Origin of the sequence: Klebsiella sp. SWET4 (assembly GCF_024296565.1) — a bacterium.
GTDB classification, from domain to species: domain Bacteria; phylum Pseudomonadota; class Gammaproteobacteria; order Enterobacterales; family Enterobacteriaceae; genus Klebsiella; species Klebsiella variicola.
In genome coordinates this window covers 114,814-172,157 of sequence record NZ_JANCOB010000006.1, presented here as the reverse complement: position 1 = coordinate 172,157, position 57,344 = coordinate 114,814, and the positions used below count along the sequence as shown (strand labels likewise).

53 protein-coding genes and 1 tRNA gene (2 of these 54 only partly in view) are annotated in these 57,344 nt (G+C 57.9%); 28 read left to right on the top strand and 26 right to left on the bottom strand.

All coding sequences use genetic code 11. The features are described from left to right. The 5 genes from apbE to mgtE form a co-directional block, all read left to right on the top strand. On the top strand, positions 1-813 hold the 3' portion of the coding sequence (apbE, locus tag NKJ21_RS15670; RefSeq protein ID WP_254732985.1) for an FAD:protein FMN transferase ApbE. The gene continues 240 nt to the left of window position 1, outside the view; only the last 813 of its 1,053 coding nucleotides appear in the window; its start codon lies off the left edge, out of view; its stop codon occupies positions 811-813. 73 nt (positions 814-886) lie between these two features. Beyond that, complete coding sequence (gene ada / locus NKJ21_RS15665; protein WP_008803979.1) at positions 887-1,951, top strand: bifunctional DNA-binding transcriptional regulator/O6-methylguanine-DNA methyltransferase Ada; 1,065 nt, start codon at positions 887-889, stop codon at positions 1,949-1,951. After that, complete coding sequence (alkB, locus tag NKJ21_RS15660) at positions 1,951-2,604, top strand: DNA oxidative demethylase AlkB (protein ID WP_254732983.1); 654 nt, start codon at positions 1,951-1,953, stop codon at positions 2,602-2,604. The genes ada and alkB overlap by 1 nt, the downstream gene beginning before the upstream one ends. Positions 2,605-2,678: 74 nt before the next feature. Further along, positions 2,679-4,322, top strand: coding sequence for a multidrug ABC transporter permease/ATP-binding protein (locus tag NKJ21_RS15655; protein ID WP_254732981.1), 1,644 nt, complete (start codon positions 2,679-2,681; stop codon positions 4,320-4,322). A 155-nt stretch (positions 4,323-4,477) separates the two neighbouring features. Next, positions 4,478-5,914, top strand: coding sequence for a magnesium transporter (gene mgtE, locus NKJ21_RS15650; protein ID WP_012541001.1), 1,437 nt, complete (start codon positions 4,478-4,480; stop codon positions 5,912-5,914). On the opposite strand, the gene NKJ21_RS15645 is transcribed toward mgtE, so the two are convergent. Next, entirely contained in the window at positions 5,877-7,037 is a 1,161-nt protein-coding gene (locus tag NKJ21_RS15645) for a SulP family inorganic anion transporter (protein WP_074184942.1), read from the bottom strand. The genes mgtE and NKJ21_RS15645 overlap by 38 nt on opposite strands. A gap of 358 nt (positions 7,038-7,395) precedes the next feature. On the opposite strand from NKJ21_RS15645, the gene mqo reads away from it, so the two are divergent. Then, the gene (gene mqo / locus NKJ21_RS15640) at positions 7,396-9,030 is read left to right on the top strand and encodes a malate dehydrogenase (quinone) (RefSeq protein WP_012541003.1); all 1,635 of its coding nucleotides are present in this window, start codon (positions 7,396-7,398) and stop codon (positions 9,028-9,030) included. 65 nt (positions 9,031-9,095) lie between these two features. On the opposite strand, the gene eco is transcribed toward mqo, so the two are convergent. From eco to NKJ21_RS15620, 4 genes are all read right to left on the bottom strand, one after another. After that, positions 9,096-9,587: a serine protease inhibitor ecotin gene (eco, locus tag NKJ21_RS15635; protein ID WP_046881768.1), complete on the bottom strand. Its 492-nt coding sequence runs from the start codon at positions 9,585-9,587 to the stop codon at positions 9,096-9,098. 174 nt (positions 9,588-9,761) lie between these two features. Continuing rightward, the gene (locus tag NKJ21_RS15630) at positions 9,762-10,871 is read right to left on the bottom strand and encodes an AI-2E family transporter (protein ID WP_012967534.1); all 1,110 of its coding nucleotides are present in this window, start codon (positions 10,869-10,871) and stop codon (positions 9,762-9,764) included. 348 nt (positions 10,872-11,219) lie between these two features. Then, the gene (locus NKJ21_RS15625; RefSeq protein WP_008803987.1) at positions 11,220-11,408 is read right to left on the bottom strand and encodes a hypothetical protein; all 189 of its coding nucleotides are present in this window, start codon (positions 11,406-11,408) and stop codon (positions 11,220-11,222) included. 70 nt (positions 11,409-11,478) lie between these two features. After that, positions 11,479-11,688 (bottom strand): YdgH/BhsA/McbA-like domain containing protein, encoded by a 210-nt coding sequence (locus NKJ21_RS15620; protein ID WP_004102265.1) that lies wholly within the window; start codon positions 11,686-11,688, stop codon positions 11,479-11,481. Between the two features lie 333 nt (positions 11,689-12,021). Between NKJ21_RS15620 and NKJ21_RS15615 the strand changes: the two genes are divergently transcribed. The 6 genes from NKJ21_RS15615 to NKJ21_RS15590 all read left to right on the top strand — a co-directional run bounded on the left by NKJ21_RS15615 (position 12,022) and on the right by NKJ21_RS15590 (position 16,603). Next, positions 12,022-12,762: an amino acid ABC transporter ATP-binding protein gene (locus NKJ21_RS15615; RefSeq protein ID WP_008803988.1), complete on the top strand. Its 741-nt coding sequence runs from the start codon at positions 12,022-12,024 to the stop codon at positions 12,760-12,762. An 8-nt stretch (positions 12,763-12,770) separates the two neighbouring features. Then, positions 12,771-13,469 carry an amino acid ABC transporter permease gene (locus NKJ21_RS15610; RefSeq protein ID WP_008803989.1) on the top strand — a complete coding sequence of 233 codons (699 nt, stop codon included), beginning with the start codon at positions 12,771-12,773 and terminating at the stop codon, positions 13,467-13,469. A 9-nt stretch (positions 13,470-13,478) separates the two neighbouring features. After that, the gene (locus NKJ21_RS15605; RefSeq protein WP_012967537.1) at positions 13,479-14,231 is read left to right on the top strand and encodes an amino acid ABC transporter permease; all 753 of its coding nucleotides are present in this window, start codon (positions 13,479-13,481) and stop codon (positions 14,229-14,231) included. Further along, positions 14,221-15,063: a transporter substrate-binding domain-containing protein gene (locus NKJ21_RS15600; protein ID WP_022065447.1), complete on the top strand. Its 843-nt coding sequence runs from the start codon at positions 14,221-14,223 to the stop codon at positions 15,061-15,063. Before NKJ21_RS15605 ends, NKJ21_RS15600 begins: the two co-directional genes overlap by 11 nt. A gap of 4 nt (positions 15,064-15,067) precedes the next feature. Continuing rightward, entirely contained in the window at positions 15,068-15,607 is a 540-nt protein-coding gene (locus NKJ21_RS15595) for an L-2-amino-thiazoline-4-carboxylic acid hydrolase (RefSeq protein WP_070612811.1), read from the top strand. 207 nt (positions 15,608-15,814) lie between these two features. Further along, positions 15,815-16,603, top strand: a complete 789-nt coding sequence (locus NKJ21_RS15590) for a pyrroline-5-carboxylate reductase (RefSeq protein ID WP_022065448.1) — start codon at positions 15,815-15,817, stop codon at positions 16,601-16,603. A 296-nt stretch (positions 16,604-16,899) separates the two neighbouring features. On the opposite strand, the gene NKJ21_RS15585 is transcribed toward NKJ21_RS15590, so the two are convergent. The 3 genes from NKJ21_RS15585 to NKJ21_RS15575 all read right to left on the bottom strand — a co-directional run bounded on the left by NKJ21_RS15585 (position 16,900) and on the right by NKJ21_RS15575 (position 19,059). Then, positions 16,900-16,976, bottom strand: a tRNA-Pro gene (locus NKJ21_RS15585). A 76-nt stretch (positions 16,977-17,052) separates the two neighbouring features. Beyond that, positions 17,053-18,813, bottom strand: coding sequence for an LPS biosynthesis-modulating metalloenzyme YejM (gene yejM / locus NKJ21_RS15580; protein WP_110202723.1), 1,761 nt, complete (start codon positions 18,811-18,813; stop codon positions 17,053-17,055). A gap of 18 nt (positions 18,814-18,831) precedes the next feature. Next, positions 18,832-19,059 carry a YejL family protein gene (locus NKJ21_RS15575; RefSeq protein ID WP_004195346.1) on the bottom strand — a complete coding sequence of 76 codons (228 nt, stop codon included), beginning with the start codon at positions 19,057-19,059 and terminating at the stop codon, positions 18,832-18,834. A 186-nt stretch (positions 19,060-19,245) separates the two neighbouring features. Between NKJ21_RS15575 and yejK the strand changes: the two genes are divergently transcribed. Continuing rightward, the gene (gene yejK, locus NKJ21_RS15570; RefSeq protein ID WP_008803995.1) at positions 19,246-20,253 is read left to right on the top strand and encodes a nucleoid-associated protein YejK; all 1,008 of its coding nucleotides are present in this window, start codon (positions 19,246-19,248) and stop codon (positions 20,251-20,253) included. A 19-nt stretch (positions 20,254-20,272) separates the two neighbouring features. On the opposite strand, the gene NKJ21_RS15565 is transcribed toward yejK, so the two are convergent. Then, on the bottom strand, positions 20,273-21,034 hold the full coding sequence (locus tag NKJ21_RS15565; RefSeq protein ID WP_167807112.1) for a DeoR/GlpR family DNA-binding transcription regulator: 762 nt from the start codon (positions 21,032-21,034) through the stop codon (positions 20,273-20,275). An 81-nt stretch (positions 21,035-21,115) separates the two neighbouring features. Between NKJ21_RS15565 and NKJ21_RS15560 the strand changes: the two genes are divergently transcribed. Beyond that, positions 21,116-21,712 (top strand): NUDIX domain-containing protein, encoded by a 597-nt coding sequence (locus NKJ21_RS15560; RefSeq protein WP_038421545.1) that lies wholly within the window; start codon positions 21,116-21,118, stop codon positions 21,710-21,712. Positions 21,713-21,732: 20 nt separating this feature from the next. On the opposite strand, the gene NKJ21_RS15555 is transcribed toward NKJ21_RS15560, so the two are convergent. Beyond that, positions 21,733-23,019, bottom strand: coding sequence for a serine hydrolase (locus NKJ21_RS15555; protein ID WP_239270699.1), 1,287 nt, complete (start codon positions 23,017-23,019; stop codon positions 21,733-21,735). A 103-nt stretch (positions 23,020-23,122) separates the two neighbouring features. On the opposite strand from NKJ21_RS15555, the gene NKJ21_RS15550 reads away from it, so the two are divergent. After that, a complete protein-coding gene (locus tag NKJ21_RS15550; RefSeq protein ID WP_008803999.1) occupies positions 23,123-24,010 on the top strand; it encodes a LysR family transcriptional regulator in 888 nt (295 codons plus the stop codon). A 58-nt stretch (positions 24,011-24,068) separates the two neighbouring features. Here NKJ21_RS15550 and rplY read toward each other — a convergent pair whose 3' ends face one another. Both rplY and NKJ21_RS15540 read right to left on the bottom strand, forming a co-directional pair. Continuing rightward, positions 24,069-24,353, bottom strand: a complete 285-nt coding sequence (rplY, locus tag NKJ21_RS15545; protein WP_008804000.1) for a 50S ribosomal protein L25 — start codon at positions 24,351-24,353, stop codon at positions 24,069-24,071. A gap of 136 nt (positions 24,354-24,489) precedes the next feature. Beyond that, a complete protein-coding gene (locus NKJ21_RS15540; RefSeq protein ID WP_012541014.1) occupies positions 24,490-26,247 on the bottom strand; it encodes a DEAD/DEAH box helicase in 1,758 nt (585 codons plus the stop codon). Between the two features lie 146 nt (positions 26,248-26,393). On the opposite strand from NKJ21_RS15540, the gene rsuA reads away from it, so the two are divergent. From rsuA to NKJ21_RS15525, 3 genes are all read left to right on the top strand, one after another. Beyond that, on the top strand, positions 26,394-27,113 hold the full coding sequence (gene rsuA / locus NKJ21_RS15535; RefSeq protein ID WP_254732979.1) for a 16S rRNA pseudouridine(516) synthase RsuA: 720 nt from the start codon (positions 26,394-26,396) through the stop codon (positions 27,111-27,113). Then, positions 27,110-28,306 carry a Bcr/CflA family multidrug efflux MFS transporter gene (locus NKJ21_RS15530; RefSeq protein ID WP_008804003.1) on the top strand — a complete coding sequence of 399 codons (1,197 nt, stop codon included), beginning with the start codon at positions 27,110-27,112 and terminating at the stop codon, positions 28,304-28,306. Before rsuA ends, NKJ21_RS15530 begins: the two co-directional genes overlap by 4 nt. 331 nt (positions 28,307-28,637) lie before the next feature. After that, positions 28,638-28,982, top strand: a complete 345-nt coding sequence (locus tag NKJ21_RS15525) for a YejG family protein (protein ID WP_002912974.1) — start codon at positions 28,638-28,640, stop codon at positions 28,980-28,982. Positions 28,983-28,985: 3 nt separating this feature from the next. On the opposite strand, the gene yejF is transcribed toward NKJ21_RS15525, so the two are convergent. The 9 genes from yejF to NKJ21_RS15480 form a co-directional block, all read right to left on the bottom strand. Further along, positions 28,986-30,575 carry a microcin C ABC transporter ATP-binding protein YejF gene (gene yejF, locus NKJ21_RS15520; protein WP_039102382.1) on the bottom strand — a complete coding sequence of 530 codons (1,590 nt, stop codon included), beginning with the start codon at positions 30,573-30,575 and terminating at the stop codon, positions 28,986-28,988. A 1-nt stretch (position 30,576) separates the two neighbouring features. Continuing rightward, positions 30,577-31,602, bottom strand: coding sequence for a microcin C ABC transporter permease (locus NKJ21_RS15515; protein ID WP_012967542.1), 1,026 nt, complete (start codon positions 31,600-31,602; stop codon positions 30,577-30,579). Next, on the bottom strand, positions 31,602-32,696 hold the full coding sequence (locus NKJ21_RS15510) for a microcin C ABC transporter permease YejB (RefSeq protein ID WP_008804006.1): 1,095 nt from the start codon (positions 32,694-32,696) through the stop codon (positions 31,602-31,604). Before NKJ21_RS15510 ends, NKJ21_RS15515 begins: the two co-directional genes overlap by 1 nt. A 9-nt stretch (positions 32,697-32,705) precedes the next feature. Then, on the bottom strand, positions 32,706-34,511 hold the full coding sequence (locus tag NKJ21_RS15505; RefSeq protein WP_117116396.1) for an extracellular solute-binding protein: 1,806 nt from the start codon (positions 34,509-34,511) through the stop codon (positions 32,706-32,708). Positions 34,512-34,579: 68 nt separating this feature from the next. Beyond that, positions 34,580-36,142 carry a cyclic di-GMP phosphodiesterase gene (locus NKJ21_RS15500; RefSeq protein ID WP_023340549.1) on the bottom strand — a complete coding sequence of 521 codons (1,563 nt, stop codon included), beginning with the start codon at positions 36,140-36,142 and terminating at the stop codon, positions 34,580-34,582. A 188-nt stretch (positions 36,143-36,330) separates the two neighbouring features. After that, a complete protein-coding gene (mepS, locus tag NKJ21_RS15495) occupies positions 36,331-36,900 on the bottom strand; it encodes a bifunctional murein DD-endopeptidase/murein LD-carboxypeptidase (RefSeq protein WP_004201653.1) in 570 nt (189 codons plus the stop codon). A gap of 426 nt (positions 36,901-37,326) precedes the next feature. Next, a complete protein-coding gene (locus NKJ21_RS15490; RefSeq protein ID WP_165818815.1) occupies positions 37,327-38,040 on the bottom strand; it encodes a phosphatase PAP2 family protein in 714 nt (237 codons plus the stop codon). A gap of 37 nt (positions 38,041-38,077) precedes the next feature. After that, positions 38,078-39,055 (bottom strand): GTP-binding protein, encoded by a 978-nt coding sequence (locus tag NKJ21_RS15485; protein WP_012967545.1) that lies wholly within the window; start codon positions 39,053-39,055, stop codon positions 38,078-38,080. A gap of 120 nt (positions 39,056-39,175) precedes the next feature. Next, a complete protein-coding gene (locus tag NKJ21_RS15480; RefSeq protein ID WP_239270697.1) occupies positions 39,176-40,642 on the bottom strand; it encodes a mannitol dehydrogenase family protein in 1,467 nt (488 codons plus the stop codon). Positions 40,643-40,849: 207 nt separating this feature from the next. Between NKJ21_RS15480 and uxuA the strand changes: the two genes are divergently transcribed. After that, positions 40,850-42,040 (top strand): mannonate dehydratase, encoded by a 1,191-nt coding sequence (gene uxuA / locus NKJ21_RS15475; RefSeq protein WP_008804012.1) that lies wholly within the window; start codon positions 40,850-40,852, stop codon positions 42,038-42,040. Positions 42,041-43,118: 1,078 nt separating this feature from the next. On the opposite strand, the gene yeiP is transcribed toward uxuA, so the two are convergent. Then, on the bottom strand, positions 43,119-43,691 hold the full coding sequence (gene yeiP / locus NKJ21_RS15470; protein ID WP_002912951.1) for an elongation factor P-like protein YeiP: 573 nt from the start codon (positions 43,689-43,691) through the stop codon (positions 43,119-43,121). Between the two features lie 147 nt (positions 43,692-43,838). On the opposite strand from yeiP, the gene NKJ21_RS15465 reads away from it, so the two are divergent. After that, complete coding sequence (locus NKJ21_RS15465; RefSeq protein ID WP_008804013.1) at positions 43,839-44,093, top strand: YkgJ family cysteine cluster protein; 255 nt, start codon at positions 43,839-43,841, stop codon at positions 44,091-44,093. Positions 44,094-44,095: 2 nt separating this feature from the next. On the opposite strand, the gene NKJ21_RS15460 is transcribed toward NKJ21_RS15465, so the two are convergent. Further along, complete coding sequence (locus tag NKJ21_RS15460; protein ID WP_012541024.1) at positions 44,096-45,028, bottom strand: LysR family transcriptional regulator; 933 nt, start codon at positions 45,026-45,028, stop codon at positions 44,096-44,098. Between the two features lie 213 nt (positions 45,029-45,241). Between NKJ21_RS15460 and NKJ21_RS15455 the strand changes: the two genes are divergently transcribed. Together NKJ21_RS15455 and NKJ21_RS15450 are read left to right on the top strand one after the other, a co-directional pair. Beyond that, on the top strand, positions 45,242-45,586 hold the full coding sequence (locus tag NKJ21_RS15455; RefSeq protein ID WP_008804015.1) for a DUF3302 domain-containing protein: 345 nt from the start codon (positions 45,242-45,244) through the stop codon (positions 45,584-45,586). A gap of 1 nt (position 45,587) precedes the next feature. Then, the gene (locus tag NKJ21_RS15450) at positions 45,588-46,724 is read left to right on the top strand and encodes an HlyD family secretion protein (protein WP_254732977.1); all 1,137 of its coding nucleotides are present in this window, start codon (positions 45,588-45,590) and stop codon (positions 46,722-46,724) included. 34 nt (positions 46,725-46,758) lie between these two features. Here NKJ21_RS15450 and setB read toward each other — a convergent pair whose 3' ends face one another. Beyond that, positions 46,759-47,940, bottom strand: coding sequence for a sugar efflux transporter SetB (setB, locus tag NKJ21_RS15445; protein WP_008804017.1), 1,182 nt, complete (start codon positions 47,938-47,940; stop codon positions 46,759-46,761). A 334-nt stretch (positions 47,941-48,274) separates the two neighbouring features. On the opposite strand from setB, the gene fruB reads away from it, so the two are divergent. The 3 genes from fruB to fruA are packed head-to-tail and all read left to right on the top strand — an operon-like array spanning position 48,275 to position 52,055. After that, positions 48,275-49,405, top strand: coding sequence for a fused PTS fructose transporter subunit IIA/HPr protein (fruB, locus tag NKJ21_RS15440; RefSeq protein WP_008804018.1), 1,131 nt, complete (start codon positions 48,275-48,277; stop codon positions 49,403-49,405). After that, positions 49,406-50,344, top strand: coding sequence for a 1-phosphofructokinase (gene fruK / locus NKJ21_RS15435; RefSeq protein ID WP_004103928.1), 939 nt, complete (start codon positions 49,406-49,408; stop codon positions 50,342-50,344). Between the two features lie 16 nt (positions 50,345-50,360). Continuing rightward, on the top strand, positions 50,361-52,055 hold the full coding sequence (gene fruA, locus NKJ21_RS15430; protein ID WP_008804019.1) for a PTS fructose transporter subunit IIBC: 1,695 nt from the start codon (positions 50,361-50,363) through the stop codon (positions 52,053-52,055). Between the two features lie 52 nt (positions 52,056-52,107). Here fruA and nfo read toward each other — a convergent pair whose 3' ends face one another. Both nfo and NKJ21_RS15420 read right to left on the bottom strand, forming a co-directional pair. After that, on the bottom strand, positions 52,108-52,962 hold the full coding sequence (gene nfo / locus NKJ21_RS15425; protein WP_254732975.1) for a deoxyribonuclease IV: 855 nt from the start codon (positions 52,960-52,962) through the stop codon (positions 52,108-52,110). A 71-nt stretch (positions 52,963-53,033) separates the two neighbouring features. Next, the gene (locus tag NKJ21_RS15420) at positions 53,034-54,083 is read right to left on the bottom strand and encodes a YeiH family protein (RefSeq protein WP_002912935.1); all 1,050 of its coding nucleotides are present in this window, start codon (positions 54,081-54,083) and stop codon (positions 53,034-53,036) included. 267 nt (positions 54,084-54,350) lie between these two features. On the opposite strand from NKJ21_RS15420, the gene yieE reads away from it, so the two are divergent. The 3 genes from yieE to cirA form a co-directional block, all read left to right on the top strand. After that, entirely contained in the window at positions 54,351-55,217 is an 867-nt protein-coding gene (yieE, locus tag NKJ21_RS15415; protein ID WP_008804021.1) for a DNA-binding transcriptional regulator YeiE, read from the top strand. 177 nt (positions 55,218-55,394) lie between these two features. Beyond that, entirely contained in the window at positions 55,395-56,864 is a 1,470-nt protein-coding gene (locus NKJ21_RS15410; protein ID WP_008804022.1) for an amino acid permease, read from the top strand. A 299-nt stretch (positions 56,865-57,163) separates the two neighbouring features. Then, on the top strand, positions 57,164-57,344 hold the 5' portion of the coding sequence (gene cirA / locus NKJ21_RS15405) for a catecholate siderophore receptor CirA (RefSeq protein WP_016161549.1). The gene runs 1,793 nt beyond the window's last position; the window shows 181 of its 1,974 coding nt (coding positions 1-181); its start codon is at positions 57,164-57,166; its stop codon lies off the right edge, out of view.

The following is a 57,344-nucleotide window of genomic DNA, read 5'->3' as shown; positions in this document are numbered from 1 at the left end:
GACTCGGCGCTGATGCGTTTCAACCACGCGGCGGATACCCGGCCCTGGCCAGTGAGCGAAGCGATGGCGGACATCGTGACGCTGTCGCTGCGGATTGGCGCCAAAACGCACGGCGCGATGGATATTACCGTGGGGCCGCTGGTCAATCTGTGGGGCTTTGGCCCGGATAAACAGCCGGTCACCACCCCGGATGCCCAGGCGATAGCCGCGGCGAAGGCGCGCACCGGCCTGCAGCATCTGCAGGTTATCAATCAGAGCGGCAGGCAATTCCTGCAAAAAGATATCCCCGATCTGTTTGTCGATCTCTCCACGGTGGGGGAGGGCTATGCTGCCGATCACCTCGCGCGATTGATGGAGCAGGAGGGGATCTCCCGCTATCTGGTGTCGGTAGGCGGGGCGCTGGTGAGCCGCGGGATGAACGGCGAAGGCAAGCCCTGGCGGGTGGCGATCCAGAAACCGACTGACCGGGAAAACGCCGTCCAGGCGATTGTCGACATCAATGGTCACGGCATCAGCACCTCCGGCAGCTATCGCAACTACTATGAACTCGACGGCAAACGTATCTCGCACGTCATCGATCCGCAGACCGGGCAGCCGATAACCCATAAGCTGGTCTCCGTGACCGTCATTGCGCCAACGGCGCTGGAGGCGGATGGCTGGGATACCGGACTGATGGTCCTCGGGCCGGAAAAAGCGCAGCAGGTGGTGCGCGAGCAGGGGCTGGCAGTCTATATGATCGTCAAAGAGGGCGAGGGGTTTAAAACCTGGATGTCGCCACAGTTTCGCACCTTCCTCGTCGGCGAGAAAAATTAAAAAGCAAGATTGCGGGTTTTTTGCTGCGGGCGTCGCCGCAGACTGAGGATACACTTACAGCAGGAGCCTCGTCATGAAACCGATAGTTGCCGATACCGATGACCGCCGCTGGCAGGCGGTCTGCGAACGTGATACCCGGGCCGATGGTCAGTTTGTCTTTGCGGTACTGACCACCGGTATCTGCTGCCGCCCTTCCTGCCGCTCGCGTCGTGCGCGGCGGGAAAACGTGCGCTTTTTTGCCGACGTCGCCGCTGCCGTGGCGGCGGGGTTCCGCCCCTGCAAACGCTGCCAGCCGGATAAAGACGATCCGCAGCAGCAAAGGGTCGACAAAGTGGCGCAGGCCTGCCGGTTGCTGGAGCAGGACGCGCCCCTGACCCTTGAGGCGCTGGCTCGTGAGCTGGCGGTCAGCCCGTTTCATTTCCACCGTTTGTTTAAATCCGTCACCGGTATGACCCCCAAAGCGTGGCAACAGGCGTGGCGCGCCCGACGTCTGCGGGAAGCGCTGGAGCAGGGGAACACGGTGACCCGCGCCGCGCTGGCGGCCGGTTTTCCCGACAGCAGCAGCTATTATCGTCAGGCCGATGCGGCATTAGGCATGACGGCCCGTCAGTTTCGCCGCGGCGGCGCCGCCACCGTGGTGACCTGGACCACGGGCGACTGCGCGCTGGGCCGCTGTCTGGTGGCGCAGAGTGAGCGTGGCGTTTGCGCCGTTCTGCCGGGCGATAACGATACGGCATTGCTCGACGACCTGCGCCAGCGCTTTCCCAACGCCGAGTTGCGCCAGGGCACCCCAGAGTTCCGTCGCCAAATGGCCGAGGTTTTCGCTCACCTCGACGACAGCCGGCGGCCGGTATCGCTGCCGCTGGATCTGCAGGGCACCGCCTTTCAGTTGCAGGTCTGGCAGGCGCTGCGGCAGATCCCGGCGGGCGAGACCCGCAGCTACCGCCAGGTGGCAGAGCATATTGGTCTGCCACGAGCAGCAAGAGCGGTGGCTGGCGCCTGCGCGGCGAATTCGCTGGCGGTGATCGTTCCCTGCCATCGGGTGGTACGGGAGGGCGGCGCGCTGTCCGGTTATCGCTGGGGAACGGCGCGGAAAGCGCAGCTGCTGGCGCGCGAGGCCCAATACGAGGAGGAATAATGCTCGATCTGTTTAGCGATACGCCACCGTGGCAGGATCCGCTGGCACCCGGTGCGGTGGTGCTCCGACGCTTCGCCCGCGAGCGCGCCCCGGCGCTGCTGCAGGCGATTGCCGATGTCGCCCGCCAGTCGCCATTTCGCCAGATGGTCACGCCGGGCGGATACACCATGTCGGTCGCCATGACCAACTGCGGCGCGCTGGGCTGGACCACCGATCGCCACGGCTACCTGTACGACCCGGTCGACCCGTTAACCGATCAAACCTGGCCGCCGATGCCTGCCGTATTCCGCGAACTGGCGCTGGCGGCAGCCGCGGCCGGCGGCTATCCGAACTTTTCCCCCGACGCCTGTCTGATTAACCGCTATCAGCCGGGCGCAAAACTGTCGTTGCATCAGGATAAAGATGAACAGGATCTGCGGGCGCCGATCGTCTCGGTCTCGCTGGGTCTGCCGGCCATCTTTCAGTTTGGCGGGTTGCAACGCAGCGACCCGCTACAACGGCTGCTGCTGGAGCATGGCGATGTGGTGGTCTGGGGCGGCGAGTCGCGTCTGTTTTATCACGGTATTCAGCCGCTGAAAGCCGGGCATCACCCCGAAACGGGCGACTGTCGTTACAACCTCACTTTTCGGCAGGCGGGCAGTCGCCAGTATTAAAATAAGAATTATTCTTGATGTCATCGGCGAGCCGTTTAAACTGCTGGCTGTTTTGCTTTTCCGGATAGCCTGTTATGGAACTTCTCTCTCTCGTCTGGCGTCAGTATCGTTGGCCGTTTCTCGGCGTGATTGCCCTCAGTCTGCTCAGCGCCGCGCTGGGTATCGGCTTAATCGCCTTCATTAACCTGCGCCTGATTACCGCTGTCGATACCTCGCTGCGGGTCCTGCCGGAGTTTCTAGGCCTGCTGGGGCTGCTGATGGCGGTGACGCTGGGCTCCCAGCTGGCGCTGACCACCCTCGGCCACCATTTTGTTTATCGCCTGCGCGGCGAATTTGTTAAACGCATCCTCGATACTCAGATTGAACAGGTGGATAAGATCGGCAGCGCGTCGCTGCTTGCCGGGCTGACCAGCGATATCCGTAACATCACCATCGCCTTTGTGCGCCTGCCGGAGCTGGTGCAGGGGATCATTCTGACCTTCGGCTCTGCCGCCTATCTGGCCTGGCTGTCAGGCAAAATGATGCTGGTGACGGCGCTGTGGATGGCGCTCACCATCTGGGGCGGTTTTGTGCTGGTGTCGCGGGTGTACAAACATATGGCCAGCCTGCGCGAAACGGAAGATAAGCTGTATCACGACTACCAGACGGTGCTGGAGGGGCGCAAAGAGCTGACCCTCAATCGCGAACGCGCGGAGTATGTGTTTAATCAGCTCTACCTCCCGGACGCCCGGGAGTATCGGCACCATATCGTTCGCGCCGATACCTTCCATCTCAGCGCGGTTAACTGGTCGAATATTATGATGCTTGGCGCCATCGGGCTGGTGTTCTGGATGGCCAACAGCCTCGGCTGGGCCGATACCGCCGTGGCGGCGACCTATTCCCTGACGCTGCTGTTTCTGCGCACGCCGCTGCTCTCCGCCGTCGGCGCGCTGCCCACCTTGCTCAGCGCCCAGGTGGCGTTTAACAAGCTGCGCCAGTTCTCTCTCGCCCCATATCAAGCCGAATTTCCCCGGCCGCAGGCGCATCCTGACTGGCAGACGCTGGAGTTGCGCGATGTCACTTTCCATTATCCGGACCAACGCTTTGCGGTAGGGCCGCTTAACCTGACGCTGAAACGCGGCGAGCTGGTGTTTCTGATCGGCGGCAACGGCAGCGGCAAGTCAACCCTGGCGATGCTCCTGACCGGCCTGTATCAGCCGGTTTCCGGTCAGATCCTCGTGGACGGCCAGCCGCTGGCGGCGGATAAACCGGAGGAGTATCGCAAACTGTTCTCCGCGGTGTTTACCGACGTCTGGCTGTTTGACCGCCTGCTCGGGCCGCAGGGAGAGGAGGCCGATCCGGCGCTGGTGGCAACGTGGCTGGAGCGCCTGCAAATGGCCCACAAGCTGCAGCTGGAGAACGGGAAAATCGCCGACCTCCGGCTGTCGAAAGGGCAGAAGAAGCGCGTGGCGCTCCTGCTGGCGCTGGCCGAGTCCCGGGACATCATTCTGCTGGATGAATGGGCGGCGGATCAGGATCCGCATTTCCGCCGCGAGTTCTATCAGGTGCTGCTGCCGCTGATGCAGCAGATGGGGAAAACCGTGTTCGCCATCAGCCATGACGATCACTATTTCCAGCACGCCGATCGCCTGCTGGAGATGCGTGACGGCCAGCTGTCCGAGCTCACCGGGGAGGAGCGGGCGCAGGCTTCCCGCGATGCGGTGGCCCGTACGGCCTGATGCTCGCCGCGAGCCCGGGGGAAAAGCCGGGTGCCGCGCCGCTGAAATTTTCAGCGACTACATTGCTGGCGGTTATTATTTCCCCCTCCTCGCGCTATGCTTAAGGCTTCCGGCCCGCAGGCCGGCTCACTATTCTCAAAAGGATTGCCCGATCGATGTCCGTTTTGCATAAAAAAAGCGCCCGCTTACGTGACGAAGAGCGCGCCCGTCTGATTTGGCTCTTGAGCACCGATAAAGCAGTGACCTCTGCGCTGCTGGGCAAACTGACGCTGGCCGAACGCTATGATGAAGGCACGCTGGCCGATGACCTGGCGGAAGTCGAGATCCTGGTCTCGCATCTGCCGCCGCCGGATCTCGCCGATGCGCTGGAAGCGCTCCCCTATGACGCCCGCACCGCGCTGTGGTGCCTGGTGCCTGACGATAAACGTGGCGAAGTGCTGCTGGAAGCCTCAGAAAACGTCTGGGGCGACCTGATCGACAAGATGAGCGACCCCGAGCTGCTGCAGGCGATGCAGCCGCTGGATATCGATGAACAGGTTTACCTGCTGCAGCATCTGCCGCGCAACCTGACCGGACGGCTGCTGGCGACCCTGCCTGCCGAGAAGCGTGCCCGTATTCGCCAGATTATGCGCTACGCCGACAACAGCGTCGGGTCGATCATGGAGTTTGAGGTCATTACGGTGCGACCGGAGGCCACGCTGGCGGCGGTGCAGCGCTATCTGCGGCGTCTGGGTAAAATGCCGGAAAACACCGATAAGCTGTTCGTCACCACCCGTAACAAGCTGCTGCTCGGCGAGCTGGAGCTGCAGACCATTCTGCTCAACGATGCGCAGAAGCGGGTGGGGGAGGTGATGGAGGGCGATCCGGTCACCTTTCAGCCGCACGAAGAAGCGGAGAAGGTGGCGCGCACCTTCGAACGTGATGACTTACTCAGCGCCGCCGTCATTGATGCCGACGGCAAGCTGATCGGGCGACTGACCATCGATGAGATCGTTGATGTGGTTTATGAAGAAACCGATAACGATCTGCGCCGGATGGGCGGCCTGAGCGATGAAGAGGATGTCTTCGCCCCGGTCAGCAAGGCGGTGAAAACGCGCTGGGCGTGGCTGGCGGTCAACCTGTGTACGGCGTTTATCGCTTCCAGGGTCATCGACGGCTTCGAACACACCATTTCACAGCTCGTGGCGCTGGCCTCGCTGATGCCGATCGTCGCCGGGATCGGCGGCAATACCGGCAACCAGACGATCACCATGATCGTCCGGGCGATGGCGCTACAGCAGATCCAGCCCGGCAGCTTTACCTTCCTGATCCTGCGTGAAATGGGGGTCGCCCTGATTAACGGCCTGGTATGGGGCGGGATTATGGGGGCCATTACCTGGTGGCTGTATGACGATCCGCAGCTCGGTGGGGTGATGACGCTGGCCATGATGCTCAACCTGCTGATGGCGGCGATGATGGGCGTGATAATCCCGATGGTTATGGTGAAGCTGGGGCGCGACCCGGCGGTCGGCTCCAGCGTGATGATCACCGCTATCACCGACACCGGCGGCTTCTTTATTTTCCTTGGTCTGGCGACGCTGTTTCTGATGTAGCCTGCGCCGTTGTGCGCAGGCGGCGGGGGATGAGTGCCATGGCGACGATCCCCGCCAGCACGCCGATCGCCAGATTGCTGGTTCCCACCGTTGCGGCGACGGTCACCAGCATCACCAGCGTTTCCGGCCACGGATTACGCGCCAGTTCGCCCGGGCGAATACTGTGCCAGCTAAAGGTTTTCACCGCCACAATCACCATCACCCCAGCCAGCACCGCCATTGGGATCTGCGCCATCACCTGGCTGAGCGCTGTCACCAGCAGGAGCAACACCAGACCGGCGATCACCGTTGAGAGACGGCTGCGGGCTCTGCCCATCTCCACGTTAACGATGGTCTGGCCGATCATCGCGCAGCCGGCGATACCGCCATAACAGCCGGCAAGGATATTGGCGATACCCAGTCCGGCGCTTTCCCGCGATTTGTTCGACGGAGTATGGGTGAGATCGTCCACCAGCTTAGCCGTCAGCAGGGACTCCATCAGACCGACAAAGGCGATACTGAGGGCGCACGGCCAGATAATCTGCAGTGTCGCCAGGTTCAGGGGGACGGTCAGGGCAGTGAATCCCGGCAGGCCGCCGCTCATCGAGCCTTCATCGCCGACGGTGGGCAACTGCTGGCCAGTGGTGACGGTATAGAGAGTGAGCGCGACAATGGCGATCAGTGGCGCCGGGACGGCCTTAATGAAGCGCGGCGCCCACAGGACGATAAGCAGCGTCAGGACGAACAGGCCGACGATCAGCGGCTGGCGACTCCAGAAGTGCGGTACCTGAGCAAAGAAAATCAGGATCCCGAGGGCATTGACGAACCCGGTCATCACTGCCGGGGGAATAAAACGCATCAGGCGCGCCATGCCGCACAGACCAAACAAAATTTGAATCATACCCGCCAGAATGACCGCCGGCAGAATGTAGCCCACGCCGTACTGATGCACCATTGGGCCAATGACCAGCGCCACCGACCCGGCAGCAGCCGTCACCATTGCCGGGCGCCCGCCGAGCACCGACATCGCCAGGCAAAGCACCACCGAGGCAACCAGGCTGACCTGCGGGTCAACACCGGCAATGACCGAAAACGAAATAACTTCAGGGATTAACGCCAGGGCGGTAAGCACGCCGGCCAGCACTTCGCGCGTCAATAACGACGGGGAGCGGAGGATGGGGCGCAGATTGCCGGAAGCGGCGGGGTCAGAAACTGGGGGCATAAAAAAAGTTCGCAGCTTATAAAAAAGAGGGAGCGGTGGCAGGCCCTGCTTCCGTGCGGTCTGTCACAAAACCGAGGATGATAGCGCGGAATCCCCAAGGCTACCAGTACAAAAAGTGATTTGGTGTATACATTTATTAAACATTTTTATAACGGATCTCAAAACAGAACTTAAAATTTAAACAATATTTAAATTTTTGAGCTTCGGTGGTAACGTGAGTGGTGAGAATCGTATCACCTGCGCTAAATAAAAACAGCGAGTAAAGTAAGGCTCAAATCCGATGAATAAAAAGATGGCCGTACCACGCTCACAGGCGGTTGGTCCCAACAGCACTCGGACCAACACCCGCCATGAGCAAGAGACGGATGTATTGTTGATTGGCGGCGGCATTATGAGCGCCACACTGGGAACCTGGCTGCAGGAGCTTGAGCCAGACTGGTCTATTACCATGGTTGAGCAGATGTCCAGCGTGGCGGAAGAGAGCTCAAACGGGTGGAACAATGCGGGTACCGGCCACGCGGCGCTAATGGAGCTGAACTACACGCCGCAGACCGCCAACGGCATCAATATCGACAAAGCGGTCGACATCAACGAAGCCTTCCATATCTCGCGTCAGTTCTGGGCGCATCAGGTGACGCGCGGCGTCCTGAACAAACCAAAATCTTTCATTAACAGCGTGCCGCACATGAGCTTTGTGTGGGGCGAAGATAACGTCAACTTCCTGCGCGCGCGCTATGCGGCGCTGCAGCAGAGCGAACTGTTCCGCGGTATTCGCTATTCTGAAGACCATCAGCAGATCAAAGCCTGGGCGCCGCTGGTAATGGAAGGCCGCGATCCGCAGCAAAAGGTGGCCGCCACCCGTACTGAAGTGGGAACCGACGTCAACTATGGCGAAATTACCCGCCAGCTGATCGCCGGCCTGCAAAAGCATGATAATTTCTCCCTGCAGTTGGGTACCGTGGTGCGTCGCTTCAAGCGCAACGCCGACAAGAGCTGGACGGTCACTCTCGCGGATGCCGACAACCGTCGTCAGAAGCGGGTCATTAAAGCGAAATTCATCTTTATCGGCGCCGGCGGCGCGGCGTTGACGCTGCTGCAGGAAACCGGCATTCCACAGGCCAAAGAGTATGCGGGCTTCCCGGTCGGCGGCCAGTTCCTGGTCTGCGAAAATCCGGAGGTGGTGAACCACCATCTGGCGAAGGTTTACGGCCAGGCCGAAGTGGGCGCGCCGCCGATGTCGGTGCCGCACATTGATACCCGTATTATCGACGGTAAACGCGTGGTGCTGTTCGGGCCGTTCGCCACCTTCTCGACCCGCTTCCTGAAGAACGGTTCATTGTGGGATCTGCTGGCCTCGACGAATACCTCGAATATTCTGCCGATGCTCAACGTCGGTCTGGACAACTTCGATCTGGTGAAATACCTGATTAGCCAGGTGATGCAGAAAGATAAAGATCGCCTGGCGGCGCTGTGCGAGTACTATCCGGAAGCGCGGAAAGAGGACTGGCGGTTGTGGCAGGCCGGTCAGCGCGTGCAGATTATCAAGCGCGATGCGAAGAAGGGCGGGGTACTGCGCCTCGGTACTGAAGTGGTGAGCGATGACGAAGGCACTGTCGCGGCGCTGCTCGGCGCATCGCCAGGCGCCTCCACCGCGGCGCCTATCATGCTGCAGCTAATGGAAAAAGTGTTTAAAGACAAAGTCAATTCGCCGGAATGGCAGGCCAGGCTGAAGGCCATCATCCCGACCTACGGTATTCGCCTTGACGGCAACCCGGCGGAGATTGAGAAAGCGCTGGCGTGGACCAGTGAAGTGCTGGAGCTGAAATATGAGCCGGCCGCGGTGGCGGATGAAGCCCCGCAGGCGGAGCTGAAGCCGCTGAGCGGTGGTAAGCCGATGGCGGATATCGCGCTCTGACAAACGCTCTGACAAAAACGGCAGCCTGCGGGCTGCCGTTTTTTTTGTCGGTTTGATGGGTCGACTTAGCGGACGGCGGCGTTACCGATGGTTTCGTCGGCGCGCCAGATGCGATATTTCACATCGACATTGGTCGGCGCGTACACGACAATCGGCAGCTTGCTGTTGTAGCGCAGCATGGCATCATCGCCGAGACCGGCAGTGACAAATTTCTTCTCTTTCTTGCCATCCGGGCAGGCCATCATGGTAGAGACCGGGCCGCTCAGCTTATCAAAGACATAGTAGTCATAGCCCCAGCCTTCCAGGGTTTTGCTTTCCAGCTTCCCGCCTAAACGATGGTGGTTGCAGTCAACTTCCAGCGTCTGGCCGATTATCAGCTCAACCTTCAGCGCTGACTCATCCTGCTGCTGCGGCAGCTGAATAACCTGACGCTTCATGCCTTTTTCCGCTTTCGGGAACGGCGCGACTTTTTCCAGCGGCTGTTCTGCGGCCTGGGCGCCAGCGGACATGCAGGCGGCGGTCAGCAGAGAAACGGCTAGCGTAGTGATTTTTTTCACGGTTGATCATCCTTTATTTTCGTTCCTGACAGAGATAGCCTATCATCACCTGGCTAAATGTTAAGATTTATTTACCAATTTTTGCAAAATGAATAGTGTTATCTACTGGTAAGATGTCGGCCGCGCAGAGCGCAACAGGGGCGCTGGCAGGCCGGCAGAGGCCTGCCGGTGAAATTATTCATTACGACTATTTTTCGCTTCCTCAATGAACTCTTCATCTATTTCATCGGTATTACCCGCATGCTCTCGTCCCGACAGCAGGTTCCAGCAAGCGATAAACAAGGCGGCAATCAGCGGCCCGATAACGAATCCGTTGATACCGTAGATCTCCATGCCGCCCAGCGTGGCGATAAGGATCAGGTAGTCCGGCATTTTGGTATCCTTGCCCACCAGCAGCGGACGCAGAATGTTATCCACCAGGCCAATCACAATCACAAAGAAGCCGACGATAAAGGCGCCCTGCCACAGCTGCCCGGTGGCGAAGAGGTAAATCGCCGCCGGCACCCAGATAATGGCCGAGCCTACCGCCGGGATAAGCGACAGGAACGCCATCAGCGCACCCCACAGAATGCTGCCGTCCAGACCGGCAACCCAGAAGGCAAAGCCGCCCAGCGCCCCCTGCGCCAGCGCCACGGCCACGGTGCCTTTTACCGTGGCGCGGGCGACCGCGGCGAATTTAGCGAACAGGTGCTGCTTCACATAGCTCGATAACGGCAGAGATTCGAGAGTCAACAGCACCAGGTAAGGCCCATCCTTCAGCAGGAAGAACAGCAGGTACAGCATAATGCCGAAGCTGACGGTAAAGCCAAAGGTGCCTTTACCAATCAGAAACGCGCTGCCGGCCAGATACTGGCCGCTTTTCAGCGCAACATCGGAGAGCTGCTGCTGGATCTGCTGCGCGCTATCGAGGTTGTGCTCGGCAAGGAAACCTCTGGCCCAGCCGGGGAGGTGAGCAAACAGACTGGCGACCACCGTCGGGAACTGAGTGTCGTTATGCTGAAGTTTGCTATACACCACGTTCAGCTCGTAGGCCAGCGACGAGAGGATGATCGCCAGCGGCGTAAAAACGATAAGGCAGATGATGACGATGGTCAGCAGCGCCGCGAGGCCATTGCGCTCGCCGAGGCGAGTGCGAATCTTGTTTTTGACCGGATTAAAAATCACCGCAAGGATCGCGGCCCAGAGGATGGCGGAATAATAGGGTGAGAGAACATCAAAAAAGGCCAGGGTTACAATAAAGACGATAAGGATGAAAAATCCTTTGGTAAGTCCATTAACTCTCATGTCATCCGCTCCTGCTTATGAGTTATACAGTCGAATGATAGATGCTACGACGTAATTTACCATCAGGATAGTCGTACTCTATAACAGAGGGGAAAAAGTGGATAAAAACCCTGGCAGAAAACCCTGCGGACGCTATTGAGTAAAACAGACAACTTCTGCTTTCAATGCCTGTCCGGTACCCATGATGAAAGCAGTGTTATCTGCAAAATGTGCTGTCAGGAAGCAACGAGGTGTAGAAGCGTAGTATATCGATACGGCAAAAGCGGAGGTTATGGCGGATAATCCATGGTCAAACGGGCAGAAAGAAAGCGCGCAGCGGATATTTCCACGCGCGCCTTATGCAGTGTCTTACTGAAGATTGCCTGCGGTCAGGCTCTCTTTATCAAAGGCATGGCTGACATCAATATGATTCTGATGCATCGATGTATCGATATTTGAACCCGCCTCCGGATGCGTCTGGCTCTTCTCTGCGGCCATCACGCCGGACGAAAGTGTAGCGGCCAACAGCAGTGCGGTGACTACGCCGATATTTTTCATGTTCTGTTCCTTATTTCATCGTGTTGTCGCTGTCGCCTGTTTCTTCCGGCGGCCCGGCAATGTGGCTATTTTATTTCGTCAGCTCAGCGGTCATATGTACGCGGTTATTGAATTGAGCGCTGGTGATTTTGTAAGACGCGCCTTGCTCTGCGGCCTGCGCGGCAATTTTGGCTTCTGCGCGGTCCAGGGTGGAAGCGCTGGCGCTGATGCTCTGAGCAAAAGTACCGAAAGAGATCATAGAGAGTGCGGCAACTGCAACGAAAGTTTTGATGGATTTCATGGTCGTATTCCTTAAGTGTTTTGTCAGTGTTGGAGCGTTGTTGCCCCGATGTGATAAATGATAGGCTGACGGCCGGATGATTAAAATCGAAACAATTTGCTTTCATTGTTCAGTAAATTTGAATAATCATTGTCAAGTATTGCCATCCAGTTTTGTTAAGAAAGCTAAATTACAATTCAGCCTCATTGTCATAACAAATATATAAAAAGTTATTTTTTAACTTTCGATAGATGATTTTCTTGTTTGCTATCATCTGAACTGCAGCAATATAGTTTTTAGGCAGCAATAAGCGCCGGCGTGCGGCAAATAAAAATTATCCACGAATATTTAATTATGATAACTATTAATAAGATCAGTAAAAGCTTCTCCGGTGAAAGAGTGCTAAAAGAGGTCTCGCTCAGTATTCATTCCGGTGAGATTATTTGCATTATTGGCCCCAGTGGCTCAGGGAAAACCACGCTATTACGTACACTTAATTTCCTGGAGCCTGCCGATAGCGGGCAAATAAGAATAGATGATGTGGCGCTGGATTGCGCAAAAGCGGGCAAAAAGGAGATTGAAAAGCTACGGGCAAAAACCGCCATGGTTTTTCAATCGTGGAATCTCTTTCATAATCTGACCGCACTGCAGAATATTACCGAAGGCCTGATTTACGCTCAAAAGCGCCCGCGTCAGGAGGCGCAGGATATTGCTGAACAACTCTTAAAGCAGGTGGGGTTATTGCATAAAAAAGACAGCTATCCGCACAGTCTCTCCGGCGGCCAAAAGCAGCGTATCGGGATTGCGCGGGCGCTGGCAATAAACCCCGCCGTTCTGCTGCTGGATGAGCCGACTTCCGCGCTGGATCCGGAAAAAGTTGGTGAAGTGCTGGAGCTTATTCAGACGATTGCCGCTGCGGGGCAGACGATGATTATCGTGACCCACGAAATGGCGTTCGCCCGCCAGGTCGCTTCCCGGGTGGTATTTATGGAAAACGGCGAAATCGTTGAGCAGGGCCCGGCGGAACAGATATTTGGCGCAGCACAGCAGGGGCGAACCCGGGCGTTTCTGGCGCAACTGCACTATCATGCCTGAGGCTAATGATGAACAATAACCCGCTCTTTAACTGGCAGGATATCGCCGGAATATTGCCGAAACTGCTGGAAAATTTACCCGTGACCCTCGGGATAACGCTGGCCTCACTGCTGCTTGGTTTGACGATCGCGCTGCTGATTGTGCTGCTGCAGTTTAGTCGCTTTAAGCCGCTCAGCGCGGTGGCAAACGGGTATACCGACATTCTGCGTGGCGCCCCCCTGGCGCTGCTGATCCTGCTGTTTTTCTTCGGCGGAAAATTAATTTTGACTGCGCTGGCGCTGCCGCCGCTATGGATTAGCGATACCACCTTTGCGGTGTTGTCTATTTCGGTCAGCATCAGTCCCTATTTTGCAGAAATGATGCGCTCCGCGTGGCGTGCGGTGGATACCGGCCAGAAAGAGGCCATCATCAGCCTCAATATTCCCTGGCATAAGGGAATGCTGCGGATTATTTTTCCCCAGGGGCTCATTATTGCCATTCCCGTTTTTGGTAATCTTTTAATTAACCTCGTGAAGATGACCTCACTGGTCAATATTATTGGTATTGTAGATATTTTTGGCCGTGCACAAAAGATTTCGCAAAATAGCTATGGGGCTAAACAGGTTGCGGCGTTTATTAGTGTTATTATCGTTTACTGGGTGCTGAATAGTATTATTCTCTATTTTACCACTCGTATTGAAAAGAAGTATCAGTTCCTGCTGGAGTGATAGATTAACATGTTTAGCCTGGCGTTCATTCGGGACAATTTTACGTTTATTTTAAGCGCGCTGCCGGTTACCCTGGTGATAACGTTATTGTCCTTACTCTTTTCCACTCTGCTGGGCGCGGCGCTGGCGTGGGTGATTATTCGTCAGGTTCCCGGGGTTCAATGGGGGGCGAAGGTATTTCTCTCCTTTAGCCGTTCGGTCCCGGTACTGGTGATGCTGTATTTCTTTTTTTACGTCTGGCCGTGGATAGCCGCCGGGCTGTTTGGCGGCCCGCAGGATAATATGTACCACTATAAACTCTCGCCACTGGTGGCGGCGGTCACCGCGCTATCGCTGATTTTCAGCGCGTATTTCGCCGAAACCTTTCGCGCAGGCTGGAACGCGGTTGATAAGGGGCAGCGCGAGGCCGCATGGTCAATTGGGCTAAGCGGGTTCACGCAGTTCCGACGCATTATTTTTCCGCAGGCGGCAGTATCCGCACTGCCGAACTTCACCAGCGTGCTGATCGATCTGATTAAAGACACCTCGCTGGTTTACACCATCACCGTTATTGATCTGATGGCGAAAGCCAATATCGCCGCCGCGCGCGGGTTTCATTTTGTCGAAGCCTATTGCGTCGTGCTGGTGATTTATATCGCGCTGTGCCTGGCAATTGCCAGAGCATTGCGCAGTGTAGAACGGTTTCTGCGCGCCCGCTGGCAAGGAAACGTACAAAAGAGTGTTCCACGGTTATCATTTTGGGGAAGGTATTTTGAAAAATAAAATTTTACTGGTGAGTGCGCTGACGTTGGCAATGGGAATTAACGCCGCACAGGCGGTTGAAAAAAGTCCGCACGCGAAGACGATTGAGGTTGTCGTTAACGCTAACGGTTTTCCCTTTAGCTTTGTTGACGATAACAACAATATTACCGGCTACGATGGCGATCTGTTAAAGGTGCTGGACCAGCGGTTAACCGACTATACGTTTCATTTTAATGCGGTCTCGCGCGACGCGATGATCGTCGGCCTGTCGACCGGCGCGTATACCCTTGCGGCGGATCACTTTTATCTTACCAAAGAGCGGGCGGAAAAATACGACCACTCCGGCGAGCCGACCGGGATCAGCGATTTACGCCTGATTGTACGTAACGATGAGAACGATATTCATAACCTTGGCGATCTCGCCAGCGGTAAGAAAAAGCTGGTGCCGATTCATACCTCCGACGCCCGTTATACGGTGATTGAAAACTACAACAAAAAACATCCAGGCCAACAAATTAACCTGCAGCCCAACGGCGAGCAGTCCGCCGCCGATATCTTTAAAGCGGTCGCTTCCGGGGAATACGATGCGGCGATTTATCCCATTGGCGCACTGCTGGCGTTAAATAAGGCGCTAAATCTCAATCTGAAAGCTTCGGATTCCGTCGGCCTGTTTCCTAACGTCTATTTGTATAAAAAAAATACCGACCCGCAGCTGATCAAAGCGATTGATGCGCAGTTGGTTGCCCTGAAAAAGGACGGCACGCTCGCTGAGCTCTCACGGAAATGGTACGCCGAAGATGTGTATGCCCTGCCGGGCGCCAGCGACGTCAAAGTGAATACCGACTGGGAATAAACGCATGACGCAAATAAGCTCGGAACCGGCGCATAACGCCGCCACCTTAAACGATGAGGTGACCCTGGCGCTGCGCGCCATTACTGAAAAACGCGCGGCTACCATCGGTTACCTGTTGGACGAAAGCCGACAACGACATATCGCGGATGATTTTGCGCGTGAAGCCATACGCCACTATGGCCGCGATATCGGGCATAAGCTGCGTGAGCAAATGCGCGATCGCCAGGATTTGCAGGAGTTTGCCGGGCTGTTTACCCGCGGTCTGGAATCTCAGGTTTATGAGATGGAGCCCGTTAGCGCCAGCCGGGCCGAATTTATCGTCCTGTTTCATTACTGTCCTTACGTCAACTGCTGGCGGCAGCAGGGGCGGGGCGCCAGCGAAATTGAGACGCTATGCGATATCTGCATGGAAGGGGATCATGCGTTAACTGACGCGTTTCCGGGGCTGCGTTTAGAGGTGCAGACCGCGCTGGCTCGCGGTGATGCCGCCTGTCGGCTGCGTTTTTATCAGTCAGAGTCGCATGAGGCGGAATGGCAACCTTAAGTGGGGGCCACGCAACCAGTTTATTAATCAGCCAGAAGCGGCGATTCAGGCACTGAGCGGGCAAAAGCTCACCACGGTTGACGGCGACGTTGACGGACGGATTTATCCCACTGACGGAACGGGGATTCGCGTTGCCGACCCGGCGCGACAAGGCCGGCGCTTCGGTGTTGGTCACGACGAATAGCGTTTTGAATAAGGAGTAAAACTATGGCAAAGGTCCATTTTATTGGTGCCGGACAGATGACGGAGGCGATTATTCGCGCATCATTAAGCAACGGTACGCTGCGGGCGGACGCGATCTCGCTGGAGGATATCGACAGCACGCGAATCGAGGCTCTGCACTCCCGCTATCGGTTGTCGGGCGACGGTGGCTTAAGCGAGGCCTCTTTATTGGTGCTGGGGATCCGTCCGCAGGACGATCTGGCGGCGGTGGCGAGCCGCGTGCGCGCCCAGCTAAACGGCTCAACGACGGTGGTTTCTCTGATCGCGGGAGTGACCCTGGAAACGCTGGCCTCCCTGTTTGGTGAGACAACGCCGATTGCCAGGACGATCCCCAATACTCTGACCGATACCGGATTTGGCTATAGCGGCGTGACCTTAAACGCCCACGCCAGCGCGGCTGAGATCGAGCCGTTTCTGCGCGGTTTTGGCAAAGTGCTGTATCTGCCAGAGCGGTTGATCGATGTCTTTACCGGTTTTGGCGTCGCGGGGCCTAACTATATTTACTACTTTATTGAGTCGCTTACCGATGCCGGCGTACTGGCGGGGCTGTCGCGGCCTCAGGCGACGGAGGTGGTGCTGGAGAACCTCCTCGGCGCGGTCGAGATGCTGCGCCAAAGCCAGAAGCATCCGCGTCAGCTTCTGGATATCAATAATTCGCCGGCGGGAGTCGGGATCCACGCTCTGTATGAGCTGAACAACAGTGATTTTGCCGCAGGCCTTCAGCGCAGCGTACTGGCGGCGGTCAGGCGTACCCGTGAACTGGGACAGCGCTAAACCCCTTCTTCCCGCCACTGGCCGTGCAGCACCCGGCGCTTTTCCGGCGATGCGCTTAAAGGTGCGGCTTAAGGCTGCATAAGTACGGTAGCCCAGCCGGGTCGCTAACGTCGTCTATTAATCCACGGGGAGCAGGACAAGTTCAGGCATTGGTCATTCGACATGCCAGGGGGAATATGCCTGAAGATCCCGTTTAAATTCGACGGAAAACAGGCAACAAAAAACCCGCAAACTCAGAGAGAGTGCGGGTTTCTGTAGGGTTACCGGTCGTTAACAAAACTTACCGGTGAATGATTTGGTCGGCACGAGAGGATTTGAACCTCCGACCCCCGACACCCCATGACGGTGCGCTACCAGGCTGCGCTACGTGCCGACGCGTGGGGAACAATATTACCCGTTCCCCGAGCGAATGCAAGCGGGTCGCGCGCGATTGATTCATAATTAATCAATCAGTTAGCGATAAAGCGTTTTTCGTCAGTCAGGACCTGCAGCAACAGACTGAGCTGCGGTTTCTGATCTTTAATTTTCTCGCCGTCGCGGCTCCAGGTGGTATAGGTGCCGTTATGGTTGAGGACCACGGTGATGGTCGGGGTGGTAATGGCCAGCGTATCACCGTTGGCCGCGGTGACCCAGCTCCGACGTCGTGCGGCGCTGAACAGATCTTCACCCTGGGAGTACTCATTGGCTGGCGTCGAAACGTGGAGCAGGCGCTGCATCAGCGTGGTCATTACATCTTTGTTATCGGTCAGCGTGGCAATTTCCTGCGCCGGCGTGCCCGGCCAGTGAATAACCAGCGGCACCTGCAACTGCTCGCGCGACCAGTCGAACGAGTCGTGTTTGACGTTAAGCGGCTTGCCGTGGCCGCCAGTGATAATCACCACCGTGTTGTCGAGCTTGCCGGCTGCGCGTAGCGCGGTCAGCACCCGATCAATCTGGGCGTCAACATCACCTGCCGCCTTGCTGTAACGGCGGACAAAGCCCTGTTGCTGCGTGTCGTCGAGGGTGGTGCCGTTGAGCGAGATCCACGAGAACCAGCGATTCTCATCCTGCGCGTAACGGTCCAGCCAGCCGATCCACTGATTGGCCGTCTGCTCGTCGCTCTGAGTCTTCGCGCTCGGTAGCGAGAAGTCGGAGAGCAGCGCCTGGCGATAGAGCGGGCTGCTAAACCCATCGGAGGAGAACAGGCCCAGCTGGTAGCCCTGCTGGTTGAGGGCGGTGATCAACGCGGCGGGAATACGCGCCGAGAGGACACCGTCCATATAGCCTGGTGAAATACCGTAGAACAGGCCAAACAGGCCGCTGTCGGCGGTATTACCCGAACTCATATGCTGGGTAAAATTGACGTTCTCTTTGGCGAACGCCGCCAGCGCCGGCATGGTCTTTTCAAACCGCGAATAGTTCAGGTTGTCGACGGTGATCAGCAGCACGTTGTAGCCCGCGCCGAGATCACGGTAGCGCAGGTTGCTGAGCGGATACTGGACCGATACCGCCTCCGGCGCCCCTTGCTCAACCAGACGACGCTGATAATCCTGGGCGTCGAGCAGACCATGTTTCTCGAGGAAACGGCGGGCGGTCATCGGATAAGAGAGCGGCAGATTCGCTCGCTGCATCGTGATCGGGCGATAGAAGTTGGCATCCGCCCAGATATAGACCAGGTGGCTGCTGATAAACGACAGAAAGAAGAACCAGGCGACCGGGCGGGCGTAATGACGGCGGCGTGTCAGGCTGCGCAATTTCTGCCAGCTCCAGGTGGCGAAGAGCATTTCAATCAAAAAGATGACCGGGACGCTGATAAACATCAGCTGCCAGTCGCGCGCCATCTCATTCTGGTCAGGGTTGATGACCAGCTCCCAGACGACCGGGTTTAAGTGAAGATGGAAGCGGGTGAAGACCTCGCTATCTATCAGCAGCAGCGTCATCCCGGCGGTGGCAAGGATCACCGACAGGAAGCGCATCAGGCGCTGCGAGACCACGATAAAGGTCAACGGGAAGAGGATCAGCACATAGCTGGTAAACACCAGGAAGCTGAAGTGTCCGACGAGACTGACGTACGAAAAAAGCCGTCCGGCAAGCGTCGTCGGCCAGTCGGCGACAAAAAGATAGCGGCTGCCGAGCACCATGGCCAACAACATGTTGAACAGGGCGAACCAGTGCCCCCAGCTGACCATCTGGGAGACTTTTTCTCGGTAGGGCTGACGTAGAGTCACCATATACTGTTGCTGTTATCCTTAATGCGCCGGATCGTCGTTAATGGAAGACTGCAAAGCCTGCGCGAAAGAACGGGCGATGGCCTGACGCTGCGCCGGCGCGACGCTACTGTTGATCAGGTTGGTCACCATATTGCCTAACACCATTAGTGAAAGGTCAACCGGGGCTTTGTGTGATTCCAGGACGTTCGTTAGCTCGCTGAGCAACTGTTCGACCTGTTGATCGCTATAGCGGGAAATTTGCGGCATAAACTCAAAATCTGTTTGTTCGTGAAAGGGCAACATATTACCGTAGCAGCAGCTTTTTTTCCGCATTTTTTCGCCGCGACGCAAAAGCGCACCGATCGTCGGTAACAACGTCGAAATGTGTGGCGCCAGTTGCGTCGGCAACCCGGCGGTGGTTGAATACCGCCCGGTCTAAAAGGAGAGTTTAACATGAGTCTGGATATCGACCAGATTGCCCTGCATCAGTTAATCAAACGTGATGAACAAAATCTGGAGCTGGTGCTGCGCGAGTCACTGCTGGAGCCGAACGCGACGGTCGTCGAGATGATGGCTGAACTGCACCGGGTTTATAGCGCCAAAAGCAAAGCCTATGGCCTGTTCAATGAAGAGAGCGAACTGGCGCAGGCGCTGCGCCTGCAGCGTCAGGGGGAAGAGGAGTTTCTGGCGTTCAGCCGCGCGGCGACCGGTCGTCTGCGCGATGAACTGGCGAAATACCCGTTCGCCGAAGGGGGGATCGTCCTCTTCTGCCAGTATCGTTACCTCGCGGTCGAGTATCTGCTGGTGGCGGTGCTCAATAACCTGAGCAGTATGCGCGTCAACGAGGAGCTGGATATCCGCTCGACCCATTATCTGGATATTAACCATGCTGATATCGTCGCGCGCATCGATTTAACCGAGTGGGAAACCAACCCGGAGTCGACCCGCTATCTGACCTTCCTGAAAGGGCGGGTAGGGCGCAAAGTGGCCGATTTCTTTATGGATTTCCTCGGCGCCAGCGAAGGGCTTAACGCCAAAGCGCAGAACCGCGGCCTGCTGCAGGCGGTGGACGACTTCGCCGCCGATGCTCAGCTTGATAAATCCGAGCGACAGAATGTGCGTCAGCAGGTCTACGCGTACTGTAACGAACAGCTGCAGGCCGGGGAAGAGATTGAGCTGGAGTCGCTGTCCAAAGAGCTCGCCGGCGTCAGCGAAAAGAGCTTCCAGGAATTCACTGCCGCGCAGGGCTATGAGCTGGAAGAGAGCTTCCCGGCGGATCGCAGCACCTTACGCCAGCTGACCAAGTTTGCCGGCAGCGGCGGCGGATTGACCATTAACTTCGACGCCATGCTGTTAGGTGAACGCGTATTCTGGGATCCCGCCACCGATACCCTGACCATTAAGGGCACCCCGCCGAACCTGCGCGACCAGCTGCAGCGCCGGACGTCCGGCGGCAATTAAGCCCCATGCCCTGTCGGCGCTATCGCTGAACGGGGATGATCTCCACGCCGCACTGCACCAGCTGCTGGCGCAGCGCGGCGTCGGGTTCACCGTCGACGATAAGCGTACTGGCGAGGCTCAGTTCGCCGATGGCAAAGGCTGACGCGGCGTTGAGCTTCTCCCGGGACGCCATCACCACGGTTTCCGCCGCTCTGGCCGCCAGTGCGCGTTTGATGCCCGCTTCTTCATAATCACCGGTAGTGAAACCTGCCCGCGGGTGGATGCCGGTCACCCCCATAAAGAACAGATCGGCATTGATCCGCGCCATACCCGCCAGCGTCTCGGCGCCCACAGCGACGACCGAATGTTTAAACACTTTGCCCCCGAGCAGGATCACCTCGATTCGCGGGTGGTCCACCAGCGCCACGGCGATGCCAGGGCTGTGGGTGACCACCGTACAGTTCAGTTCCGCAGGTAAAAAGCCGATCATTGCCGCAGTGGTGGTGCCGCCATCGACAATCACCACCTGTCCAGACTGGATCAGCGCGGCGGCGGCGCGGGCGACTGCCTGCTTGGAGGCGATCTGCACGCTTTTGCGCGTTTCAATAGGCGCAATAGCGGCAGAAACCGGCAGTGCGCCGCCGTGGACCCGCTGCAGTTTTCCTTCCGCCGCCAGCTCGCGCAGATCGCGGCGAATGGAGTCCTCGGAGACGTTGAACCGCTGGCTTAGCTCCCCGGACATCACCTGTTTTTCCTCGGTGAGGATCTGGAGGATCTGCTGTTTTCTCTGACTGGCGAGCATGATTTTTCCTTCACGAATGATCTTGTTTGTGCCTGATTATGCATGTTATGGTGCCGGCTGTCATCTCAAAGGGGATATAACATGCAAACTCACGCACCGCACGTCCGCCACGTTCGCGAGACGCTGCTCTCTGACAACTGGTACACCCTGAAAAAATATACTTTTGAACTGCTGCGCCGGGACGGTTGCTGGCAGGAGCAGAGCCGGGAAGCCTATGATCGCGGCAACGGCGCGGTCATTTTACTCTATAACCGTGAGAAGCGGACGGTGGTCCTGACGCGCCAGTTCCGATTTCCGGTATTTATCCACGGTCACGATGGGTATCTGATTGAGGCTGCCGCCGGGCTGCTGGATAACGCCTCTCCGGAGGCGCGGATCGTTGCCGAAGCGGAAGAGGAGACCGGCTTTCGCGTGACGCGTGTCGAACCCGTCTTCACTGTCTTTATGAGTCCAGGCTCCGTGACCGAGAAGCTCTACTTTTTTATCGCGGAATATCAGGCCGATGATCGTCGGGGCGACGGCGGCGGGTTGGCGGCAGAAGGTGAGGATATTGAAGTGCTGGAGTGGCCGCTGGCGCGGGCGCTGCAGGCTATTCGCGATGGCGAGATCATGGATGCGAAAACGATAATGCTGTTGCAGCATCTGGCGCTGAATGCCGATACGCTCCTCGCCGGCTAAGCGGCAAGGAGCAGGGGAGATTAGCGCAATTCGCGGGCAATGGCGCTGTACATCAGCGCCGCTTCCAGCGGCTGGGCGTTGAAGGACGGTTCCGCCTGCGGCCAGGTCGACCACTGGACGATCACCAGATGTTCCGCGCGGTTCACCATGATCACCTGGCCATAGATCCCCAGCGCCCACAGCGAGCCCTGCAGTCCTTCCTGCGGCGTCGGCTGTACGTGTTGCGCATTGGCCGGAATGGCGTTGTTCCACCACTGATAGCCGTAGATACCTTGCGGATGCGCTGCTGAAACCGAGTTCAGCGCTTTTGTCCAGCTTGCGGCCTGGTCGAACCAACCTGCGGGCACCAGCTGTTTGCCGTTGCTTAACCGACCATCGCGGGCGACAAACTCGCCAAAGCGGCCCCAGTCTTCGAGGGTGGCGTTAAAGCCGTGGGCGCCAACATCATGCTTCCCTTGCTGATAAGCATGCCATACGCCATCGTGGGCCATACCCGCAGGCTGCCACAGCGACTGCTCAAGCCAGGCGGCCAGCGACATACCGGTCGCGCGTTCCAGCACATCGCCCAGCAACCAGGCGCCGCCGGAAGAGTAGGACCACTGCTCGCCTGCCGGGTGTTTACGCGACAGCGTCGACACAATTTTACGTACGCAATCATAGGCGCCGGGCTGCGCTTCACACTGGGTCAGGCGGGCAAAGTGCGACTGCGGATTGGTGTAATCTTCATTCCAGTCCACGCCGCTGGTATGTTGAATGAGTTGCCTGAGCGTTACACCGTCCCAGGCGGTGCCTTTTAGTTCGGGTTCATAAACGGTAATCAGGTCATCGAGGGAGTGGATTTTCCCCTGCTGAATGGCGATGCCCACCAGCGTCGAAACCACCGATTTCCCCACCGAGCGAGAGGTCCACAGCGTGGTATCGGTGTTGCCGTTGCCAAGGTATTTCCAGGCGACTTTGCCATCTTTCAGCACCAGCATGCCGCTGACGTTCTCGCGCTTCAGGTAATCCTGTAGCGTCCAGGTGTGGCCGTTGAGGGTATAGCTGGCGTGGGTCAGTGGCTTTTCAGCACGCTCCAGCGGGACCGCTGCGCCGTGGCGGAAGACGTCTCCGGCATAATTGCGATAGTCGTTACGAAAACCAACGACGCGTGACGCCTGATCCCAGGTGAGCATGTCTTTGGCCGCGGGTAGCGTTTGGTCGTAAGGGGTGGGGCAGACATCCAGCGTCAGGTCGCCGCAGTTTTGCGCCATCGCCGCCGCCGGCAGCGCCGCCAAAATTAACGCCAGAGCCAGTAGTTTTTTTATCATTTTTATTTCCTCGTTTGCCATAGATTCGCTGCGCAGTATATAAATCGGCTCGCGAAGGCTAAAATCAGCATAGGGGGGATTTTCCCCCGCAAGGGAGAGAGGGATGAAAACCCTGCAGTATTCTTTCGCACAGATTGAGGCCTTCGCCACCATCGCCGAAACTGGCAGCCTGTCGCAGGCGGCCATTCGTTTAGCTAAAGACCGGACCACGCTTCGCGATCTGCTGGACTATCTGGAAGATGCGCTGGGCTACCGGCTGTTCAGCCGTGAAGGGCGTAGCCTGACGCTAACCGCCGAAGGCGAGCAGCTTTTTCGCCAGGCACACCTGCTGTTGCGTCAGGCGCAGGCTTTCGAGTCTTTTGCGCAAACGCTGCCGCAAACGGCCTGGCAGGCGTTACGTCTGGTGTACGATCCCTTCGTGCCGCGTGAATTTCTCTGTTTGCTGGCTGATACGCTTGCCCGGCGGCAGATCCGTTTAAGCTGCTGGAGCGCCTCGCGGCGCGAAGCCGAGCAGGCGCTGAGCGAGGGCATCGCGGATATGGCCATTTGCCAGGCTAATAATCGTACGCTGGGCAGCGAAATGGAGTGGCGGGCGCTGGGCACCGTTGATTTACGTTTTTACGCCGCGCAAGGATTGTTTACTGACGCCGCACGGCCGCTGACATTGCTGAATTTATCGCTAACGCCACAGCTGGTGATGCACCGGCGCAGTGACGATCAGATCGCCCGCCGGCTACAGATATCCGGCCATACGCTGTATATGAATGAAATCGCGCTGCTGCGCCATGCGATGGAGCAGGGGATGGGCTGGGGGTTTTTACCGGAACATTTACGGCCAGGCGAGTGGCAGGGGGTTGCTGAAATAGCTACCGAGGTCGGCAGTCAGGGACTGAACGTGACCATGGTGATGCTCTGGCTGCCCGGCATGAATAAGCACCGGATGCTGAGCGACCTCGTGGACGAGGCGCCGGAACTTTGGCGGCGCCGATAACAAAACGCCCCGGGTCAGAAGACACCAGGGCGTTTGCCATACAACTTGCTATCGGCGATTACGCGCGAACGAAGTCGATGTGGGTCAGTTTCGGCTTGAACGCGTGACGCTGAACAGCCTGAACTTTAACTTTCTCTTCTTTGCCATCGATAACGAGGGTCACAACTTCGCCGTAAAATTCAGCTTTATCCTGCATGTTCCACAGTTTGTCGTGATCCAGTTCGATAGCAACCGGAGCAGCTTCGCCACCGTAGATGATTGCCGGGAACTTGTTAGCTGCGCGCAGGCGGCGGCTCGCACCCTTACCCTGCTCTTTACGTACTTCTGCGTTGATAGTAAACATTGATGTCTCTCTATATATAAAGCCTGCAACAGGCGACCCAGCTGCAGGCAGATTATCTGCTTTGCGAATGCAAAAGCGGGCGGCATTATAGCCGCCAATCGGCACAGCGGCAATCAAAACCTCAGTTTTTGGCGGATTAACGCAGCTCATTGGCGCGACGGAAACGGCCCTGATAATCGAAAACTTTTTCCCGCACCTGCCAGTATTGCCCCTTCATTCGGGCGACGACAAAGTCAGGATGGCGCAGCAGCGCCTGCTGGGCAATGATATCCGCCGGGGTTATCCAGCGTAACGGCACGCCCGGCGTACGGGTATGCGGGCGGATAAACAACTGCTCAAAGGCGGTACGCTGGGCGGGCGTTTGCAGACGGAAGCGCTCACTCACGTCGGCGCCGTCCTCATCATAGTAGGTGATTTTCAGCCACGGGCCTTTCTCGTCGCTACCGTGCTGCATAGCCATGCCGCTGCAGCGCAGCACCAGCGCGTCCTTTAGCTTCAGCGCCGCCTTCAGCATATCGTCCGGGTCGACCAAAATCGTGTCGCACTCGCGGCAGCGGCGGGCGGCGATATCGTTTTCCGCGTTGCACTGCGGGCAGTTTTTGAAGCGAAAGCGGAAGTCGCACTGTTCGCGGTGGCCGTCATCATCTTCAAACCAGCCCTGGCAGCGGCGGCCAAAATGCTCAATCAAGGTGCCGTCGGCGGTGGTTTTGCCCCAGAAGGTGTTGGCGAAACCACAGGCCGGGCAGAAGACCTGCACCGGCACGTTGTCGCTTTTCCCCTTCGGCGTCCCCACTTCCGGGGCGTACAGGTCATGCGGGTTGCCGGCGTAGTCGAGGATCAGGCAGTCGGTTTTGCCCGGCGCCAGGCGCAGGCCGCGGCCAACGATCTGTTGGTAAAGACTCACCGACTCGGTGGGGCGGAGGATGGCGATCAGGTCAACGTGCGGGGCGTCGAAGCCGGTAGTCAACACCGCGACGTTCACCAGATAGCGATACTCCTGCGCTTTAAACGCCTCGATAATGCGATCCCGCTCTGGTCCAGGCGTTTCCCCGGTGATCAGCGCGGCTTGCGCCGCCGGCAGCAGACCGGTTACTTCCCGGGCGTGTTCCACGGTGGCGGCGAAGATCATCACCCCTTTACGGCTTTCGGCGAACTCCACGATCTGGCTGACGATATGCGGTGTTATGCGCTGCTGTTTTTTCAGTTCGTGGTTAAGATCGGCTTCGCTGAACAGGCCGTTGCTTTGCGCCTGCAGACGGCTGAAATCGTACTGCACCACCGGCATATCAAGGCGTTCCGGTGGCGTCAGGTAGCCGTGCTTAATCATATAGCGCAGCGGCAGCTCATAGATGCAGTCGCGAAACAGTGCTTTCTCATCGCCACGTACCATGCCGTGGTAGTGAAACTGATAGATCCAACCCTTGCCGAGGCGGAACGGGGTAGCCGTCAGGCCGAGCAGCCGGAGCTGAGGATTCACCTGCCGCAGGTGGCTTATGATCTGTTGATACTGGCTGTCGTCGTCATCGCTGATACGGTGGCATTCATCGACGATGAGCAGCGAAAATTCACTGTGAAACTGATCGAGGTTGCGCGCCACCGACTGCACGCTGCCGAACACCACTTTGCCGTGGCTTTCTTTACGCTGCAGACCAGCGGCAAAGATATCCGCCTCGAGGCCAAGGGCGCAGTATTTCGCATGGTTCTGCGCCACCAGCTCTTTGACGTGGGCCAGCACCAGCACGCGGCCGCGGGCCAGCCGGGCAAGCTCGGCAATCACCAGGCTTTTGCCCGCGCCGGTGGGCAGGACAATGGTCGCCGGCTCGGTATGGCGACGAAACCAGGCGAGGGTGGCATCGACGGCTTCTTGTTGGTAGGGGCGTAATGTAAAAGTCATGAATTCACGGGGCTAATTAACTCGCGAATAGTATGCCATGAATCTTTTCCCTTGAGTGGTGTTAAGAGCCCGTTATACTAGCCAGTGAAATTCTTCTTTTTCGGGCGAGTTGCCCGCTCCAGCACTATTACAGGCTAAAAAAATTCATGCGACTTGATAAGTTTATCGCTCAGCAGCTTGGCGTCAGCCGGGCTATTGCCGGGCGTGAAATCCGCGGCAGCCGGGTTACCGTGGACGGCGACATTGTGAAAGATGCCTCTTTTAAGCTCCAGCCAGAGCACGAGGTGGAATATGATGGCAATACGCTGACCCAGCAGAACGGCCCCCGTTATTTTATGCTGAACAAGCCGCAGGGTTGCGTCTGTTCCACCGACGATCCCGATCATCCGACTATCCTTTATTTTCTCGATGAGCCGGTGGCGCACAAGCTGCACGCCGCCGGGCGCCTGGATATCGACACCACCGGGCTGGTGCTGATGACCGACGACGGCCAGTGGTCGCACCGCATTACCTCGCCGCGCCACCATTGTGAAAAAACCTATCTGGTGGAGCTGGAAAGCCCGCTGGCGGAAGGGACCGCAGAGCTGTTTGCCAAAGGCGTCCAGTTGCACAATGAAAAAGATCTCACTAAGCCGGCAGTGCTGGAAGTGATCACCCCGACCGAAGTGCGCCTGACCATCAGCGAAGGGCGCTACCATCAGGTGAAACGCATGTTCGCCGCCGTGGGCAACCATGTGGTTGGCCTGCACCGGGAGCGCATCGGCGATATCCTGCTGGATGACGCGCTGGCGCCGGGTGAATATCGTCCGCTGACGGAAACGGAAATCGCCAGCGTAGGCGCCCCGCAGGCACGGAGTAAAACGTGACAGTGAAGCAGAATTCTTCTCTGGGAATTGTGTTTATCCTCGGCCTGCTGGCCATGCTGATGCCGCTGTCGATCGATATGTATCTTCCGGCACTGCCGGTGATCGCCGCCCAGTACAACGTCCCGGACGGCAGCGCGCAGATGACGCTCAGCACCTATATCCTGGGCTTTGCGCTGGGTCAGCTGCTGTACGGGCCGATGGCAGACAGCCTTGGTCGCAAACCGGTGATCCTCGGCGGGACGCTGGTGTTCGCCGCGGCGGCGGTGGCTTGCGCCCTGTCGCAGACCATCGATATGCTCATTGTCATGCGTTTCTTCCACGGTCTGGCGGCCGCGGCCGCCAGCGTGGTGATCAATGCCCTGATGCGCGATATCTATCCGAAAGATGAGTTTTCACGGATGATGTCGTTTGTCATGCTGGTGACGACCATTGCGCCGCTGGTGGCGCCGATGGTCGGCGGGGCGGTGCTGGTCTGGTTTAGCTGGCATGCCATCTTCTGGATCCTCGCGCTGGTGGCCCTGCTCGCCTCGCTGATGATCGGCCTGTTTATCCGCGAAACGCTGCCAGCTGACAGGCGTCAGCCGTTCCATCTGCGCACCACGCTGGGTAATTTTGCCACTCTGTTCCGTCACAAGCGGGTTCTGAGCTATATGCTGGCGAGCGGTTTTAGCTTCGCGGGGATGTTCTCGTTTCTCAGCGCCGGGCCTTTTGTTTACATCAATATTAACCACGTCGCGCCTCAGCACTTTGGCTACTATTTTGCGCTGAACATTGTTTTTCTGTTCCTGATGACCATGTTCAACAGCCGGTTTGTGCGGCGGGTGGGGGCGTTGCGCATGTTCCGCGCCGGGCTGTGGATCCAGTTTGCCATGGCGGTATGGATGGTGGTTTGCGCGCTGCTGGACGTCGGCTTCTGGTCGCTGGTGATCGGCGTGGCGGCCTTTGTCGGCTGCGTATCGATGGTGTCGTCTAACGCCATGGCGGTGATCCTCGATGAGTTTCCGCATATGGCCGGCACCGCTTCGTCACTGGCCGGAACGTTTCGTTTTGGTATCGGGGCGATCATTGGCGCGCTGCTGTCGATGGCGACGTTTACCACCGCCTGGCCGATGCTGATCTCTATTGCCTTCTGCGCAACCTGTTCTATTTTCTTCTCGCTTTACGCTTCCCGCCGGCGAAAAATCGCACACTAGGTCACATTTTCAGGGGCGAAATCGCCCCTTTCTTGATACATGTCAACCAGAATGAGCTTCAGGGTTCTGCGATTTGTTTCCTTTATGTAAAATCAATTAGTGTAAAAAGTCGCATTGTTGCGATAAAAAAGTTGTTTTGGATCACAGAAACGGGTACATATAGCGCCAATCGGCTCGCCGGGTATAAAAAATAACGCGCTGGATTATAAGTGCTTAACCCTGGCCCGCCGCGGCTGTAAACGTTTTCTGCGTCAAGGCAGGACTATTTGTCAACAGTGTGTTAATATTGATGTAAATTTATTGTGAAGCCTTTTGCTTCCGGGGAAACCACGTGAATACACAACAACTCTCTATCGTACACCGTCTGCCGCAGAGCTATCGCTGGCTGGCCGGTTTTGCGGGTTCCAGAGTTGAACCGATTCCGCAAAACGGCGCGCAGAACGAGAACAGCCTCGTTGCCCTGAAACTGCTGAGTCCGGACGGTGAAAAAGCCTGGCCGGTAATGCATAAGCTCAGCCAGGCGTTAAGCGACATCGAAGTCGACTGTTCAGTCCTTGAGTGCGAAGGCGAACCGTGCCTGTTCGTTAACCTGCAGGATGAATTCGCCGCCACCTGTCGTCTGAAAAATTTTGGCGTGGCCATCGCCGAGCCCTTCTCCGGCAACAACCCCTTCTGACCGTCAGCTCAGCGCCAGCAGCTGGCGGGTATACTCGTGTCGGGGTGCGCTGAAGACGGACTGGCACTCGCCCTGTTCAACCACCTCTCCCTGACGCAGCACCATCACCTGATGACACAGCGCCCGCACCACGCGTAAATCATGACTGATAAAAATATAGGCCAGCTGATGCTTTTGCTGTAATGCTTTCAGCAGATTCAGGATCTGCGCCTGAACGGTTTTGTCCAGTGATGAGGTCGGCTCGTCGAGGACGATCAGCTGCGGCTTGACGATCAACGCTCTGGCGATGGCGATACGCTGCCGCTGGCCACCGGAGAACGCCGCCGGGTAGCGCTGGCGGCTGGCCGGGTCGAGCCCAACCTCCTGCATGGCAAGGATCACTGCCTGTTCGCGTTCGGCTGCCGTCAGCGTCGGCTGGTGGACGCGCAAGCCTTCCTCAATGATCTGCTGCGCCGTCAGGCGCGGATTGAGCGACGAGTTCGGATCCTGAAAAACCACCTGCATTTGTCGGCGCAGCGGCAGCAGCTGTCGACGGTTACGCCCCTGAATCGGCTGGCCGGCAAAAGTTATCTTTCCCTCGGATGAGATCAGGCGCAGCAGCGCCAGACCGGTGGTGCTTTTTCCCGATCCCGATTCGCCCACCAGGCCCAGCGTCTCGCCGGCGCGTAGCTGAAAACTGAGGCTGTTGACCACCCGATGGTGATCGACCACCCGGCGCAGGATCCCTTTGCGAACAGGAAATGCCACGTTTAAATCGTCCGCCTGCAGCAGCACCGGGGCATCAACGGCCAGCGGCACCGGCTCACCGTCTGGTTCGCTATCCAGCAGGCGTTGGGTGTAGGGATGCGCCGGCGCGCTGAACAGCGCCCGACAGTCATTTTGTTCCACACAGCGGCCGTTCTGCATCACCGCTACCCGGTCAGCCAGCTGACGGACAATGCTCAGGTTATGGGTGATAAACAGCAACCCCATGTTCAGCTCCCGCTTTAGCTCGCGCAGCAGCTGCAGGATCTGCGCCTGCACTGACACGTCCAGGGCGGTGGTCGGTTCGTCGGCGATCAGCAACTCCGGGCGCGTCAGCAGCGCCATGGCGATCATCACCCGCTGGCGCTCGCCGCCGGAGAGCTGATGCGGATAGTCCGCCAGCCGCCGCGGCGCCTGACGGATCCCGACGCGCTCCAGGCAGTCGAGGATCTCCCCGCGCGCCGCCTCTTTGCGCATTCCCCGGTGTAACGACAGCACCTCATAGAGCTGTTTTTCCAGGGTATGCAGGGGGTTGAGCGACACCATTGGCTCCTGAAAGATCATCGCGATCCGGTTGCCGCGCACGCCGCGCAGGGTCGACTCATCCGCATGCAGCAGCGACTGGCCATGAAAGCGGATATCGCCGCTGGGGTAGCTGGCCGGCGGGGTGGGGAGCAGCCGCAGCACCGACAGCGCGGAGATGCTTTTTCCTGAGCCGGATTCGCCCACCAGCGCCAGCGTCTCACCGACTGCCACCTCGAGCGACAGATTGTGCACCACGGTCTGCGTCTCGCCCTGCTGGCGAAAGGCAATAGAGAGATTGTCGATAGCTAACAGCGGGTGGGTCATATTACACCGCCTTACTCGGGTCAAAGGCGTCGCGAACCGCTTCACCGATAAAAATCAGTAGCGTCAGCAGTACGGCGACGGAGAGAAACGCGGCAATGCCCAGCCAGGGCGCCTGCAGGTTGTTTTTTCCCTGCAGCAGCAGCTCGCCGAGAGAGGGGGAGCCAAGCGGCAGACCGAAGCCGAGAAAATCCAGCGACGTCAGGGTGGTAATGGAGCTGCACAGGATAAAAGGCAGGAAGGTGAGGGTCGCCACCATTGCATTAGGCAACATATGCCGCAGGATGATCTGCCGGTCGCTGACCCCGAGCGCCTGCGCCGCCCGGATGTAGTCGTAGTTGCGGGTGCGAAGAAATTCAGCGCGCACCACGCCCACCAGCGTCATCCAGCCAAAAAGGACGGTGATCGCCAGCAACCACCAGAAGCCCGGCTGCACGACGCTGGAGAGCAGGATGATCAGAAACAGGGTCGGCATCCCGGACCAGACTTCGATAAAGCGCTGGCCCCAGAGGTCGATTTTGCCGCCATAGTAACCCTGTATCGCCCCGGCCAGCACTCCCAGCACGCTGGAGAACAGCGTCAGCAGCAGACCGAAGAGCACCGAGATGCGCGTACCATAGAGGATCCGCGCCAGCACATCGCCGCCGTTGGCGTCGGTGCCAAGCCAGTTGCTGGCCGAGGGCGGTGACGGAAAGGGGACGGTGCTGGCAAAATTAATCGTCGTGGCGCCGAAGCGCACCGGCGGCCATAGCGCCCAGCCGTGGGTGGACAGCTGGTGCTGCAGCCAGGGATCCTGATAGTCGGCGGCGGTAGCGAACGCGCCGCCAAAGGTTTGCTCGGTGTAGTTTTTTAACACCGGAACATACAGCTGGCCCCGGTACTGCACCAGCAGCGGGCGATCGTTGGCCAGCAGCTCGGCGCCGAGGCTGCAGAAGAAGAGAATTAAAAACAGCCACAGCGACCAGTAGCCGCGACGGTTGTGACGAAAGCGCGCCCAGCGGGCCTGATTAACGGGACTGAAGAAAGACATTAGCGGCCCTCAAAATCAATGCGCGGGTCGACCAGCGTATAGCTGATATCGCTGACGATATTCAGCAGCAGGCCAATCAGAGTGAAAATATAGAGCGTGCCGAACATCACCGGATAGTCGCGGGAGACCGTCGCTTCATAGCCCAGCAGACCCAGGCCGTTCAGCGAGAACATCACTTCGATCAGCAGCGAACCGGTAAAGAACATACTAATAAAGGTGGCCGGGAAGCCGGCGATCACCAGCAGCATGGCGTTGCGGAACACATGTCCCCAGAGGATCTGTTTCTCACCGACGCCTTTGGCGCGGGCGGTGACCACATACTGTTTGCGGATCTCGTCGAGGAAGCTGTTTTTGGTCAGCATGGTCAGGGCGGCAAAGCCGCCGATCACCGTCGCCAGCACCGGCAGGGTGATGTGCCACAGGTAGTCGAGGATTTTCTGATACCAGGGAAGGGTGTCGAAGTTCGGTGAGACCAGACCGCGCAGCGGGAAGAGGTCGAAATAGCTGCCGCCGGCAAAAATCACGATCAGCAGGATGGCGAACAGAAAGGCGGGGATCGCATAGCCAATAATAATCAGCGTACTGCTCCAGATATCAAAGCGGCTGCCGTTGCTGACCGCTTTGCGAATACCCAGCGGAATGGAAACCAGGTAGATAATCAGCGTACTCCACAGTCCGAGGCTCACCGAGACCGGCAGGCTGTCTTTAATCAGCTGCAGTACTGAGGCGCTGCGAAACAGGCTGTCGCCAAAATCAAAGCGCAGATAATCGCCCAGCATCTTCAGGTAACGCTCGTGCAGCGGCTTGTCAAAGCCGTAGCGGTGGGTGATCTCGGCGATGACTTCCGGATCAAGGCCCCGCCCACCGCGATAGTGCCCCTCGCTGATGTTCCCTGCGCCGGTGCGGGCATGGCTGGCGCCCATCCCGCCGTCGCCGGCACCCGGCATCCCGCCGTGCTGACCAAATTCGATGGCGGCGATGGCCTGATCGACCGGGCCGCCGGGTGCGATTTGCACAATAAAAAAGTTAATGGTGATGATGGCCCACAGGGTGGGGATCACTAACAGCAAACGGCGGATCAGGTAGCTGCCCATGGGATGTCCTTAACGTCTGTCCGCGGGGAGGGTGGCCGCTTTGTTCACGTCGTACCACCAGGTATCGAGCCCGGAGGAATAAATGGGGCGGGTCTCGGGGAAAGAGAACTTATTCCACCACGCGGTGCGGTCCTGCGCCATATACCACATCGGCAGCATGTAGTTATTCCAGGTGAGCACGCGGTCCAGCGCCCGACCGAGGGGGATCAGTTTCTGCTTATTGCCCTGCCACTGCAGGATCTGCGCAATCAGCTTATCCACTACCGGGCTTTGCACCCCCGGTGCGTTATAGCTGGAGTGAATATAGTCTGAGGCCCAGGAGATTTGCAGGTCGGTGCCGGGCCAGGGCATGGCACGCCACAGGCTCGGCATCATGTCGTAATCACGGCTGCGGCGACGGTTGCTGTACTGCGAGTTATCAACCTGACGAATATCCATGACGATCCCCAGGCGCTGCAGGTTGTGCTGAAACGGCAGCACCCAGCGGTCATTGCCACCGGCTGGCATCAGCAGTTCAAAGCGCAGCGGCTTGCCGGTGGCGGCGTTGACCCGGCGCTGGTTTTTTACCGTCCAACCCGCCGCATTGAGCAGGGCGTCGGCTTTGACTAAGTTGTCGCGGTCGAAACCATCGCCGCGGGAGACCGGCGGCTGGTAAACCTGGCTGAAGACCTCCGGGGGCAGTTCGTTTTTCATCGGCGTCAGCAGGGCCAGCTCGGCGGCGTCGGGCAGGCTGCGGGCGGCATATTCGGTGTTCTGGAAATAGCTGTTGGCGCGCTGATAGGCGCTGTAAAACAGCGCCTTGTTCATCCATTCAAAATCGAACGCCAGGGTAATGGCCTCCCGCACCCGGCGATCGGCAAAAACCGGGCGCTGAATATTGAACGCCAGCCACTGGGTATCCTGCGCCGAGGTATTTGTATGCTCATCTTTAATAATGTAGCCGCGGCTGAAGTTGCGACCGACGTAGCGGGTAGCCCAGTTTTTGGCGACGGTCTCTTCCCGGCGATCGACGGCTCCCGCTTTAAAGGCTTCGAAAGCGACATTGTCGTCGAGATAATAGTCATAGCGCAGCGTATCGAAATTCCAGCGACCCCGGTTGACCGGCAGGTCGGCCGCCCAGTAGTCGGCGACGCGTGAATAGGTAATGTATTGCCCCATTCGCCAGGCGCTGATGCGGTAGGGCCCGCTGGCCAGCGGCGGCTTCGACAGCGGGTCGCTGAGTTTGTGCTGGCGCCAGAACGACTCAGGCATCACCGGCAGGCTCAGCAGACTCAGCATGTTCTCTTTGCCGGGCTGGCCGAGGTCGATTCGTACGGTCAACGGGGCGATGGCCTTAACGGTGGTGCCTTTATAAAACAGGCGGAACTGTGGCACCCCTTCGGTCATAAACTTGTTGAAGGTAAATGCAACGTCCCGGGCGGTGATTGGCGTGCCGTCATGGAAGCGGGCGTGCGGGTTGAGAGCGATCTCCATCCAGGAATAGTCCTCGGCATAGCGCGCCCGCTCGGCAATCAGCGGGTAGTAGCTGCCGGGCTCATCATCCGAGGTGGTGAACAGGGTATCGTAGAGCGCCTCAGTGCGCACGGCGGGATTGCCGCGCAGTGCGTAGCGGTTGAAGTTATCAAAGGTGCCGATCGCCGCCAGGGTGAGGGTGCCGCCTTTCGGCGCCTCAGGATTGACATAATCAAAATGGCTGAAGCTGGCTGCGTATTTGGGTTCACCGATAATCGCAAAGGCGACGCTTTCTTTTATTGTTTGCGCCTTAGCGCTAAGGCTAAACAGAGCAAGCAGAATTAAAAAGAGGCGCGCATACATAGGCGGCAGAATACCTTGTCACGGTCGGCCCCCATAGCCGACCTCTGTTCCCGCATCATATGTGAGACTTAGCGCGTTGTGAAATAATTCGCAGGTTCATCATGCGCGGCGACCAGCGCCTCCAGCGATAGCGGACGGCTTATCCAGTACCCTTGCAGGAAATTGACGCCCTGGGCACGAAGCCACTCCGCCTGTTCCTGGGTCTCCACTCCTTCAGCGACGGTCATTAATTTCAGCCGGCGGCTGAGGGTCAGTACCGCATCCAGCACCGGCGAGGTCACGGTTTCGGTGCCAATCGCCTGCACAAAGCCGCGATCGATCTTCAGATAATCGAAGTTATAGCGTTCGAGATAAATCAGCGCGCTATGCCCGGTACCAAAATCATCTATTGCGATTTCAAAACCCTGCTGGTGGAGCCAGGCGAAGTTAGCGATCGATTTTTCTTTATCAATCATGGCCCGCTCGGTCACCTCCAGCACCACGTGAAAATGGTCGGCGGGCAGCGCGGCGGCAAAGCGCAGCATATCGTCGCGGAAGTTGTCAGCCTGCAGATGGGCAGGGGAAATATTCAGCCCCAGCTTGACGCCGCGCGGCAGGATCCGTTTAAGCACTAGACCATCGCTGGCGATCAGCGCCAGCAGGTGATGGGTCAGCGGCACGATCATCTGCTGGGTTTCCGCCAGATTAATAAAGACGTCAGGCGGGATTTCACCCACCACCGGATGGCGCCAGCGCATGAGCACCTCCACGCCGCTGATACGCAGGGTCTGGGCATTCACGACCGGCTGATAGACGACGTAGAACTGGTTATTTTTGATCCCCAGCAGTATCGATTTTCGCGGATCGGATTTGATCGTCAGCACGTAATAACAGAGCAACCCCGCCAGCAGGCCGCACACTACCCCGAGCAACAGGGCAAACTGTGTATTTTCCGCCAGCCAGCTGTTGGCATACAGGTAGACCTTCAGCGGTAAACCGTCGATCTGTACCTGGCGGATCGGTTCGTTATGCAGGGTTTGCGGATCCACCAGCCGATTACTGAAGGTGGAGATGGCGGTATGGCCGATGGCCAGCGCAATACCGCTGAAATCATTTTGTCGTGCGGAATAGAGGATATACGGCGTGAGATTGGCGTTGATCGATACGAAAATGCCGCTGTTTGCATCATCGGGTTTGCTGACCCATAACGCCAGCGCTGCGCTTTTCGGCATCATCGGCGTACCCGGCAAAATCGCCATATCAACGGGTTTGCGAATATCGATCGCCGGGATAAGCTGAGTAAGGGGCGTATTCATGGCCCCTGTCGCCGAGGAGCAAAAGACGACGCCATTTTTAACCAGCAGAAACGCGCGAACGTTGGGGCTGAAAGCGGCATGGGAGGTGAGTCCGGAGTCGATATTCTCGCAGGGCTGATCCACCAGCGGCTGCAGGCCATCAATGGTCTCACGGAGATCGTGAAAATAGCTTTTAAGATAAGTGTCAACGTTGTTGATAATGGCGTCGAAACGCTCTGCCCGGTTATGGTAAATCACCATAAACTGAATGCAGCCGGCCAGCAGCGCGACGATAATCCCCACGCACAGGCTGGTTAACCAGATTTTACGCTGGGGTGAAAAGTAGCGAGTAAGCATAGCTATAGTCTTTCCGTGTTATTGAATCCCATCAACGGTTTGTCGGTCGTCGTTTTTCTCATTCCCACTTAAAAGACATAGCTTATTTTGCGGCGTTCAGAATCAGGTGGCAAAAAAAAACACTGCCGGGGCAGTGTTTTTTTATCCCGCCTCCAGCCAAGGGATAACCGGCGGCGGTAGAGGACAGTTTACGAGCGGCTCAGAACTCGACGCGCTTCGTTGTAGCGCTTTTTCCAGTACGGTTCATCCATGCTGGAGATGGTCACCCCGCTGCTGGTGGAGGCGTGAACGAACTGGTTGTTGCCGAGATAGATCCCGACGTGGCGGCCGGTAGAGCCGGCGCGGAACAGAACCAGATCGCCAGTACGCAGCTGGGTACGGGAAATCGATTTTCCGGTTTCCTGCTGTTCAGAGGTTGAACGCGGCAGTTCCAGACCAAATTGTTCGCGGAAGGTGCGCTGCACAAACGCTGAGCAGTCGATACCTTTACGGGTGCTGCCGCCGAGGCGGTAACGCACGCCTTTCCAGCTGGCATACTGATCCATTAAACGGGACTTCACGTCCAGGTTACGGACCATCGTTTCAAATTCATCCTGAGAGGCTTGCAGTGATGATAAATCGCCACTACCCACAGCATGCGTCTCAGAATGCATATTCCTGGCGGTACTTGTTGAACTACACGCGGAAAGCAGAACCGCTACTGCAATCGCGGGGGCTACCCGCAAGATGTATCTCAAAATCGGCTGAGATTTGACCATGCTGTTTATTTTCCCTTGTTGTCCTTAACGACAATGTCGTTATAAAAAATGCCAAACGTGTTAGAGCCTAAATACCCATCCGCAATGAGACAATTCCTTAAGCTTAAATTTGTGCAGTCACGCACAAATTTATTCATGCCCTGAATTAATGTTGCGGAAAAGGCAAAACGAGAACGAGATTACCCTATCAAACGCCGCATGGCGAGCGGTTTTGCGCGATTTCTTATAAGTATTTTGGTGACAAAAAGTGAATCATTGGGAAAGGACAAAATAGCGCCAGTATCGGGTAAAAAACAGACAATTCCTTCATTTGTCACGGGATTAATGTGACAAGAAGATGAACATCATGTTGAAAAAAAGCGCAATTGAAAAAGGGGACCCAAAAGGTCCCCTTATAGATAATGACGCCAGACGGCGACCACGACATTATTTGGCCGATATTCCGCCGGGCAGATAACGGTCGAAAAGGGCGATCAATTTATCGCTCAGCGGTGTCATCAATACCCACGGTGCGCCAATCAGCACGGCGGTCAGGGAGCCGACGGCAATATCGCTGAACCAGTGAGCGCCAATCATGACGCGTGGGAAAGCAAAGACCACAAATATCACCAGCGCCACGGTTAGCGCGCGGCGGCCGAAATAGCGCCACATAAAGCTCGCGAAGATCAGCAGCATCATCCCATGATCGCCAGGGAAGCTGTCCTTGGAGGCGTCTTTGGTGGGGAAATTGACGACATCGCTGACGCGGGTGACATCGTGGAAAAACAGCGACGGGCTGGCGCGCTGTACCGGCATCAGGTGCTGCGCCAGCTGGTTAATGATCACCGCGGCCAGCAGCATCACCAGGCCCATGATGGCAATCTGGCGACGGCCTGCTGGCGGCGCTTTAAGCCAGTAGCGGAGCATCAGGCAGCCCATCGCCAGCAGCGAACAGGCGTCGAAGGCGCGATTGTTGATGATCGCCAGCAGCCAGGCATAGGCGTGGCTGACGCTGACGCCATGGTTAAAGAAATGGAAGATCGCGGAGTCGACCGGCGACCAGGCGCCGTGGTTGACCGGCAGATACCAGGAGCAAAATAGCGCCACACCCGCGATGTTAAGCAGCAGAATTAAAGGAATTCGGTTTTTCATCATAGCCATTGCGATTTTGTGACAGTCGGCGGCAACCTTAGCCGCCTCAACTTAAACGAAGCCTCAACAGTGAGGTCTGGAGCGCGTTCCAGTCGGCTTCGTTCGCCGAGATAAGCTCGATTCGGCTATCGGGTGGGGGGACGCTCAGAGTCTCGATATGCCAATCCTCGCCCTGGCGGTTGATCCTCACGGCCCCTTCGGCAATGCGCATCACGCCTTTGACGCGCGCCACGGGCGCCAGCCGTGCCCATTCGAGCAGGCCGATGGTTTCAAAGACCGTTTCCGCGTCGAAAATCCAGCCGCAGGCCTGATAGCCCTGGCCGCTGTTGAGGTGGCGGCGCCAGCGCTGGTGCTCGGGCAGGCTGAGTGCGGCGAGACCGCTGGTCGGGCGAGAGTGGTGAACATGCTCCGCGCTCGCCGGCAACGGGGCGGTGTTGCGGCGCGGCTCATCGAGCAGGGCGAGGTCGATATTACCCTGGGTTGTCGACACCTTGCGACGATCGCCGCCCCAGCGCTGCCACCAGTCGGCCAACGCCTGGGCGCTTTCGGGCGTTTCCCGATCGTTTTTATTGGCCACAATGATGTCCGCCGCGGCCAGCTGATCGCGGAAATTGTCGTTATTGACGACTTTTTCATCCAGCAGCTGACGGGGATCGAGGATGCACACCGTAGCGCGTAGATCGATCCAGGGTTCATACACCGCTGCGGTGAGGATATCGAGGATCTGCTTCGGATGGCCAAGGCCGGTGGGTTCGATCAGCAGGCGATCGGGTTTACCCTGGCGCAGCAGGGTATTCAGCCCAACCTGCATCGGCAGGCCGTTAACGCAGCACATGCAGCCGCCGGGGATCTCTTTGAGCAGGGCGCCGCTGTCGGCCAGCAGCGCGCCGTCTATCCCGACTTCGCCAAACTCATTCACCAGTACGGCCCATTTTTCATCCGCAGGCTTCTGCGCCAGCAGATGAAGAATTGAGGTCGTCTTACCGCTGCCGAGAAAGCCGGTGATCAAATTGGTTCTGGTCACTCTTTTCTCCAGGATAAATGTAATGTTGTAACAGTTACGCCTATCCTGACGAAAAAAGGGGGAAAAGAGAAGTCCTGAGGCGGACAGAAGAAGATTCTGTCCGCATAAGCGCAAATATTGTTAAGAATTTAGCGCGCGGGCCACGGCCTCGCGGGCACCGTGCGTCGCCAGTTGCTGCCAGGCGGCGCGGATCCCGGCGACAAACTGCGCGTTGTGCGGCAGGTCGCGGCCAAATATTTCCTCCAGACCCAGTAGCGCATCGACGCGCTGCTGCTCATCGCTCTGCGCCACCCGCTGCTGGATCTTGTCGACCAGCGGATCGCGCACGTCGATCGTCTGACCCGCGTCGTCCGTACCACTGACGTAGCGCATCCAGCCGGCAACGCCGAGGGCCAGCAGCGGCCAGCGGCTGCCGCGCTCAAGATGTACGCGGATGCCGTCGAGCATGCGCTGGGGCAGTTTCTGGCTGCCGTCCATGGCGATTTGCCAGGTGCGGTGTTTGAGCGCCGGATTACTGAAGCGGTCGATGAGGCTGTCGGCATAGGCCTCGAGATCGACGCCGGTAATGGTCAGCGTCGGAGCCTGTTCGTCAAGCATCAGCTGGCGAGCGGCGCGGCGGAAAACGTTATCCTGCATGCAGTCGCTGACGTGCGCATGACCTGCCAGATAGCCAAGCCAGGCGAGAAAAGAGTGGCTGCCGTTGAGCATCCGCAGCTTCATTTGCTCCCAGGGCAGCACGTCGTCGGTCATCTGCACGCCGGCCGTCTCCCAGGCCGGTCGTCCGGCGACGAAGTGGTCTTCGACCACCCACTGAATGAAGGGTTCGCAGCTGATGGCGCAGGGATCGTCGACCCCCAGCACGGCGGCGATTTCCGCCAGCGACTCGGCGGTGGCCGCAGGAACAATGCGATCCACCATGGTGCCCGGGAAGCTGACATTATCGGCGATCCAGTTCGCCAGCGCCGGGCTGCGTTTTTCCGCCATACCGAGGACGGCATTTTTCACCACGTGGCCGTTGTCGGGAATGTTATCGCAGGAGAGCACGGTAAAGGGCGGCAGGCCCCGTTCCCGGCGGCGGGCCAGCGCTTCCACTAAAATACCGGGAGCCGACTGCGGTAGCGTCGGATTTTCCAGATCGTGAACGATACGCGGATGCGTCGGATCCAGCTTGCCGGTCGCCGGATCGATGCAATAGCCTTTTTCGGTGATGGTCAGCGAGACAATCGCCACCTGCGGCTCGCAAAATTTTTCGATAATTGCCGCCAGCGAATCGAGCCTGGCGTTCAGGCATTCGTGCACCGCGCCGATCACGATGGGCTGGTTACCGTCGGCGCCTTTTTCCAGCACGGTAAACTGATGGTCCTGTTCGCGAAGCTGGCTCATCAGCGTATCGCCGCTGAACAGACTGATTTCGCAGATCCCCCAGTCGCCGCCGACGTTATTCAGCACGCGATCGGTCAGCAGCGCCTGGTGCGCGCGATGAAACGCGCCAAAGCCGAAATGGACAATACGCGAGCGGAGCTGGCTGCGATCGTACTGAGGACGTTGCACGTTTTCCGGTAGCGTAGCGGTTGCAATTGTTGTCATTCTTTACACACCTGTTTAACTGCTTATTAACAATGCCAGTCTAAAGTTATATGACAGGAAATTAAATTGGTAAGCCGAAATTATCCGCTGACTGTGAGCTGGATCAATCAATGCGCCGGCACTGTTTGCAGCCTGAGGAGAAACATGTATGGTAGTCGTCATGAGTGTCGCCATTATTGGTATAACAACTTTTGTGAGGGCATAGCGATGGAACAAACCTGGCGGTGGTATGGGCCGAACGATCCGGTATCGCTTGATGATGTACGGCAGGCAGGGGCGACCGGCGTCGTGACTGCGCTGCACCATATTGCAAACGGTCAGGTCTGGCCGGTAGAGGAGATTAAAGCGCGTCAGGCGCTGTTAGCGGCAAAAGGGCTGACCTGGTCGGTCGTCGAAAGCATTCCGGTGCATGAGGATATTAAAACCCACAGCGGGGAGTATGCGACCTGGATTGCCAACTATCAGCAGAGCATCCGCAACCTCGCGGCCTGCGGCATCGATACCGTATGCTACAACTTTATGCCGATCCTCGACTGGACGCGCACCGATCTGGAATATGAGCTGCCGGACGGTTCCCGGGCGCTGCGTTTCGATCAGATCGCCTTCGCCGCCTTTGAACTGCATATCCTCAAACGCCCGGGCGCGGAAGGAGATTACAGCGAAGAAGAGCAGCGTCAGGCTGAGGTTTATTTCAAGGCGATGAGCGAAGCGGACATCGAGAAACTGACCCGCAATATCATCGCCGGCCTGCCGGGGGCGGAAGAGGGTTACACTCTTGACCAGTTCCGCGCGCGCCTGGCGGAATATGACCACATTGATAAAGCGCAGCTGCGCGAGAATATGGCCTACTTCCTGCGGGCTATCGTGCCGGTGTGCGAAGAGGTAGGCATCCGCCTGGCGGTGCATCCGGACGATCCGCCGCGGCCGATCCTTGGCCTGCCGCGTATCGTGTCGACCATCGAAGATATGCAGTGGCTGAAAGAGACAGTGGACAGCATCAATAATGGCTTCACCATGTGTACGGGATCGTATGGCGTCCGCGCCGATAACGATCTGGTGAAGATGGTGGAGACCTTTGGCGATCGCATCCATTTCACCCATCTGCGATCTACCTGTCGTGAAGCGAACCCGAAAACCTTCCACGAGGCGGCGCACCTTAGCGGCGACGTCAATATGGTGGCGGTGGTGGATGCGATTCTGCGTGAAGAGCAGCGGCGTAAACAGGCTGGCGATCTGCGCCCGATCCCGTTCCGTCCGGATCATGGTCATCAGATGCTTGACGATCTGCGCAAGAAAACCAACCCAGGCTATTCGGCGATTGGCCGTCTCAAGGGGATGGCGGAAGTGCGTGGCGTCGAGCTGGCGCTGAAAATGACCAAATACCCTGAACTGTTGTAATCGCGGTAACAGGGATAATAAAAGGGACAGCCAGCGGCTGTCCCTTTTTACTGTCGGGGCGTCAGCCTGGTCGGGTAAGTGAAGCGCCACCCGACAAAATAACGGCGCAATGGGGTAGATACTATGATCGGTTTGCAACAGTGTCGACCCTGGAAAAACCTGTGTTCTCTGTTATTTCCGGGCAGATTGCGTTCCCGATATTTCTTCTGCGTTATGTCACTCATGGTGCAGGGAGCGCACAGGGGGCGGCCAGTCGCCGCCGCCCCCTGTACCCCCTGGCTCCGGCCAGCAAAATCGCCACTTCGTGGTGCCTTCGACTTATCCCTGCAGGCTTCGGGTCGGGCCGAGGCAGCGTCCGTGCAAAACACGGCCCTCAGCCCGCATCCATGCGGGCTGCCCCGGCCTTCCGGGAACGTCTCAGCGATTTTGAGGCCGCCAGCACCGGCAGTTTCAGCAAGAATAGTGAATAACTTAACGACAGGGTGCCCGGATCGTAGGCCGGATAAGGCGTCAGCCGCCATCCGGCACAAATACGGGAACCGTGTTGAATGAATATTACCCGGCACCGGGGCATACCGTCGCCAAATAAAAGGGACAGCCAGCGGCTGTCCCTTTTTACTGTCGGGGCGTCAGCCGGGTCGGGTAAGTGAAGCGTCATTACCCGACAAAATAACGGCGCAATGGGGTAGATACGGTGATCGGTTTGCAACAGTGTCGACCCTGGAAAAACCTGTGTTCTCTGTTATTTCCGGGCAGATTGCGCTCCCGATATTTCTTCTGCGTTATGTCACTCATGGTGCAGGGAGCGCACAGGGGGCGGCCAGTCGCCCCCTGTACCCCCGGGCCGGGAACGTCTCAGCGATGTTGAGGCCGCCAGCACCGGCAGTTTCAGCAAGAATGGTGAATAAATTAACGACAGGGTGCCCGGATCGTAGGCCGGATAAGGCGTCAGCCGCCATCCGGCACAAATACGGGAACCGTGTTGAATGGATATTACCCGGCAACAGGGGCATACCGTCGCCAAATAAAAAGGACAGCCAGCGGCTGTCCTTTTTTACTGTCGGGGCGTCACAGATGATTAATCCGCGCGGCCCATATAGCGGCACTCTTCGATATGAATGCGGATTTTCTCACCGGTGGTCAGGTATTCCGGCACCTGAATTACCAGGCCGGTGCTCATAGTGGCTGGCTTGGTGCGGGAGCTGGCGGATGCCCCTTTAATACCCGGCGCGGTTTCGATAATTTCCAGGTCAACAGTCTGCGGCAGCTCCAGGGCCAGCAGCTGGCCGTCCCAGGTCAGCACCTGCATATCCGGCATCCCGCCTTCCGGAATAAACTGCAGCTCTTCTTCGATCTGCTCTTTGGTAAAGGTGTAAGGGGTATAGTCTTCTTTATCCATGAACACGTATTCGTTGCCATCGACATAGGAGAAGTCAACGAAACGGCGGGTCAGGGTCACGGTATCGACGATATCGTCACCTTTGAAGCGCTCTTCCACTTTCAGGCCGGTACGCACATCGGAGAAGCGCATTTTATACAGTGTCGCAGCACCACGGGCGCTGGGTGACTGAATATCAATATTTTTCACAATCAGCAGCTTGCCGTTGTAATTCAGCACCATACCTTTTTTAATTTCATTCGCTCTTGGCATTGCAGTAATCCTGTCACTTAACGAGTCAAAAATATCGCGTAAAACTACTCGCGCCCGCGCCTTCAGGCAAGCGGAATTCGCGAGTTTTGCTATCTTCTGGCAAAACGTTTAGGCTGTGGCACAAAATGAGCGTTTGGGAGCTGGGTTGTGGAATGTCGTACCGATTGTGGCGCATGTTGCATCGCTCCCTCTATCTCATCGCCAATACCCGGCATGCCGCAGGGCAAGCCCGCCAATACCCGCTGTATTCAGCTTTCCGAGCACAACTTGTGCCTGATTTTCGGCTCCCCTCTGCGCCCGAAGGTGTGCGCCAGCCTGCAGCCCTCGCCCGAGATGTGCTTCACCCACCGCGATGACGCCATCACCTGGCTGCTGGATCTTGAGCTGGCCACCGCGCCCTGAGCTTAAAGCAGCAGATGAGACAGGTTTTTGATATGGGCGCTGAGGCCGTCGAGTAGCGCCTGTACGCGCAGGGGGAGAATGTCCCGCCGCTGGAAGATAAGCCAGGCCTGCAGGTCGATACAGCGCTCCTTTTTCAGACAGGGAACCAGCTGTCCCGCCGCCAGCTCGGTGGCGAGTGAATAGTAGGGCGCATAGACGATCCCCATCCCCAGCTTCGCCAGCTCCACCGCCGGTAGCGTGTTATCGCAAACGAATCCCCCCTTTACCGTGAGATTAAGCGGTTCGCCGTTTTTGCTTTTGAAGGTCCAGACATTGTCGCTGCCGCCCAGCATGCGCAGGGTTATGCACTCATGATCCACCAGCGCCTCCGGCTCGGCGATAGGATGTTGCGCCAGATAGTCCGGAGAGGCGAAGACGCCGGTGCGAAAGCGGGTAAAGGGGCGGGCGATGAGATTTTCATTCTGCGGCTTAAAGGGGCTTATCAGCAGATCGCAGTCGCTATTGAAGATGGCGCCGTATTTCTGTTCCCGCTCGCTGGCGTTGCGGGTGACCAGATTGATCTGCAGCTCCGGCAGGGTTTTCCTCAGCGCCGGCAGAATATAGCGCCCGAGAAATTGATGGATACCGATGGGCGCCCCAAGGGTGACCACGCCCTGCAGCGTGTTCTTATAACGGTCGGCGAGGTTGATAAGCTGCTCATGCTGTTCGAGAACCGCGCGACTGGCATGGATAAACTGCTCGCCGAACTCGGTGCGCACCAGCTCTCTGGCGGTGCGCAGGAATATGGCCAAACCGACTTTCCGCTCCACGCTGGTCAGCGTCCGCGAAACATTAGACTGGGGCATATTCAGGCGCTGGGCCGCCCGGCTGACGCTGGCGGTTTCGGCGATAGCGCAGATGATCCTCAGCTCATCCATTTTAAAGTCTTTCAACATCTTATCGCTGCCTGATATCTGTGGTATATCAAAAATGATATACCAGTTTGGCGGAATTGTCATGTGATTTATTGATCCGCTAAACGTATGATGGCCTTTGCGTTGAACAGTCCGTTATTTAAGGAAAATTGTGCGTTTTATCGCTTCTTTTGTGGTCCTCGACGTCATTAAAAATAACGATCTTCCCGCTGGCTTACTGAGTGTATATGCACCATGCTGCTTAATTATTTTGCTTTGTTTGTATTAATACTGGTTTTTCTCATATTATTTTATGGAGTGATTATTATCCACGATATTCCCTATCATATCGCGCAAAAACGGCAGCACCCCCATCAGGACGCGATTCATGTGGCGGGCTGGATAAGCCTGTTTACCCTGCATGCTATCTGGCCTTTTCTGTGGATCTGGGCCACCTTGTACCGCCCTGACCGCGGGTGGGGGATGGCTTCGCAGACCGAGGATAGTCTGCAACGCAAGGAACTGGAGCAACGTATCGCATTACTCGAAGCGGCGTTAAAAAACAGCCAGCAAGCGTCAGCGGGGAATAAAGATAAATAATATGGATCTGTTAATTATCCTTTGCTATGTCGCCATCGCCTGGGGCGTTTTTAAGATATTTCTCATTCCAGTAAATAAATGGACAATACCCACTGCCATATTAGGCGGAATAGTGGTCGTAGGCGCGTTAATATTAACGATGAACTATAACCATCCCTATACGCTGCGGGCGCAAAAAATTGTTGTTTCTATTCCGATGGTGCCTCAGGTCTCAGGCGAGGTGGTTGAGGTCACTAGTAAAACCAATGTGTTAATGAAGAAGGGCGAACTGCTGTTCCGCATCGATGACACCCGCTACCGCGCGCGGCTGAACAAGCTGAAAGCCGATCTGGCGGCCGGGGAGGCGACGCTGCGGGCGAAGCAGGCGACTATCGACGATGCCAGCGCCAGAGCGCAGCAGGCGCAGGCTGAGTACGATCGCGTTACCCGTGACTACCAGCGTTATGCACAGGGGGCGGCCATGCCGGTCAATCCTTTCTCGGAACAGGATGTGACTCACGCCAGGCAGCAGGTGCAGATCCAGACGGCGGTATTGCAGGCGGCGAAAGCGCAATTACAAAACGCCAGAGAGCAGGTGTCTGGCCGCTATAACGGGCTTGATGCCAACATTGCCAGTCTGAAATCGCAGATCCTCGAGGCGGAGTATAATCTGGCGCAAACTGTGGTTCGTGCGCCGAGCGATGGCTACGTTACCCAGCTATTGGCGCGGCCGGGGATGACCGCGGTACGTCTGCCCTTCAAGCCGGTGCTGGTGTTTATTCCCCAGCAAAAGCGCCAGGTGGTGGCGGTATTCCGCCAGAACTCGGTTCTGCGTCTGACGGCCGGGGATAGCGCGGAGGTGGTGTTTAATGGTCTGCCGGGCAGCGTCTATAGCGGTAAGGTATCGCGGGTGCTGCCGGCGATCCCGGATGGCAGCTATCAGGCCAGCGGTGCGCTGCAGGGGCTGAGCGCCGGAGCCGGAAAAGAGGGCGTCTATGTGCTGATCGACCTCGATCCCCACCCGGAAGTGGAACATTTACCGGACGGGGTCAGTGCGCAGGCGGCGGTTTATACCGATTATTTTGCCCATGTGTCGATTATGCGCAAAGTCCTGCTACGAATGACCAGCTGGCTGCATTACCTCTATCTGGATCATTAATCAGGATGGCCCGGTCGAGGCCGGGCCGTCTTGCCTACACGTCCCTGATCCGCCACAGGCAGACCTGAGCGGTGATACCCATGACCAGCGCTATCCAGAACACCGCGTGATAGCTCCAGATCTCCGCTACTACCCCCGCCAGTGAACCGGCGATGATCCAGCCGACGCGGGTGGTATTGGTGTAGAGGGTAGTGGCCGCGCCCGCTTGCCCCGGCATCAGATCCTGGAAATAGAGCATGCCGATCCCGGCGAGGATCCCGATATAGACGGCGTTCAGCACCTGCATCGCCAGCAGCAGCGCCGGCGTATGCACCGTCAACATGCCCACGTAAAACAACACACCGGCCACTGCCGAAAGGCGCATCAGAAAGCGTTTACCAAAGCGCCGGGCATAATAACCGGCAATCAGCATGGTAGGAATTTCCAGTCCGGCCGCGGTGCCCATCATCAGCCCGGCCAGCTTCTCCGGCAGATGCAGCTCATTAATGATAAACAGCGGCATATTAATGATGTACAGGCTGTTGGTGCCCCACATCAGCGTGCAGATGCTAAACAGCAGCAGCGCATCGCGGCGGTGCGTGCGCGGGGCTTCCAGCCGGCCCGTCGCCACCGCCGCCGCTTTATGCATGCTGGGTAAGAACAGCCAGACCATGATCCCGCAGACGATAAACGCCGCCGCAGCGCTGAGATACATTGCGGTAAAACCAAACCCCATCGCCAGGGCGTAGGCCAGCGGGGGACCAATCACCCATGCCAGGGAGACCTGGGCGCGCAAAATGGAGCTGAACATCACCGCTTCGCGACCGGTCTTGTCGGCGTGCTCGCGCGCGAGGGCGAACATCTGCGGGTTGGCGGTCGAGCCAAAGCTACTGAGGAAGACGCCGATAAACAGCAAAATGAAGTAGTTCCGGTTCCAGGCAAACAGCAGGCAGGCCAGCACCCCCAGCAGGCAGCAGACGACAATCAGCTGTTTGCGATCGCCCCGCCGGTCGGAGCGGCCGGCGAGAAACTGGCTGACCAGAATGCCAATGACGGCGCTACCAGTAAAAAAGAAGCCGACCATCGCCGGGCGGACGTGCACTTCGTTGGTCAAAAAGAGGCTCAGGGTCGGGGTTTGCAACGCCCCGGCAATGCCTGTCAGAAAGGCGACGATCAAGAATGCGGAAGAGGTTACATCGAACCCGCGTCGGGGAAGAGCGGCGCTACGGTTTTGCATGTTCGGTTTTCTGTAGTTTCAGGAGACGGCGCGGAGTTTACGCCTGCTGGCTGAAAATAAACAGTAGTATGGCACGAATAATTAAAAAGGCGTTTCAAAATATAAGGTTCAGCAAAAAGCTGACATTTGCGGTGGTCGATAGCAAAGGCTTCAGCAAAAGTGTGCAGTACCTCTAAGTTCTGCAATCAAGTCGCTGACGTACCTTGCGCGTTGAGCAAGAAAGGTACAAAATTCTTGAAACGTTTCAGCGTCATTCGACAATCCGTTCCCCGTCAGATGGCGCCTTTTTTCTCAAGTTAGCTGAAACGATTCAATTCAGCAGGAGAGGAGAACCATGTTCCAGTTATCTGTGCAGGATATTCATCCCGGCCAGCAGGCCGGTAATAAAGAAGAGGCCATCCGGCAGGTCGCCGCCGCGCTGGTCAGCGCCGGCAACGTGGCTGATGGCTACGTGAACGGTATGCTGGCTCGCGAGCAGCAGACCTCGACCTTCCTCGGCAACGGGATTGCGATCCCGCACGGCACGACGGACACCCGTGACCAGGTGCTGAAGACCGGCGTCCAGGTATTTCAGTTCCCGCAGGGCGTCACCTGGGGCGAAGGGCAGACCGCCTATGTGGCGATCGGGATTGCCGCCAGCTCAGATGAACACCTTGGCCTCCTGCGTCAGCTGACCCATGTGCTAAGCGATGACGCGGTAGCCGCGCAGCTGCAGTCCGCCACCACCGCGGAAGAGCTGCGTGCGCTGCTGATGGGGGAAAAACAGAGCGAAGCGCTGAAGCTGGACAACGAGACCCTCAGCCTCGACGTGGCGGCCAGCGATCTGCTGACCCTGCAGGCGCTGAACGCGGCGCGACTGAAAGAAGTGGGTGCCGCTGACACGGCATTCGTAAGCCACGCTATCAACGATACGCCGCTGAACCTCGGTCAGGGCGTCTGGCTGAACGACAGTGCGGAAGGCAATCTGCGCAGCGCCGTGGCGGTCAGCCGCGCGGCTAATGCCTTTACCCGCGACGATCAGCCGGTTTCCCTGCTGGTCACGGTGGCGATGGCCGATGAGCAGCCGACTGCGGTGCTGAACCGCCTGAGCAAGCTGCTGCTGGACAAGAAAGCTGACCGTTTGCTGAAAGCCGACGCCGCCACCGTGCTGGCGCTGCTGACCAGCGACGATGCCATTGCGGAAGACGTGCTGAGCGCCGAATTCGTGGTGCGCAATGAGCACGGCCTGCATGCCCGACCGGGCACCATGCTGGTCAATACGATTAAACAATTCTCCAGCGACATCACCGTCACCAACCTCGACGGTTCCGGCAAGCCGGCCAACGGTCGCAGCCTGATGAAGGTCGTGGCGCTGGGTGTGAAAAAAGGTCACCGTCTGCGTTTCACCGCGCAGGGTGAGGATGCGCAACAAGCGCTGGATGCGATTGGCGAAGCGATCGCCGCAGGCCTTGGGGAGGGCGCATAAATGAGCAGACGTGTAGCAACGATTACGTTAAACCCGGCGTACGATCTGGTGGGGTTCACCCCGGAGATTGAACGCGGTGAAGTGAACCTGGTGCGCACCACCGGCCTGCATGCCGCCGGGAAAGGCATCAACGTGGCGAAAGTGCTGAAAGATCTCGGCATTGATGTCACCGTCGGCGGCTTCCTGGGCAAAGACAACCAGGATGGCTTTCAGCAGCTGTTCAGCGAGCTGGGGATCGCCAACCGTTTCCAGGTGGTGCAGGGTCGGACCCGTATCAACGTTAAGCTGACGGAAAAAGATGGCGAAGTGACGGATTTCAACTTCTCCGGCTTTGAAGTCACCCCGGGCGACTGGGAACGCTTCGTCAACGACTCCCTGAGCTGGCTCGGGCAGTTCGATATGGTCTGCGTCAGCGGCAGCCTGCCGTCCGGCGTCAGCCCGGAGGCTTTCACCGACTGGATGACCCGTCTGCGCAGCCAGTGCCCATGCATTATTTTCGACAGCAGCCGCGAAGCGCTGGTTGCCGGACTGAAAGCGGCGCCATGGCTGGTGAAACCGAACCGTCGCGAGCTGGAAATCTGGGCCGGGCGTAAGCTGCCGGAGATGAAAGATGTTATCGAAGCCGCCCATGCGCTGCGCGAGCAGGGTATCGCCCACGTGGTGATTTCCCTGGGTGAAGAGGGCGCGCTGTGGGTGAACGCCTCCGGTGAGTGGATTGCCAAACCGCCTTCAGTGGAAGTGGTCAGCACCGTCGGCGCCGGCGATTCGATGGTTGGCGGCCTGATTTACGGCCTGCTGATGCGTGAATCCAGCGAGCATACCCTGCGCCTGGCGACTGCCGTCGCTGCCCTGGCCGTCAGCCAGAGCAACGTGGGTATTACCGACCGTACCCAGTTGGCCGCGATGATGGCGCGCGTCGACTTACAACCCTTTAATTGACAGCAGGAGAGGCATAATGAAAACGCTGCTGATTATTGATGCCGGACTCGGACAGGCGCGCGCCTATATGGCGAAAACCCTGCTGGGAGCGGCAGCGCCTAAAGCGCACCTTGAACTGATTGATAACCCGAACGACGCCGAACTGGTGATTGTGCTGGGCGCGGCGCTGCCCACCGACAGCGCGCTGAACGGCAAACAGGTCTACCTTGGCGATATTAATCGCGCCGTGGCGCACCCGGAGCTGTTCCTCAGCGAAGCCAAAGGTCACGCAACGCCGTACGCGGCCCCTGCCGCTGCGGCAGCCCCGGCGGCTACCGGCGGACCGAAACGTATTGTCGCGGTCACGGCCTGCCCGACCGGCGTTGCTCATACCTTTATGGCGGCAGAAGCCATCGAAACCGAAGCCAAAAAACGCGGCTGGTGGGTGAAGGTGGAAACCCGCGGCTCCGTTGGGGCTGGCAATGCCATCACCCCGGAAGAGGTGGCCGAGGCGGATCTGGTGATCGTCGCTGCCGATATCGAGGTGGACCTGGCGAAATTCGCCGGTAAGCCAATGTATCGCACCACCACCGGTCTGGCGCTGAAGAAAACCGCCCAGGAGCTGGATAAAGCGGTGGCCGAAGCCAAACCGTACCAGCCGTCCGGTAAACCTCAGGCTGCTGGCGAAGGGAAAAAAGAGTCGGCGGGCGCCTACCGCCACCTGTTGACCGGCGTCTCCTACATGCTGCCGATGGTGGTGGCCGGGGGCCTGTGTATTGCGCTCTCCTTTGCCTTCGGGATCAAAGCGTTTGAAGTGAAAGACACCCTGGCGGCGGCGCTGATGCAGATCGGCGGCGGCTCGGCCTTCGCGCTGATGGTACCGGTGCTGGCAGGCTTTATCGCCTTCTCCATTGCCGACCGTCCGGGCCTGACCCCGGGTCTTATCGGCGGTATGCTGGCGGTCAGCGGCGGCTCCGGCTTTATTGGCGGGATCATTGCTGGTTTCCTTGCCGGTTACGTGGCGAAAGCCATCAGCACGAAGCTGAAACTGCCGCAGAGTATGGAAGCGTTGAAGCCAATCCTGATCATTCCGCTGGTCTCCAGCCTGATCGTGGGTCTGGCGATGATCTACCTGATCGGTAAACCGGTAGCCGGTATTCTCGCCTGGCTGACCCACTGGCTGCAAACCATGGGCACCGCGAACGCGGTTCTGCTGGGCGCAATCCTCGGCGCGATGATGTGTACCGACATGGGCGGGCCAGTGAATAAAGCGGCTTATGCCTTTGGCGTGGGCCTGCTGAGTACCCAGACCTACGCGCCGATGGCGGCGATCATGGCGGCCGGTATGGTGCCTCCGCTGGCGATGGGTATCGCGACGCTGGTTGCCCGCAATAAGTTCGACAAAGGGCAGCGTGAAGGGGGGAAAGCCGCGCTGGTTCTCGGCCTGTGCTTTATCTCTGAAGGGGCGATTCCTTTTGCCGCCCGTGACCCGATGCGCGTGCTGCCTTGCTGCATCGTCGGCGGCGCGGTAACCGGCGCTATCTCGATGGCGATTGGCGCGAAACTGATGGCGCCGCACGGCGGTCTGTTTGTCCTGCTGATCCCGGGAGCGATTACGCCGGTGCTGGGCTACCTGCTGGCGATTGTTGCCGGGACGCTGGTGGCGGGCCTCTCCTACGCGGTGCTGAAACGCCCGGAAGCGCAGGTAGTGGACGTCGAAAAAGCGGCATAATCTTACCGTAATAAAAAAGGGCCGATTGTTCGGCCCTTTTTTTGTCTCTGTTTTACGCCACTTCGGCGATCTGCTGTGCCCGCAGCCAGGCAATCTCTTCCGCCCAGATATCCGGGTTGATGGTTTCCAGAATCAGTGGAATGCCGTCGAAGCGGCTGTCCTGCATGATCCAGCGGAAGCAGTCGTGGCCAATGTTGCCTTCGCCAAGGCTATGGTGACGGTCAACGCGGCTGCCAAACGTACTCTTGGCATCATTCAGGTGCATGCCGCGCAGATACTGGAAGCCGACGATACGCTCGAAGTCGGCAAAGGTCTTCTCGCAGGCTTCGGCGCTGCGCAGGTCATAGCCGGCAGCGAACGCGTGGCAGGTATCGATGCAGACGCCGACGCGGGATTTATCTTCCACGCCGTCGATAATCGCCGCGAGGTGCTCGAACTTAAAGCCGAGGTTGCTGCCCTGGCCGGCGGTGTTTTCGATCACCGCGGTGACGCCTTCGGTCTTCGCCAGCGCGATATTGATCGATTCGGCGATGCGCGCCAGGCACGCCTCCTCCGGGATCTGCTGCAGATGACTGCCGGGGTGGAAGTTGAGCAGCGTCAGCCCCAGCTGCTGGCAGCGGGTCATCTCATCAATGAAGGCATCACGGGATTTTTCCAGCGCCTCTTCCACCGGATGGCCGAGGTTAATCAGGTAGCTGTCGTGCGGCAGGATCTGCCCGAGGCCAAAGTGATACTTTTCGCAGGCGGCTTTGAATTCGGCGATGGTTTCGTCGTTGAGCGGCGCGGCGCGCCACTGGCGCTGGTTTTTGGTGAAGAGGGCGAAGGCGGTTGCTTCGATTTCGGCGGCGCGAATGGCGGCATTGGCCAGTCCACCTGAGGCGCTCACGTGCGCTCCTACGTATTTCATAAAAAAACTCCAGTTAAAGCCGCTGGGGGGTGGGTAATGATAGCGGCTTAACTGGAGAAAGATGTAGTGCTTTATGCCATCAGGCTGTGGATAGCGACGTTAATGACCCCGCCGCCGACAATCAACCAGACGAACAGCATCAGCGCCATCAGCAGCGGTTTCGCCCCGGCTTTTTTCAGCGCGCTGACGTGAGTGGTGACCCCGAGGGCGGCCATTGCCATCGCCAGCAGAACGGTATCCAGCGTCACCAGCATATCCACCACGGCTTTCGGCAGCAGATGGAAGGAGTTAAACACCGCCACCAGGATGAACATAATCGCGAACCACGGAATGGTGATTTTGCTTTTCTCGCCGTTGCCTGCCGGGGTCAGCTGTTTAACACGCGCCGCCAGGAACAGCAGGAACGGAGCCAGCATCATGACGCGCAGCATTTTGGCGATAACCGCCGCGTTCTCGGCGTCCGGGCTGACCGCATGGCCGGCGGCAACCACCTGCGCCACTTCATGCATGGTGGAACCCATATAGATCCCGTAGGTCTCCGGAGTAAACCAGTGCGCCAGCAGCGGGTACATCGCCGGGTAGAGGAAGATGGCGATGGTACCGAAGATAACCACCGTGGCGACGGCGACCGTCACTTTACTGGCTTCGGCTTTGACCACCGGTTCGGTGGCGAGCACAGCCGCCGCGCCGCAGATGCTGCTGCCGGCGCCGATCAGCCAGCTGGTGTGTTTGTCGAGACCAAACACTTTCTGGCCAAGGAAGCAGGCGATGAAAAAGGTACTGGAGAGCGTCAGAACGTCAATCAAAATACCGCTCACGCCGACGTCGGCAATCTGGGCGAACGTCAGGCGGAAGCCGTAGAGGATGATCCCCAGGCGCAGCAGGTGCTGCTTGGCGAAGATCACCCCGCCGTCGCAGGGCTGCCAGATTTTCGGGTAGACCGTGTTGCCGACGACCATCCCGAACAGGATAGCGAGGGTCAGGGCGCTAAAGCCTGCGCCGGCGATGGCGGGGAAACTCCCGGCCCACAGGGCGGCGCCGGTCAGCGCGGCGGTCAGCGCCAGGCCTGGGACAAAATGCCACAGGGAACGATGTTTGGTGGGTAAAGTGAGTGCTGTCATAACCTTCTCCTTTGTCTGCCTAAAGGTTACGCCGCGCGCGGTTAAATATAAAATTGATTATATGTTTATAATCAATCGTAATAAGTGGTTAAGGACCGCATCGTCGCTGACAAGGGGGGGCAGGGGAGCGATGCGGCGAAAGCGGGGTGGTTTCCCGGCAAGACGATGATTTTGTGACATAAGCGGATTTTCCTTCCTTCAGCCGCCTCGATTTGTGTCACCATAGTAAGGAAGGTTATTCAGGTTGGATTACTAAACGGGTGGGTTATGCATATTACGCTGCGGCAGTTGGAAGTGTTCGCCGAAGTCCATAAGAGTGGGTCAACCACTCAGGCGTCACAGATGCTGGCGCTTTCGCAATCTGCGGTCAGCGCCGCGCTGACCGATCTGGAAGGGCAGCTCGGCGTGCAGCTGTTTGACCGCGTCGGTAAACGACTGGTGGTGAATGAGCACGGACGGCTGCTGTACCCGCGTGCGCTGGCGCTGCTGGAGCGGGCGCTGGAGATCGAACAGCTGTTTCGCGGCGATAACGGGGCGATCCGGGTCTACGCCAGCAGCACCATCGGCAACTATATTATGCCGGAGATCATCGCCCGTTATCGCCATGACTTCCCGGAACTGCCGGTGGAATTGAGCGTCGGCAACAGCCTGGATGTGATCAACGCCGTCGCCGACCTGCGGGTGGATTTCGGTCTGATTGAGGGGCCGTGCCATGCCGCCGACATCATTGCCGAGCCGTGGCTGGAAGATGAGCTGGTGGTGTTTGCTGCGCCTGATTCGCCGCTGCTGGCGGGGGAGGTGACCCTGCAGCAACTGGCTGAGGCGCCGTGGATCCTGCGCGAGCATGGGTCCGGTACCCGGGAGATTGTCGATTATGTACTGCTGTCGCATCTGCCGGCGTTTCATATGGGCATGGAGCTGGGCAATTCGGAGGCGATCAAGCACGCCGTCCGACATGGCCTGGGCATCAGCTGTTTATCGCGCCGGGTGATTGCCGAACAGCTGGCCTCGGGCACGCTGGCGGAGCTGAAAGTGCCATTGCCCCGGCTGACGCGCACGCTGTGGCGGATCCATCATCGGCAGAAGCATATTTCCAAAGCATTACAACGTTTTCTGCAATATTGCCAGGTGTAGCACCCGGTTTTTACGCCTCATAACGGGGGGAATTCGCTGGCAATTCCGCAGGTTAGTGCTTTACTAATAATTTGCGGGCGATCATGAAGCTCTCTTATAACTTTGCATTTGTACCGGATGGAACCCCGATCGTCTGCTACAATCGCGCCTCATTTTTTGGATGGATAGCATTATCACATGGTTTCGGAAACTAAAACCACAGAAGCGCCCACGCTACGTCGTGAACTGAAGGCGCGCCACTTGACCATGATCGCCATTGGCGGTTCCATCGGTACGGGTCTTTTTGTTGCCTCTGGCGCAACCATTTCGCAAGCAGGTCCCGGCGGGGCGCTGCTGTCTTATATTCTGATCGGTTTGATGGTCTATTTCCTGATGACCAGCCTGGGCGAGCTGGCGGCGTTTATGCCGGTGTCCGGTTCCTTCGCCACCTACGGCCAGAATTATGTTGAAGAAGGCTTCGGCTTCGCGCTGGGCTGGAACTACTGGTACAACTGGGCGGTGACGATCGCCGTTGACCTCGTGGCTTCGCAACTGGTGATGAGCTACTGGTTCCCTGATACCCCGGGCTGGATCTGGAGCGCCTTGTTCCTTGGCATTATGTTCCTGCTGAACTGGATCTCGGTGCGCGGCTTTGGCGAGGCGGAATACTGGTTCTCGCTGATCAAAGTCGCCACCGTCATTATCTTTATTATTGTCGGCGTGATGATGATTGTCGGCATCTTCAAAGGGTCGCAGCCCACTGGCTGGAGCAACTGGGGGATCGCGGATGCGCCATTCGCCGGTGGTTTCTCGGCGATGATCGGCGTGGCGATGATTGTCGGCTTCTCCTTCCAGGGCACTGAGCTTATCGGCATCGCGGCCGGTGAGTCTGAGGATCCGGAGAAGAACATCCCGCGCGCGGTGCGCCAGGTCTTCTGGCGTATCCTGCTGTTCTACGTTTTCGCCATTCTGATTATCAGCCTGATCATTCCGTACACCGACCCGAGCCTGCTGCGCAACGACGTGAAGGATATCTCCGTCAGCCCGTTCACGCTGGTCTTCCAGCATGCCGGTCTGCTGTCGGCGGCGGCGATCATGAACGCGGTTATCCTGACTGCCGTTCTGTCGGCCGGTAACTCCGGGATGTACGCTTCCACGCGTATGCTGTACACCCTGGCCTGCGACGGCAAAGCGCCGCGTATTTTCTCGAAGCTGTCGCGTGGCGGCGTGCCGCGCAACGCGCTGTACGCGACCACTGTTATCGCGGCGCTGTGCTTCCTGACGTCCATGTTCGGCAACCAGACGGTGTACCTGTGGCTGCTGAACACCTCCGGGATGACCGGCTTTATCGCCTGGCTGGGGATTGCGATCAGCCACTATCGTTTCCGTCGTGGCTACGTCATGCAGGGTAACGATATTAATAATCTGCCGTATCGTTCCGGGTTCTTCCCGCTGGGGCCGATCTTCGCTTTCGTGCTGTGCCTGATCATCACCCTCGGACAGAACTACGAAGCGTTCCTCAAGGACACCATTGACTGGGGCGGCGTGGCGGCGACCTACATCGGTATTCCGCTGTTCCTCGTCATCTGGTTTGGTTACAAGCTGGCGAAAGGCACCCGCTTTGTTCGCTACAGCGAAATGACCTTCCCGGACCGCTTTAAGCGTTAATCTTCGCAATTGTGCGATAAAAGCCCTCTGAAAAGAGGGCTTTTTTTATGTCCGCACGGTTACAGCTTGACACAATTCTTCATAATTATATTGATAATCGTAATCATTATCTTTATCATTTTCGCCCATTACGGATGAAGCCACTCCCCGTCTCTGCCATTGGGTCAGACTGACATCGGGCGACCAGCCACATCGACGAGAAAACAGCGCGAGCATGTCGCCGACAGAGCGACAGGCCGCCAGCGCGTGTGAGCAGCACCTTTTTGTTTGTTTGGTTGTACACCTCATGGAGATTTGGAATGTTCAGGTTAAACCCTTTTATCCGGGCGGGATTGTCTGCGTCCGTCGTATCATTGGCGTTTCCGGCTCTCGCCGATGTAAATGAAGAAACGCTGGTGGTGACCGCCTCGGCCACTGAACAGAGCGTCAAAGACGCGCCGGCGAGCATCAGCGTCATCACCCAGCAGGATTTACAACGTA

Coding starts and splice junctions, on each gene's coding strand:
- fruB (WP_008804018.1), top strand. CDS start 48,275: ATGTTCCAGTTATCTGTGCAGGATATTCATCCCGGCCAGCAGGCCGGT.
- NKJ21_RS15500 (WP_023340549.1), bottom strand. CDS start 36,142: ATGCTTACTCGCTACTTTTCACCCCAGCGTAAAATCTGGTTAACCAGC.
- fruK (WP_004103928.1), top strand. CDS start 49,406: ATGAGCAGACGTGTAGCAACGATTACGTTAAACCCGGCGTACGATCTG.
- NKJ21_RS15510 (WP_008804006.1), bottom strand. CDS start 32,696: ATGGGCAGCTACCTGATCCGCCGTTTGCTGTTAGTGATCCCCACCCTG.
- uxuA (WP_008804012.1), top strand. CDS start 40,850: ATGGAACAAACCTGGCGGTGGTATGGGCCGAACGATCCGGTATCGCTT.
- yejM (WP_110202723.1), bottom strand. CDS start 18,813: ATGGTGACTCTACGTCAGCCCTACCGAGAAAAAGTCTCCCAGATGGTC.
- alkB (WP_254732983.1), top strand. CDS start 1,951: ATGCTCGATCTGTTTAGCGATACGCCACCGTGGCAGGATCCGCTGGCA.
- NKJ21_RS15490 (WP_165818815.1), bottom strand. CDS start 38,040: ATGGCTATGATGAAAAACCGAATTCCTTTAATTCTGCTGCTTAACATC.
- NKJ21_RS15605 (WP_012967537.1), top strand. CDS start 13,479: ATGTTTAGCCTGGCGTTCATTCGGGACAATTTTACGTTTATTTTAAGC.
- NKJ21_RS15630 (WP_012967534.1), bottom strand. CDS start 10,871: ATGAGAGTTAATGGACTTACCAAAGGATTTTTCATCCTTATCGTCTTT.
- yejK (WP_008803995.1), top strand. CDS start 19,246: ATGAGTCTGGATATCGACCAGATTGCCCTGCATCAGTTAATCAAACGT.
- mgtE (WP_012541001.1), top strand. CDS start 4,478: ATGTCCGTTTTGCATAAAAAAAGCGCCCGCTTACGTGACGAAGAGCGC.
- NKJ21_RS15615 (WP_008803988.1), top strand. CDS start 12,022: ATGATAACTATTAATAAGATCAGTAAAAGCTTCTCCGGTGAAAGAGTG.
- NKJ21_RS15655 (WP_254732981.1), top strand. CDS start 2,679: ATGGAACTTCTCTCTCTCGTCTGGCGTCAGTATCGTTGGCCGTTTCTC.
- yejF (WP_039102382.1), bottom strand. CDS start 30,575: ATGACCCACCCGCTGTTAGCTATCGACAATCTCTCTATTGCCTTTCGC.
- setB (WP_008804017.1), bottom strand. CDS start 47,940: ATGCAAAACCGTAGCGCCGCTCTTCCCCGACGCGGGTTCGATGTAACC.
- NKJ21_RS15460 (WP_012541024.1), bottom strand. CDS start 45,028: ATGTTGAAAGACTTTAAAATGGATGAGCTGAGGATCATCTGCGCTATC.
- NKJ21_RS15625 (WP_008803987.1), bottom strand. CDS start 11,408: ATGAAAAATATCGGCGTAGTCACCGCACTGCTGTTGGCCGCTACACTT.
- ada (WP_008803979.1), top strand. CDS start 887: ATGAAACCGATAGTTGCCGATACCGATGACCGCCGCTGGCAGGCGGTC.
- mepS (WP_004201653.1), bottom strand. CDS start 36,900: ATGGTCAAATCTCAGCCGATTTTGAGATACATCTTGCGGGTAGCCCCC.
- NKJ21_RS15550 (WP_008803999.1), top strand. CDS start 23,123: ATGAAAACCCTGCAGTATTCTTTCGCACAGATTGAGGCCTTCGCCACC.
- NKJ21_RS15515 (WP_012967542.1), bottom strand. CDS start 31,602: ATGTCTTTCTTCAGTCCCGTTAATCAGGCCCGCTGGGCGCGCTTTCGT.
- NKJ21_RS15450 (WP_254732977.1), top strand. CDS start 45,588: ATGGATCTGTTAATTATCCTTTGCTATGTCGCCATCGCCTGGGGCGTT.
- mqo (WP_012541003.1), top strand. CDS start 7,396: ATGAATAAAAAGATGGCCGTACCACGCTCACAGGCGGTTGGTCCCAAC.
- NKJ21_RS15595 (WP_070612811.1), top strand. CDS start 15,068: ATGACGCAAATAAGCTCGGAACCGGCGCATAACGCCGCCACCTTAAAC.
- NKJ21_RS15555 (WP_239270699.1), bottom strand. CDS start 23,019: ATGATAAAAAAACTACTGGCTCTGGCGTTAATTTTGGCGGCGCTGCCG.
- NKJ21_RS15540 (WP_012541014.1), bottom strand. CDS start 26,247: ATGACTTTTACATTACGCCCCTACCAACAAGAAGCCGTCGATGCCACC.
- NKJ21_RS15565 (WP_167807112.1), bottom strand. CDS start 21,034: ATGCTCGCCAGTCAGAGAAAACAGCAGATCCTCCAGATCCTCACCGAG.
- rplY (WP_008804000.1), bottom strand. CDS start 24,353: ATGTTTACTATCAACGCAGAAGTACGTAAAGAGCAGGGTAAGGGTGCG.
- NKJ21_RS15420 (WP_002912935.1), bottom strand. CDS start 54,083: ATGACAGCACTCACTTTACCCACCAAACATCGTTCCCTGTGGCATTTT.
- NKJ21_RS15575 (WP_004195346.1), bottom strand. CDS start 19,059: ATGCCGCAAATTTCCCGCTATAGCGATCAACAGGTCGAACAGTTGCTC.
- NKJ21_RS15505 (WP_117116396.1), bottom strand. CDS start 34,511: ATGTATGCGCGCCTCTTTTTAATTCTGCTTGCTCTGTTTAGCCTTAGC.
- yieE (WP_008804021.1), top strand. CDS start 54,351: ATGCATATTACGCTGCGGCAGTTGGAAGTGTTCGCCGAAGTCCATAAG.
- NKJ21_RS15410 (WP_008804022.1), top strand. CDS start 55,395: ATGGTTTCGGAAACTAAAACCACAGAAGCGCCCACGCTACGTCGTGAA.
- NKJ21_RS15620 (WP_004102265.1), bottom strand. CDS start 11,688: ATGAAATCCATCAAAACTTTCGTTGCAGTTGCCGCACTCTCTATGATC.
- nfo (WP_254732975.1), bottom strand. CDS start 52,962: ATGAAATACGTAGGAGCGCACGTGAGCGCCTCAGGTGGACTGGCCAAT.
- NKJ21_RS15610 (WP_008803989.1), top strand. CDS start 12,771: ATGAACAATAACCCGCTCTTTAACTGGCAGGATATCGCCGGAATATTG.
- yeiP (WP_002912951.1), bottom strand. CDS start 43,691: ATGCCAAGAGCGAATGAAATTAAAAAAGGTATGGTGCTGAATTACAAC.
- NKJ21_RS15480 (WP_239270697.1), bottom strand. CDS start 40,642: ATGACAACAATTGCAACCGCTACGCTACCGGAAAACGTGCAACGTCCT.
- rsuA (WP_254732979.1), top strand. CDS start 26,394: ATGCGACTTGATAAGTTTATCGCTCAGCAGCTTGGCGTCAGCCGGGCT.
- NKJ21_RS15560 (WP_038421545.1), top strand. CDS start 21,116: ATGCAAACTCACGCACCGCACGTCCGCCACGTTCGCGAGACGCTGCTC.
- NKJ21_RS15455 (WP_008804015.1), top strand. CDS start 45,242: ATGCTGCTTAATTATTTTGCTTTGTTTGTATTAATACTGGTTTTTCTC.
- fruA (WP_008804019.1), top strand. CDS start 50,361: ATGAAAACGCTGCTGATTATTGATGCCGGACTCGGACAGGCGCGCGCC.
- NKJ21_RS15590 (WP_022065448.1), top strand. CDS start 15,815: ATGGCAAAGGTCCATTTTATTGGTGCCGGACAGATGACGGAGGCGATT.